This is a genomic window from Variovorax sp. H27-G14 (genome assembly GCF_046156345.1).
Lineage (GTDB): Bacteria > Pseudomonadota > Gammaproteobacteria > Burkholderiales > Burkholderiaceae_C > Variovorax.
In genome coordinates this window covers 111488-168965 of the sequence record NZ_JAYLVN010000009.1, presented here as the reverse complement: position 1 = coordinate 168965, position 57478 = coordinate 111488, and the positions used below count along the sequence as shown (strand labels likewise).

51 protein-coding genes (2 of these 51 cut by a window edge) are annotated in these 57478 nt (G+C 63.9%); 30 read left to right on the top strand and 21 right to left on the bottom strand.

The genetic code is table 11. From position 1 onward, the window contains the following. The 13 genes from VLK31_RS21350 to VLK31_RS21290 all read left to right on the top strand — a co-directional run. Positions 1-28 carry the final stretch of an HNH/endonuclease VII fold putative polymorphic toxin gene (locus tag VLK31_RS21350; protein WP_409170438.1) on the top strand. The gene continues 212 nt to the left of window position 1, outside the view, so the window shows 28 of its 240 coding nt (coding positions 213-240); its start codon lies beyond the left edge, outside the window; its stop codon occupies positions 26-28. Beyond that, the gene (locus tag VLK31_RS21345) at positions 9-455 is read left to right on the top strand and encodes a hypothetical protein (RefSeq protein WP_409170437.1); all 447 of its coding nucleotides are present in this window, start codon (positions 9-11) and stop codon (positions 453-455) included. The genes VLK31_RS21350 and VLK31_RS21345 overlap by 20 nt, the downstream gene beginning before the upstream one ends. Positions 456-1014: 559 nt before the next feature. Further along, complete coding sequence (locus tag VLK31_RS21340) at positions 1015-1494, top strand: hypothetical protein (protein WP_409170436.1); 480 nt, start codon at positions 1015-1017, stop codon at positions 1492-1494. 71 nt (positions 1495-1565) lie between these two features. Further along, positions 1566-1898 (top strand): hypothetical protein, encoded by a 333-nt coding sequence (locus VLK31_RS21335; protein WP_409170435.1) that lies wholly within the window; start codon positions 1566-1568, stop codon positions 1896-1898. Positions 1899-2117: 219 nt separating this feature from the next. Further along, positions 2118-2294, top strand: coding sequence for a hypothetical protein (locus VLK31_RS21330; RefSeq protein WP_409170434.1), 177 nt, complete (start codon positions 2118-2120; stop codon positions 2292-2294). A 48-nt stretch (positions 2295-2342) separates the two neighbouring features. Beyond that, entirely contained in the window at positions 2343-2831 is a 489-nt protein-coding gene (locus tag VLK31_RS21325; RefSeq protein WP_409170433.1) for a hypothetical protein, read from the top strand. A gap of 29 nt (positions 2832-2860) precedes the next feature. Then, positions 2861-3151: a hypothetical protein gene (locus VLK31_RS21320; RefSeq protein WP_409170432.1), complete on the top strand. Its 291-nt coding sequence runs from the start codon at positions 2861-2863 to the stop codon at positions 3149-3151. 190 nt (positions 3152-3341) lie between these two features. Continuing rightward, positions 3342-3791: a hypothetical protein gene (locus tag VLK31_RS21315; RefSeq protein ID WP_409170431.1), complete on the top strand. Its 450-nt coding sequence runs from the start codon at positions 3342-3344 to the stop codon at positions 3789-3791. Between the two features lie 345 nt (positions 3792-4136). Further along, positions 4137-5123: a sugar ABC transporter substrate-binding protein gene (locus tag VLK31_RS21310; protein ID WP_409170533.1), complete on the top strand. Its 987-nt coding sequence runs from the start codon at positions 4137-4139 to the stop codon at positions 5121-5123. 60 nt (positions 5124-5183) lie between these two features. Next, positions 5184-6146, top strand: a complete 963-nt coding sequence (locus VLK31_RS21305) for an ABC transporter permease (RefSeq protein ID WP_409170430.1) — start codon at positions 5184-5186, stop codon at positions 6144-6146. Next, entirely contained in the window at positions 6146-6943 is a 798-nt protein-coding gene (locus tag VLK31_RS21300; protein ID WP_409170429.1) for an ATP-binding cassette domain-containing protein, read from the top strand. Before VLK31_RS21305 ends, VLK31_RS21300 begins: the two co-directional genes overlap by 1 nt. Continuing rightward, positions 6936-8186: an ROK family protein gene (locus VLK31_RS21295; protein WP_409170428.1), complete on the top strand. Its 1251-nt coding sequence runs from the start codon at positions 6936-6938 to the stop codon at positions 8184-8186. Before VLK31_RS21300 ends, VLK31_RS21295 begins: the two co-directional genes overlap by 8 nt. Positions 8187-8282: 96 nt before the next feature. After that, the gene (locus tag VLK31_RS21290) at positions 8283-8933 is read left to right on the top strand and encodes a hypothetical protein (protein WP_409170427.1); all 651 of its coding nucleotides are present in this window, start codon (positions 8283-8285) and stop codon (positions 8931-8933) included. A gap of 172 nt (positions 8934-9105) precedes the next feature. Here the strand turns inward: VLK31_RS21290 and VLK31_RS21285 are convergent, their stop codons facing one another. Then, the gene (locus VLK31_RS21285) at positions 9106-9468 is read right to left on the bottom strand and encodes a hypothetical protein (protein WP_409170426.1); all 363 of its coding nucleotides are present in this window, start codon (positions 9466-9468) and stop codon (positions 9106-9108) included. A 502-nt stretch (positions 9469-9970) separates the two neighbouring features. Between VLK31_RS21285 and VLK31_RS21280 the strand changes: the two genes are divergently transcribed. Continuing rightward, positions 9971-10480, top strand: coding sequence for a DUF1993 family protein (locus VLK31_RS21280; RefSeq protein ID WP_409170425.1), 510 nt, complete (start codon positions 9971-9973; stop codon positions 10478-10480). 72 nt (positions 10481-10552) lie between these two features. Here the strand turns inward: VLK31_RS21280 and VLK31_RS21275 are convergent, their stop codons facing one another. Further along, entirely contained in the window at positions 10553-11035 is a 483-nt protein-coding gene (locus VLK31_RS21275) for a GreA/GreB family elongation factor (protein WP_409170424.1), read from the bottom strand. Between the two features lie 218 nt (positions 11036-11253). Next, the gene (locus VLK31_RS21270; protein WP_409170423.1) at positions 11254-11565 is read right to left on the bottom strand and encodes a hypothetical protein; all 312 of its coding nucleotides are present in this window, start codon (positions 11563-11565) and stop codon (positions 11254-11256) included. Between the two features lie 98 nt (positions 11566-11663). On the opposite strand from VLK31_RS21270, the gene VLK31_RS21265 reads away from it, so the two are divergent. The 3 genes from VLK31_RS21265 (at position 11664) to VLK31_RS21255 (ending at position 13868) form a co-directional block, all read left to right on the top strand. After that, positions 11664-12377, top strand: a complete 714-nt coding sequence (locus VLK31_RS21265; protein ID WP_409170422.1) for a UPF0149 family protein — start codon at positions 11664-11666, stop codon at positions 12375-12377. Positions 12378-12508: 131 nt separating this feature from the next. Beyond that, positions 12509-13147, top strand: a complete 639-nt coding sequence (locus VLK31_RS21260; RefSeq protein WP_409170421.1) for a tRNA-uridine aminocarboxypropyltransferase — start codon at positions 12509-12511, stop codon at positions 13145-13147. Between the two features lie 361 nt (positions 13148-13508). Continuing rightward, positions 13509-13868 carry a hypothetical protein gene (locus VLK31_RS21255; RefSeq protein WP_409170420.1) on the top strand — a complete coding sequence of 120 codons (360 nt, stop codon included), beginning with the start codon at positions 13509-13511 and terminating at the stop codon, positions 13866-13868. A 371-nt stretch (positions 13869-14239) separates the two neighbouring features. Here VLK31_RS21255 and VLK31_RS21250 read toward each other — a convergent pair whose 3' ends face one another. The 6 genes from VLK31_RS21250 to VLK31_RS21225 all read right to left on the bottom strand — a co-directional run bounded on the left by VLK31_RS21250 (position 14240) and on the right by VLK31_RS21225 (position 18148). Next, a complete protein-coding gene (locus VLK31_RS21250; RefSeq protein ID WP_409170419.1) occupies positions 14240-14617 on the bottom strand; it encodes a hypothetical protein in 378 nt (125 codons plus the stop codon). A gap of 541 nt (positions 14618-15158) precedes the next feature. Continuing rightward, positions 15159-15566, bottom strand: coding sequence for a hypothetical protein (locus tag VLK31_RS21245; protein ID WP_409170418.1), 408 nt, complete (start codon positions 15564-15566; stop codon positions 15159-15161). Positions 15567-15697: 131 nt separating this feature from the next. After that, on the bottom strand, positions 15698-16009 hold the full coding sequence (locus VLK31_RS21240; RefSeq protein WP_409170417.1) for a hypothetical protein: 312 nt from the start codon (positions 16007-16009) through the stop codon (positions 15698-15700). Then, positions 16006-16191: a hypothetical protein gene (locus tag VLK31_RS21235; RefSeq protein ID WP_409170416.1), complete on the bottom strand. Its 186-nt coding sequence runs from the start codon at positions 16189-16191 to the stop codon at positions 16006-16008. The genes VLK31_RS21240 and VLK31_RS21235 overlap by 4 nt, the downstream gene beginning before the upstream one ends. Further along, positions 16188-17306: a S41 family peptidase gene (locus tag VLK31_RS21230; protein ID WP_409170415.1), complete on the bottom strand. Its 1119-nt coding sequence runs from the start codon at positions 17304-17306 to the stop codon at positions 16188-16190. Before VLK31_RS21230 ends, VLK31_RS21235 begins: the two co-directional genes overlap by 4 nt. 413 nt (positions 17307-17719) lie before the next feature. After that, positions 17720-18148, bottom strand: a complete 429-nt coding sequence (locus VLK31_RS21225) for a hypothetical protein (RefSeq protein ID WP_409170414.1) — start codon at positions 18146-18148, stop codon at positions 17720-17722. A 208-nt stretch (positions 18149-18356) separates the two neighbouring features. On the opposite strand from VLK31_RS21225, the gene VLK31_RS21220 reads away from it, so the two are divergent. Then, positions 18357-18998 (top strand): dihydrofolate reductase family protein, encoded by a 642-nt coding sequence (locus tag VLK31_RS21220; RefSeq protein ID WP_409170413.1) that lies wholly within the window; start codon positions 18357-18359, stop codon positions 18996-18998. A 50-nt stretch (positions 18999-19048) separates the two neighbouring features. Here VLK31_RS21220 and VLK31_RS21215 read toward each other — a convergent pair whose 3' ends face one another. The 5 genes from VLK31_RS21215 to VLK31_RS21195 all read right to left on the bottom strand — a co-directional run bounded on the left by VLK31_RS21215 (position 19049) and on the right by VLK31_RS21195 (position 23590). Further along, positions 19049-19513, bottom strand: coding sequence for a hypothetical protein (locus tag VLK31_RS21215; RefSeq protein WP_409170412.1), 465 nt, complete (start codon positions 19511-19513; stop codon positions 19049-19051). Between the two features lie 45 nt (positions 19514-19558). Continuing rightward, entirely contained in the window at positions 19559-19828 is a 270-nt protein-coding gene (locus VLK31_RS21210; protein WP_409170411.1) for a hypothetical protein, read from the bottom strand. Between the two features lie 119 nt (positions 19829-19947). Then, on the bottom strand, positions 19948-21192 hold the full coding sequence (locus VLK31_RS21205; RefSeq protein ID WP_409170410.1) for a PQQ-dependent sugar dehydrogenase: 1245 nt from the start codon (positions 21190-21192) through the stop codon (positions 19948-19950). Between the two features lie 27 nt (positions 21193-21219). Next, positions 21220-22062, bottom strand: a complete 843-nt coding sequence (locus VLK31_RS21200; protein WP_409170409.1) for a dienelactone hydrolase family protein — start codon at positions 22060-22062, stop codon at positions 21220-21222. 151 nt (positions 22063-22213) lie between these two features. Continuing rightward, positions 22214-23590, bottom strand: coding sequence for an MFS transporter (locus VLK31_RS21195; RefSeq protein ID WP_409170408.1), 1377 nt, complete (start codon positions 23588-23590; stop codon positions 22214-22216). Positions 23591-23689: 99 nt separating this feature from the next. Here VLK31_RS21195 and VLK31_RS21190 point away from each other — a divergent pair, with 99 nt between their 5' ends. Beyond that, complete coding sequence (locus VLK31_RS21190) at positions 23690-24568, top strand: LysR family transcriptional regulator (protein WP_409170407.1); 879 nt, start codon at positions 23690-23692, stop codon at positions 24566-24568. Positions 24569-24634: 66 nt separating this feature from the next. Here VLK31_RS21190 and VLK31_RS21185 read toward each other — a convergent pair whose 3' ends face one another. The 6 genes from VLK31_RS21185 to VLK31_RS21160 all read right to left on the bottom strand — a co-directional run bounded on the left by VLK31_RS21185 (position 24635) and on the right by VLK31_RS21160 (position 30156). Then, entirely contained in the window at positions 24635-25039 is a 405-nt protein-coding gene (locus tag VLK31_RS21185; protein WP_409170406.1) for a DUF6194 family protein, read from the bottom strand. A 20-nt stretch (positions 25040-25059) separates the two neighbouring features. Continuing rightward, positions 25060-26085, bottom strand: a complete 1026-nt coding sequence (locus VLK31_RS21180; RefSeq protein WP_409170405.1) for a Bug family tripartite tricarboxylate transporter substrate binding protein — start codon at positions 26083-26085, stop codon at positions 25060-25062. A 36-nt stretch (positions 26086-26121) separates the two neighbouring features. Further along, positions 26122-27555, bottom strand: coding sequence for a sensor histidine kinase (locus tag VLK31_RS21175; protein WP_409170404.1), 1434 nt, complete (start codon positions 27553-27555; stop codon positions 26122-26124). Then, entirely contained in the window at positions 27556-28221 is a 666-nt protein-coding gene (locus VLK31_RS21170; protein WP_409170403.1) for a response regulator, read from the bottom strand. Positions 28222-28246: 25 nt separating this feature from the next. Beyond that, positions 28247-29254 (bottom strand): Bug family tripartite tricarboxylate transporter substrate binding protein, encoded by a 1008-nt coding sequence (locus VLK31_RS21165; RefSeq protein ID WP_409170402.1) that lies wholly within the window; start codon positions 29252-29254, stop codon positions 28247-28249. A 71-nt stretch (positions 29255-29325) separates the two neighbouring features. Beyond that, complete coding sequence (locus VLK31_RS21160) at positions 29326-30156, bottom strand: IclR family transcriptional regulator C-terminal domain-containing protein (RefSeq protein ID WP_409170401.1); 831 nt, start codon at positions 30154-30156, stop codon at positions 29326-29328. 199 nt (positions 30157-30355) lie between these two features. Between VLK31_RS21160 and VLK31_RS21155 the strand changes: the two genes are divergently transcribed. The 6 genes from VLK31_RS21155 (at position 30356) to VLK31_RS21130 (ending at position 35880) form a co-directional block, all read left to right on the top strand. Continuing rightward, the gene (locus tag VLK31_RS21155; protein ID WP_409170400.1) at positions 30356-31279 is read left to right on the top strand and encodes a shikimate dehydrogenase family protein; all 924 of its coding nucleotides are present in this window, start codon (positions 30356-30358) and stop codon (positions 31277-31279) included. Positions 31280-31307: 28 nt separating this feature from the next. After that, a complete protein-coding gene (locus tag VLK31_RS21150) occupies positions 31308-32141 on the top strand; it encodes a shikimate dehydrogenase family protein (RefSeq protein WP_409170399.1) in 834 nt (277 codons plus the stop codon). A gap of 16 nt (positions 32142-32157) precedes the next feature. Continuing rightward, complete coding sequence (pcaB, locus tag VLK31_RS21145; RefSeq protein ID WP_409170398.1) at positions 32158-33381, top strand: 3-carboxy-cis,cis-muconate cycloisomerase; 1224 nt, start codon at positions 32158-32160, stop codon at positions 33379-33381. Positions 33382-33446: 65 nt separating this feature from the next. After that, the gene (locus VLK31_RS21140; RefSeq protein ID WP_409170532.1) at positions 33447-33869 is read left to right on the top strand and encodes a carboxymuconolactone decarboxylase family protein; all 423 of its coding nucleotides are present in this window, start codon (positions 33447-33449) and stop codon (positions 33867-33869) included. Positions 33870-33898: 29 nt separating this feature from the next. Then, positions 33899-35119 carry a multidrug effflux MFS transporter gene (locus tag VLK31_RS21135; protein ID WP_409170397.1) on the top strand — a complete coding sequence of 407 codons (1221 nt, stop codon included), beginning with the start codon at positions 33899-33901 and terminating at the stop codon, positions 35117-35119. Further along, positions 35116-35880: an alpha/beta fold hydrolase gene (locus VLK31_RS21130; protein ID WP_409170396.1), complete on the top strand. Its 765-nt coding sequence runs from the start codon at positions 35116-35118 to the stop codon at positions 35878-35880. The genes VLK31_RS21135 and VLK31_RS21130 overlap by 4 nt, the downstream gene beginning before the upstream one ends. Before the next feature lie 55 nt (positions 35881-35935). Here VLK31_RS21130 and VLK31_RS21125 read toward each other — a convergent pair whose 3' ends face one another. Further along, complete coding sequence (locus tag VLK31_RS21125; RefSeq protein WP_409170395.1) at positions 35936-49249, bottom strand: retention module-containing protein; 13314 nt, start codon at positions 49247-49249, stop codon at positions 35936-35938. 453 nt (positions 49250-49702) lie between these two features. Here VLK31_RS21125 and VLK31_RS21120 point away from each other — a divergent pair, with 453 nt between their 5' ends. The 5 genes from VLK31_RS21120 to VLK31_RS21100 form a co-directional block, all read left to right on the top strand. Continuing rightward, positions 49703-51010 carry a TolC family outer membrane protein gene (locus VLK31_RS21120; RefSeq protein ID WP_409170394.1) on the top strand — a complete coding sequence of 436 codons (1308 nt, stop codon included), beginning with the start codon at positions 49703-49705 and terminating at the stop codon, positions 51008-51010. 12 nt (positions 51011-51022) lie between these two features. After that, positions 51023-53266 carry a type I secretion system permease/ATPase gene (locus tag VLK31_RS21115; RefSeq protein ID WP_409170393.1) on the top strand — a complete coding sequence of 748 codons (2244 nt, stop codon included), beginning with the start codon at positions 51023-51025 and terminating at the stop codon, positions 53264-53266. After that, positions 53256-54629: an HlyD family type I secretion periplasmic adaptor subunit gene (locus tag VLK31_RS21110; RefSeq protein ID WP_409170392.1), complete on the top strand. Its 1374-nt coding sequence runs from the start codon at positions 53256-53258 to the stop codon at positions 54627-54629. The genes VLK31_RS21115 and VLK31_RS21110 overlap by 11 nt, the downstream gene beginning before the upstream one ends. 214 nt (positions 54630-54843) lie before the next feature. Beyond that, on the top strand, positions 54844-56736 hold the full coding sequence (locus tag VLK31_RS21105) for a bifunctional sugar phosphate isomerase/epimerase/4-hydroxyphenylpyruvate dioxygenase family protein (protein WP_409170391.1): 1893 nt from the start codon (positions 54844-54846) through the stop codon (positions 56734-56736). A 48-nt stretch (positions 56737-56784) separates the two neighbouring features. Beyond that, positions 56785-57478: the 5' end (the start) of an MFS transporter gene (locus VLK31_RS21100; protein ID WP_409170390.1), read on the top strand. 716 nt of this gene lie beyond the right edge of the window; 694 of the gene's 1410 nt are visible here — the first part of the coding sequence; the start codon lies at positions 56785-56787; the stop codon falls past the right edge of the window.

Here is a 57478-nt window from a genome sequence, read left to right as displayed (position 1 = left end):
AGACCACCATGTCGATTATCCGTGCTAATAAAATAAGAGAAAAAATAACTCAGCGACGAGGCGTCGAACTTCTGGCGAAATTGGATGGCTTGGATAGTTGTCGCTTGGGAATGGCTGACGCACATGATATTTCTTGGCAAGAAAATATTATGAAGAAAAACTTGGCGTTTGACTCGAAGCCTAATTTTTTATTGCCAATTGAAGATGCCGTCCAAAAAATTATTGAAGAATTTGAGAATTTTATTGATAAATTCGGAAATGAGTTACTCGTTTTATTCGAGATCCCTTTTATTTTGGAGCTATCGGTGCGAAATCCAGAAGCACTAATTCAAAGCTTTTATCGGGTCAAGGGAACCAGAGATATTACGGTGTTTAGTAAGTGCAAGAAAGCAATTTTCGAAGTGCAGGAACTCGAGTACGAAGTCAAGATATTTTCAGCGGTATATGAAAACTGAGGCATTCATCGAGATTTATTTGAAGAAAGTCACATGATCTGAATCGGTGCTGGCACGCCGTCTTTCTGCAGGATTGGGAGCTATGCAGAATTGGGGTCAGAACCTAATTACTCGTGAGTTCTTTAAAAATTGAATGAAGCTGTTCGCGTTCGAAAGCACGCAGAGCCGGTCAGCGCTGAAGGAGGGAGCGAGCACGGCTGGAGCGTGCACTACATCCACGAGGCCGGCTCTTTCGTGCCTTGGTGCAGGTGCGTCAGGCGCGAGATGGCGCAAAGCGAGACGACGGAGCGGGTGGAAAGGGCGCTTCCAACGCGGTGAATAAGGAAATCTACGACTCCGTACCTGTAGAGCAGCAATCTGACCCGCATTCGTGGTGCGGCGAACCTGACGTATTGAGCGGGATTGCCAATCAACACCAAGTTTCAAACACGGAGGAGCTTCGAAAGATCGTTAACGGTGGGAAATCGGCTACCGTTAGAAATGATGGAAAGGAACTGCCGTTCTGCAGTTCTTGTGGCCATGTGATGGCTAGGCTCGGCGTTTGTGATGGAGCAAAAAAATGATTGGACCGTTCAGTGAGGTCGAGGAAAAAACTCTCGAAACCCTCGAACAAGCGTTGATCGACAACAAAATTCTTCATGTACAAATGATGAAGATGTACGCGGAATTCCTGTTTTCCCTGATCTCAAGTGAAAAGATTGAACGGGACTTTGGGTTTTCTTCCGAATTGACCGTTGTGGCTCAATGCGTTCAGTCCGCAATTCACAGCTTTGGTACCGATGCCAGTGACGAATTGCGGCGACAGCGCAGAGTCGAACTTATAAAACTTTGTAGCCGGGTCGAAAAAGAACAACCTGCTCTGGCCGCACTGGCTCGATGTGCTGTATGTTGTGTTTCTGATGAAGAGGGGTGGGAGCCCGATCTAGAGGAAGATTCGACGCCAATTCCGCGATATCTTTTTCTGCTGAAGAAATTTGATCCGAATATGGGCGTGATTTTTTTGAGTTATGCACGCACTGCTCTGCTTGAATTTCGATAGCCGACAATGCCTTGCTCGCAATGAAAATCTTCCTTGGGTACATCTCCAAGATGTACTACTACCTGTTTTCCATGAGTGACGATGAACTCGATGATTTTAATATCAACGACGAGAGTTGCCGTGCCAAGCTATTTGACGCGATGAAGGCTAAATTCAACAGTTGCGGGCCTTTAAGCAAGCAAAGGGTGTTGGAATCCATTGAGTTTATTCTTTTGTCAGGTGAGCCTGATCGTTACTGGCGCGCCGTGGTGCCACATGAAGTGTTGCTGGATGAAGTCGAAGACAAGGTTGGTTACTTGCGCGCTCTATATCTAAAACTGGCTGGACATGCGCCATCGGAAAAATATTTCGACACCAATGTGGAATTGGTGACTGATCTACATGGCATTGATTTGCGACTGTAGGCGGGTGGTCGCAAATATCGAGTGGAAATTTAGATCAATTACTCAATAGTTTTGATCGTGGAATAAATTGGGGTCCGAGTCTTATTAACTCCATGACTTGTTGGTTGCTATGTGAGAAAAATGCAAGTGTACTAATCAAACCAATGATGATGCCGTGAAATGAAAAGTGAAGAAAATCGGGGTCAGAACCTAGTTGCTCGTGAGTTCTTTAAAAATTGAATGAAGCTGCTCGCGTTCGAAAGCACGGAGAGCCGGTCAGCGCTGGAGGAGGGGAGCGAGTACGGCTGGAGCGTGCACTACATCCACGAAGCCGGCTCGTTCGTGCCCTTGGTGCAGGTGCGCCAAGCGCGCGCGATAGCGCTGAACGAGGCGACGGATGCGAAGGCGCTGATGTAGGTGAACGCCGGGGTGTATGACATCAAGCAGGAATGAAAGGGTGTTCAATTGGAAAATAAAAAGCAAACATTGCAAGTATTGGCGAAAATGCCTTTGTGGAATGAGCGGAAATTTGCCCAATGTTGCTTTTTCATTGGCGACGCAGTGATCGGAGATTTCGAGCAGCACATGCTGCTTGGCAGCTTTGATCTAGCAATCAGGGATTTGATTGATCGGCTAAAAAATGTGCCGGATTATGATTTTCAATTTTCCAAAAAAACAGAAAAAGTTTTCAATGGGATGAGTGAAGCATTTTTGCATGGTAATTTTGATTTCTTCCAAAAAATCCCTGGTTATACTGAGACTCATGAGCTGGCTCCTAATGAATTTTCGGCAATACCCTTGGCGGTCGAGGCTTTTGATGGCGAAGAGGCCTATTTGTTTAAATTCGGAACACAATGGCGATTCGCTTGGCGCCAATGGGAAACCAAAAAGGTAAATTGCATCTCCCTGGATAGGGATGAATTTATTGAATCGCTCAAGTCAGTCTTGATCTAGTAGATAAAGAGAGATGCATATCGTAAAAAATGAATGACGCGAAAATAATATCTGATATCTCAGCGATCGTGCGGTCCAGAAGAGTTTTTTGGGTCGATGGCGATTATTTGCGAGATGGCGAATTGGTGCATTGGGAGTGTTTTATCCGGCTTGTCGAGAATGCCGTGGCTGTCGGTTTCGACGAGTATTTGGAAAAGTACGAAGACGCCGTCGATCTCTATGATATTTATGCGCGTAATAGTTTTGATAGTTTGCATTTGGCGGTCAACTTCGTATTGAATTCGTACCCGCTCGCGGCTGAAAATATCCGCGGGCGTTGACTGCCGTATTTGGAAGAATTTTCCATTTCTTTTGGCAGTATATCCGCAGAATTTCATCTTTTTGATTGGCGACCAAGGGGGCCTGTAGGGCGGCTATGACAACTACTTTTGCAGGATAGAGACGACTGTAGAGGGGGCATTCGCCAAGATCGTATTCATCCCGAAATTAAAAAATTCGCGGGTTGATTCGATGGGCGCAATTACCCGGATATTTCTCTTAGGGATGTTCATGATTGTTTTTAACTTCGGCCCATTCAGCAAGGATGAATTGACGGTCACGCTCGACCCCGCCGGCGCCGAGTTGCTGCGTTCCAAAATCTTCGAGCTGCTGGCTGATCCATCGCATGACCAATTTGCAGATTGTCTTCATTGCACCGAACGTGTATTTCATGATGCGCGGATCAGGTTCCAAATGGAAGAGATCGATAGCGTGAATTTAGCCAGTAATAAGCTGCTGCTGTGCTTGAGTCGAGATGCATTGACCTATGCGCAGGACCAGCTGACAGAGTTTTTGGGAAAAGGCTATTTCTACCCCGCCGAATTTTGGTCCTGCCAGCGCTCAGGCCGCAAATATGCCACTCAGATTCTTTTCGCCAAATTCAATTCATTGAACGACATGATTTTTTCAGCTCGAGATTGAAGAGCAGCAGAAGGCGCTGTCAAAAAAATGCTCGCCGCCAGGATCTGGCAACTCGTCCAGGCCAAGTCCGAAGCGCTCGACTTTCCGCCCTTCTTCGCCGCAGATTCCGACCCGAACCGCGCGGCCACCCCCTCCCATCCCTCACCGCAACCCCGGGTTTCCGATAACTAAATCATCTTGATTTAGTCCTGCGCCTAACGGATAGTCCCCCTGCGCCCGGACGCCGAGCCTTTCACTTTCGAGAAAAGCCGAGCGATCCGGTTCCGAAAAGACCGCAGGCGCCTTGCCGCCTGCCCAAGGAGACACACCATGTTCAGCACCCGCTCCATCCTGGCCAAGTCGGCAATGTCCGCCGTTTCCGCCATTTCCCTCATTGCTTCCAGCGCGGCCTTCGCCGCCGACCAGCCCATCATCGGCCTGGTCACCAAGACCGAAACCAACCCCTTCTTCGTCAAGATGAAAGAGGGCGCGCAGGAAGAGGCCAAGAAGCTCGGCGCCAAGCTGCTCTCTGGCGCGGGCAAGGCCGACGGCGACAACGCGGGCCAGATCACCGCCATGGAAAACATGATTGCGGCCGGCGCCAAGACCATCCTCATCACGCCCAGCGACGCCAAGGCGATCGTGCCGGCCATCAAGAAGGCGCGCGACAAGGGCGTGATGGTGATCGCGCTGGACAGCCCGGCCGATCCGCCGGACGCGACCGACGCGCTTTTTGCCACCAACAACTACACGGCCGGCGTGCTGATCGGCGAATACGCCAAGGCCGCAATGGCGGGCAAGACGCCCAAGATCGTCGCGCTCGACCTGCTGCCGGGCCACCCGGTGGGCGCGCAGCGGCACAACGGTTTCATGAAGGGCTTTGGCCTGCCGGCGAACGAGGCCAAGTCGAACGAGCTGTCCAAGTCGCCTGAAATCGTGTGCATGGCCGACAGCTACGGCGACCAGGCCAAGGCGCAGACGGCAATGGAAAACTGCCTGCAGAAGGCACCCGAAGTGAACCTGGTCTACACCATCAACGAGCCCGCCGCGGCCGGTGCGTACAACGCGCTCAAGCGCGCAGGCAAGGAGAAGGGCGTGCTGATCGTCTCGGTGGACGGCGGCTGCCAGGGCATCAAGGACACCAACGCCGGCATCATTGCCGCCACCTCGCAGCAGTACCCGCTGAAGATGGCCGCCATGGGTGTGGCCGCGGGCGTGGAGTTTGCCAAGACGGGCAAGAAGGCATCGGGCTATGTCGACACCGGCGTGACGCTCATCGCCGGCAAGAGCGTGGCCGGCGTGGACAGCAAGGACACCAAGACCGGCGCCGATCTGTGCTGGGGCAAGAAGTAAACCGCCGGCGCTGATCCACACAAAGCACCGACACAAGACACCGATCAAGGGAGCACCTCGATGGCGAAAACCGCATCCAAGCACCACATCCCCTGGGGCGCCCTGGGCCCCTGGCTGGCCCTGCTGGGCGCATGCATTTTCTTTGCGACCCAGTCCGACCGGTTCTTGACCGGCGGCAACCTCTCGCTGATTCTTCAGCAGGTGATGGTGGTCGGCGTGATTGCCATCGGCCAGACGCTGATCATTCTCACGGCGGGCATCGACCTGTCGTGCGGCATGGTGATGGCGCTGGGCAGCATCATCATGACCAAGTTTGCGACCGAGCTGGGCATGCCGGTGCCGCTGGCCATCTTGTGCGGCATTGGCGTGACCACGCTGTTCGGGCTGCTGAACGGCCTGCTGGTGACGCGCATCAAGCTGCCGCCTTTCATCGTGACGCTGGGCACGCTGAACATCGCGTTCGCCATCACGCAGCTGTATTCGTCGTCGCAGACCATCACCGATCTGCCCGCGGGCCTTACCGGCCTGGGCACCACCTTCACCATCGGCAGTGCCGAGGTGGCGTGGGGTTCGGTGCTGATGGTGGCGCTGTACGGGCTGGTGTGGTTCGTGTTGCGCGAGACGGGCGCGGGCCGCCACATCTATGCGGTGGGCAACAACGCGGAGGCCACGCGGCTGGTGGGCATCCCGACGCAGCGCGTGCTGCTGGGCGTGTATGTGGCGGCGGGCGTGCTGTATGGCATTGCCTCTTTGCTGTCGGTGGCGCGCACCGGCGTGGGCGACCCCAACGCGGGGCAGACGGAGAACCTCGACGCCATCACCGCGGTGGTGCTGGGCGGCACCAGCCTCTTCGGCGGGCGCGGCATTGTGCTGGGCTCGCTGATTGGCGTGCTCATCGTGGGCGTGTTTCGCAACGGGCTCACGCTGATGGGCGTGTCGTCGATCTACCAGGTGCTGGTGACGGGCGTGCTGGTGATTCTTGCGGTGGCCGCGGACCAGTTGTCGCGCAAGGGAGCACGCTGATGAACGCCGTAGCCAACCCCAAGATCGTGATGCAGGCCAAGGGCCTGGTGAAGCGCTATGGCCAGGTCACGGCGCTGGACGGTGTCGACTTCGAGCTGCGCGAGGGCGAAATTCTGGCGGTGATCGGCGACAACGGCGCGGGCAAGTCGTCGCTCATCAAGGCGCTGTCGGGCGCGACCATTCCGGACGAAGGCGAGATCTTGCTCGACGGCAAGCCAGTGCACTTTCGCAACCCGCTGGACGCACGGCGCGCGGGCATTGAAACGGTCTACCAAGACCTGGCCGTGGCACCCGCCATGACCATTTACGAAAACCTGTTTCTGGGCCGGGAGCTGCGCCGCCCCGGCTTTCTGGGCAACGTGCTGCGCATGCTCGACAAGAAACGCATGCTGAGCGAAAGCGCCGCGCGCATGGCGGACCTGAAGGTGGGCATTCAGTCGATGACGCAGGCGGTCGAAACGCTCTCCGGCGGACAGCGCCAGTGCGTGGCCGTGGCACGCAGCGCGGCCTTTGCGCGGCACGTGGTCATCATGGACGAGCCCACCGCCGCGCTGGGCGTGAAGGAGGGCAACATGGTGCTGGAGCTGATTCGCCGTGTGCGCGATCGCGGGCTGCCGGTGGTGCTCATCAGCCACAACATGCCGCATGTGTTCGAGGTGGCCGATCGCATTCATGTGGCGCGCCTGGGCAAGCGCGCGGCGGTGCTCAACCCGAAGAAGATCAGCATGAGCGACACGGTGGCCGTGATGACCGGCGCCATGACGCCCGAGCAGTTGCCCGCGGAGGCGCATGCCTGATGCCATCGGTGCCCTCGATGCGCTGCATGTGGAGGCCCCCGCGCGCATGCCCGACCTGTTGCGCCCGCGCGGCTCCAACCAGCTTGGCATGCGCCAGTTCAACGAGCGCACGGTGCTGCAGGCGCTGCGCGTTCACACCAGCCTGCCCAAGGCCGACCTCGCGCGCCTCACCGGGCTGAGCGCGCAGACCATCGGGCTCATCACCGCGCGGCTGGAAGAAGACGGCCTCATCGTCAAACAGAACCGCGTGCGCGGGCGCATCGGCCAGCCGTCGGTGCCGCTGGCGCTGAACCCGGACGGTGCGTTTTCCATCGGCATCAAGGTGGGCCGGCGCGGCGCCGAATGGCTGCTGATCGACTTCACCGCGCAGGTGCGCGAGCGCCACGCCATCAGCTACGACTTTCCGGATGCAGAAGAGCTGCTGCCGGCCATTGCGCAGCACATTCACCGGCTGCGCGACGGCCTGGGGCCGCTGGCCGTGCGCAACGTGGGCGCGGGGCTGGCCGCGCCGTTTCAGCTGGGCGGCTGGCACCGCACGCTGGGGCTCTCCAAGGCGCAGGCCGACCTGTGGAACCAGATGGACCTGGCGGCCGAGGTGCGCGCGCGCACCGACGTTCCGGTGAGCTTTGCGCGCGACACGGTGGCGGCCTGCGTGGCCGAGCTGGTGAGCGGGCGCGGGCACGACCTGAAGAGTTTTCTGTACATCTTTGTCGACACCTTCGTGGGCGGCGGGCTGGTCATCAATTCGCACCTGCACACGGGCGCGAATGGCAATGCGGGTGCGCTGGCTTCGTTGCCGATGCAGCCGCCGGCAGCCGGCGGTGCGCTGCCCACGCAGCTGATCGCGCATGCGTCGCTGTGGGAGCTGGAGCAGCGGCTGGCCAGTGAAGGGCTCGACGCGATGGCCGCGTATGACGAGCGTGCATTGCAGCCGCCGTTTGCCGCGACCACGCAGGCGTGGCTGGAGAGCGCGGCGCAGGCGCTGGCGCATGCCATCGTGAGCGGTGCGGCGATGCTCGACCTGGCCGATGTGGTGGTCGATGGATCGATGTCGCGGCTGCTGCTGCAGGCGCTGCTGGAGCGCACGCGCGCGGCATTGGCGCGTTGCAACTGGGAAGGGCTGTGGCAGCCGCAGTTGCATGGCGGCAGGGCGGGTGCGTTGGCCTGCGCGCTGGGCGGTGCGATGCTGCCGCTGCATGCCAACTTTGCGCCGGACCATGATGTGTTCTTGAAGGCGGCCTGAACGCGGCTTGATGACTTGTCTGGGCGCGTCGTGTGTTCAGGGCTTGGGCCGGAGTGGTCCCGATAATGCAGCCCTGTCATTCGGAACCAAGAACACATGAGCGCCGCAGATTTCCTTCTTGCCCCCGAGGTGCAAAAGATATTGACGGTCGTCTACGCGGCGCCCGATCAACAGTTTTCTTTCAGCGAACTGGCGCAGCGTTGCAAGCTGCCCGCCGAGGATGTGGCGCGCACTGTCGCGCATCTTGTGGGCAGCGGCATCTTGAAGCTGCACAAGCCGAAGGGCGATGAAGCCGAGGCCGTTGCTATCGACCGCACGTTCGTCTTTTATGGCGAGCTGCGCAGCATCGCGTTCAAGTCTTTTGCCGCGGTGGAGCCGGTGCGCGCGATGCTGCGCGGCAAGTTCAAGGACTCTGTGGTGCGCGCCTTCATTCTGGGAGAGGACGCGGACGGCACGCTGGAGCTGCTGGTCGTGCACGGCCAGCTGATGCCAGACGAAGTTGCGATGACGCTGGCGTGCCAGAAGCTGTCGAAGAACATTCATCGGCATTTGAAGATGCAGGTAATTTCTAACATCAGCTTCAATGGATTGACGCCGCGGGATGCGGTGACTGCGAAGCTCGCGTCTGGCGCCGCCATCGAGATCATTGCGCCGGGGGATACGAAGGCGCAGCTGGCTGTCGAGAAGGTCGGGTTGCTGCAGAGTGCGAAGAAGAAGCTGGCTACTTTGGGGCGCTCTGCGGGGTGAGTTTTTTGGTGCTGTCTTTGGTGCTGTCGTTCAGGGCGCGTGCGCAGGCCACCGGGTGCTCCCCTCCGCGAATGTCCCCCGCTTCGCTCCTCCTTTATTTCGCTGCGGGGAGCACCCGGTGCCCTGCGCACTTTTTGGGCGCTGCTGTTTCTCGCAGCGCCTTGGGGGCCCTCTATGGCGTCAATGCCTCGCACTGGTCTTCGATTCGGGCATGAAGAAGGCCCAGGGACGCGCAGAGCAGCCGGTGCAACGCGCTGCGCTGGGCTGCGTCGAAGAGCGGGGCAGGGGCAGCCTCTGCTTCTGATTGCGACGCGGCATCGCGGAGGTCTTCGTCCCAGTCGAGCAACTGGACCAACGTTTGCGTGCCCTGCACCACGTCGCGTGCGTGGTTGAGGAAGAAGCCGAGGCTTTGTTGGGCAGGGGCTAGCTTTTCTGCTTGAACCCAGTCGAAGGGTTGGAATTGGTGGGGGGTGGTGGGACTGGTCGGCGTGCGAGAGCTGCCGGCGTTGGTGCGTGCGTTTGAAGCGTTGGCCATAGGGCCTCCAGGAATGTGGATTTGCAACAACCGCCGCACTCGCTGCTAAACGAAGGCGGCGGCTCGAACGGGTTAGCAGACCGGTACATCCTGCGAAAACCGGCAGGGCGTAAGCCCTCCCATTCGAGCCGCCTAAAAAAGGAAGCGCGAACGAAAAAGCCGCAGACCATGTGCGGTGACTGCGGCTTGCGCCGCGGGATGTTATTGGGGCTGCTAAACCCTGCCTCGCTCATCACGAGGCGATGGCAATGTACGCGTTCTTGATGGCGAGCGTCAAGTGCTGGAACGCAAGTGTGTTGCGTTGGTATCGCCGGGTGGGTTGATGGTCTGTGCGTCGATGATGGACGGGCGCTGATGGCGGGGAGTTGTGACGGACACTGAAAAGCTGCTCATAAAGGCAGGGGCGATTCAGTTCACTCTGTGCTGTTAGCCTTGCATGGTCGGCAGCGTTTCTGCCACGCCAACCCCGGCCATCGCGCCCAATTTTTAAAGTCGACTCACTATGACCAGCCCGCTGTACAACGCCTCCGTTCCCGTCTTGCAGCAGATGCTGCGCGCCCTGTCCGACGTCCTCAAGAAGGCCGAAGACCACGCGACCCAAAAAAATATCGAACCAAATGCGCTGCTGCAGGCGCGGCTGTTCCCCGACATGTTTCCGCTGGTGCGTCAGGTACAGATTGCCGCAGATTTTTCCAAGGGCATTGCCTCCCGCCTGGCTGGTGCCGAGGTGCCGTCGTGGCCCGACACCGAGGTCAGCTTCGCCGACCTGCAAGCGTTGATCGCCAAAGCTCTGGACCATATCGGCTCCTTCAAGCCCGAGCAATTCGATGCAAGCGAGAGCCGCGAGATCGTGTTGCGCCCCGGCACCCCAAAGGAAAAGAAGCTGACCGCAAGCGCCTATCTTCTGCACTACGGACTGCCACAGTTTTTCTTCCACGTGACCACCACGTACGCCATCCTGCGCCACAACGGCGTTGAGGTCGGCAAGCGCGACTACATGGGCGCCTACTGACCCAAGACGGGCATGCTGAGCTCGGCCAATTCAGCGTGAATCGGCGTGAATCGACGTGAACTTGCTTTCGACTTAAAGAACCCGCAGCACTTCGAACTGCTGTCGGTTTGGGGCGACCTGTATCGACACCTCGTCACCCTCGCATTTGCCCAGCATGGCCCTGGCCAAAGGTGCTTCGCTGCTGATGACCTGAACAAGCTCAGCCCCGCTGACCAGCTTCATGCTGCCCCCATCCGGGCCGAGAAAGAGCTGTTGCTGCTTGTCGTCGGAATCGACCAGGCAGACCAGCGCGCCGACCTCTATGCCTTTGTTGGCGTCGTAGGGACGCGGGCGGAACCGGCGCCAATGGGTCATCGCCTGGCGTATGGCTTCGGCGCGCCTTGCTTGGCCGGTGGCCAGGTAGGCGGCTTCGAGTCCCAATGTGTCGTATTTGTTTTCGGCAACGTTTTCTTCGTGGGTCGCCGTTTCATGCGCTGACCGCACTGCGTGCTCGGCTTGCAGCAGGTCTTCGGCGAGACGTGCCAGCACCTGCTGTTGGAGCAAGAATTTATCCATGGCGAAAGGTATGCATCTCGAACAAGCAGGGGAGCGGGTTTTGATTATGAAGGGCTCCAGAAGCCTTCGATGCTTGTGTTGGCTGCGGGTTAACTTCGGCGATGGGCCCTGAGTTGCACCGTTGGTCGAAACTCAGAGCGCCGCGAGAAAACATGTCCGCTCTTGTAGGGATTTTCCTCCCAAGAATATGCCTGTCGCCAACAACCGCTCTTGGCCGACTACGACCTGTCGGCCTCTGTTGCTTCGACTAAGCCAAGACTAGCAAGCGCCAGCAAAAAGTTTTCATATTCTTGATCTTGCATGCCTTCGACCGATACGGCCACTGCGTGATACCACGGGTTTGAGTGTCCGCACTCGATAGAGAAGCTGCAAATCAACTGCGGAGCAGTGCAAGCGGTGCGTGCAGCAGCCCGAATCTCGTCGCAGGCCGAATCAAACTCATCGCGGCCGAATGCTTGCTCGATCAAACGGAAGGGGACACTTTGCGTTCGAAGCGGGGCTCTCGAGCTGTAGAGGCGAATATTTTTCATAGGTACAGGTTTGAGCCTTTAGCCTGCGATTACAAATTTATATCCTTGTTGGGCGGTGCGCGAGAATCGCTGTCGTTCCGGCCTCTCAGATTCAATCGATGACAGATCCATTTTCCTCGTTGAGCGAGGACGAGTTCGAAGAACTCGACCTCTTTCTTCTCCACGATGTCGACACGGACGACGCCATGACGCTGGAGATGGCGGACGGCTTCCTGCACGCCATTGCGATCGGCCCAACCACTGTGCCGCCGAAGCGATGGCTTGCCAAGATCTGGGGATCCAAGGAGATGATGCCGCCGATGGAATCCATCGAGCAGTTGAACCATGTTTTGGGGTTGGTCATGCGCCACTTCAACAGCATCATTGCCGGGCTGGAGGATGACCCACGAGAGATCACTCCCACCTGGGCAACGTCGACTTACGAAGGTGACGAACATGAATACGACGACGCCGAATCTTGGGCCTACGGCTTCATCCAGGGGATGAAGCTTTGTTGGGATGACTGGCAGCCCTTGCTTTCCACACCCCAAGGGCAAGCGTTGTTCAGGCCAATCGGCTTGCTCGGCGAGGGCGACTTCTCGAAGGACCAGGACGAGCTCACCAGGACACCGGCCATGAGGGCGGAACTGGCGCTTCAGATCCCCCAGGCAGTTCTGGAGATGCATGCGCACTGGTTACCAATCAGACTCGCTGTCCATCAGCGCGAGGTGGCCAAGTCGATGCAGCCCAAGGTGGGACGCAATGAGGCGTGCCCCTGCGGCAGCGGCAAGAAGTTCAAGAAGTGCTGCGGAGCGGCGGGTGACCTGCATTGAAGAGGCGGGCGGAACCCTTGGGCCGCTTCACGCATTCGCGCCGCCGACAGTGTCAGCGAACAACCATGCGCACGACGCCAGAGGCCAGCGTGTTGCTCACGATAACCAGGCACGCTGAATAAAATCCAGCCATGTCCGCCGCTCTAGCCCCACGCCCCCAGTGCACCGCTTGCCTGCGCCCGCTCAGCGCCTGCATTTGCCGCTGGGTCGCGCCCACCGCCCACGCGGTGGAGGTGCTGGTGCTGCAGCACCCGCTGGAGGTACACGAGGCCAAAGGCAGTGCCCGCCTGCTGCACCTGAGCTTGGCGCATTGCCGCCTGGTGGTGGGTGAGGCATTTGCCGCGCCGGTCTGGCCGATGGACGACAAGCACACGCTGCTGCTGTACCCGGACAGTCTGCAAGATACCGCCCCGGACCTGCACGCCCCACCCCCGCTACCGCCCGAGTGGCTGCAAGCCCCGTCGCGCCTGCGCCTGGTCGTGCTGGACGGCACCTGGCGCAAAAGCCGAAAGATGCTCTACCAAAGCCCGCCACTGCAACAGTTGCCCCGCTTGGCCCTGCGCAACCTGCCGCCGTCGCACTACCGCATCCGCAAAGCCCATGGGCCCGACCAACTGTCCACGCTGGAGGCGACCTGCTACGCGTTGTGCCAACTGGAAGGCGATGCGGCGCGGTTCCAGCCCCTGTTGGATGCCTTCGACGGGTTTGTGGAGCACATGGAGAAGGCTGGCGGGCATCGAACCGCGCAAGCTGACAAGTCCTGCGCTTGACCACGGGTTACGGGGTTCATTCAGGTGAGCAGCTGAATGGCTGGTTTTTGGCCGAACCTAGCCGCTGCCTGGTTGGCAGAACAGGGCCTGTTGCAGCCGCTGGTCACAGTCAGAGCTGGTGCTCGAAGCTTGCGTTTAATTCGGTAGGATGAAATCGATTACTTCATCGTGGAGAGTAAATGACGCCGAAAGTTGGTATCGGGATTACAACGTACGAAGACATCTCGTCGCCTGGCTTCGCAGCTATCGTCTACGACGCCTATCTAGCGACATCTCCAAAAATTGTTCCGACACGCATTGACGTGTGGTCCAAGAAGCACGAGATGCGAAGCTAGAGGAGCTTCATAACTTTGAGAGAGCAATGGTCAAAAAGACAACTGAGCAAAAAGATGCGGAGGAGCGTCGCTACATTGCTGCCAGCGCAGCGGCCAGTGCGGTTGAGCTTGAGCCGTTTTTGGCTGACCCCAACCAATCCATACGCGCCGTGGCAGCAATGAACCCGAATGCAGATGCAACGATCCTGGATCGTTTTGCGGATGACAAATTCTGGGGTGTGCGTGTTCAAGTGGTGAGCAATGCCAATGTCAGCCACGCCACCCTGCGCAGGCTGTTGGAGCCTGTTACGCGCAAACGCGGCGTAGTGCATCACGCAGCGCGCGCGAAGCTGGAAGAGCGCGGGGCGGAATTTGGTATTGATGGCATGCCGGAAGATGCGGTGTAGAAAACAACGCCCCGGTCCCCGAGCGCCTCTTGTTGTAGATGCGCCGCGAACGTCGGCTGACACGAGCGGTCGAACGCGTCTGGGTCGATGACTCCACCCGCGCTCCACCACTGACTGAGTACCTTCTGAAGTGCCGATGGCGATGCGACCCATCCCATCATCCGGGCCCGGCAGTTTTTTTACCTGGCCCGTGAATTGGCTTACAAGCCGCCCGCCGCACCGTTGCGCATCAACTGTCGGCCATGAGGTGGGACTGGGCAGTGCATCTTGTCGCTGACGCGATTTGCCACACATGGCCAACTTCTGCGAACGGAAAGGCGCAGGCCACAGACGGGCCCGCGCCTTTGGATTCAATTAGCTATTTCTTCAGATCAGCACTTCATGGCCGACGCTTGTGCAGCGAAAGCGTCCGAAGCAGCTTTGCAGGCCTGACCCAGAGCCGCCTTGTCGGTACCCATCGAAGCCCATGCGGCCTTGGTCTGGTCCAGGCTCGACTTCATCGCATCGGCGCCGGCACCGCTCTGCGAGCTTACGCAGGTCTGAACCTTCGCCAGGTAGTCGTTGCACTCTTGCGGCAGGTCGGCGGCCGATGCCGTGGGGGCTGCAGCAGGTGCTGCTGCGGGAGCCGGTGCGGCTGGCGCGGCGGCTGGAGCGGCGACAGGTGCCGGCGCAGCAACAGGCGCTTCTTCCTTCTTGGAGCAAGCAGTCAGAGCGGCAGCAACAGCCACCAGAACGAGAAGTTTTTTCATGTACGTAAAGTCCCCTAATAAAAGGCCTTGGTTACCGGCCACGCATGGAGCGCGGCCGGTCGGCAATGTGGCCCGGTGCATTGCCTTGATCAGACGCTGGCAGTATCTGGCGCTCACCGATCAGGTGGCTCGTGTGTGGGTGGCGGCCTTAATGGCCACCATCCGCGCCAAATGCTCGGACCCCATGCTTTACGCCACGGTCTGGTAGACCGCCGACTCCACATAGCGCACAAGCAACTGGCCAAGAACGCTGGCGATCCTACACCCCTGAAGAGTCGGTTAAATGCCGATTGCGGCGAGGCTTTGCGCAGGCATAAAGCTTTAGCCTTAAGCAACGGAAAAAAATGTGAATCTTCCGGGCAACCACCGGCATGCGGAGATTAAAAGTGCGTCGCTTACTCAGGCTCCAGCGCTGCGCCATTGCCTGGCTGGTTGACTACCTTCGTCGCAAGCTAAAAAGGAGCAGCGCTCGAGTTAGGCTCCAAGAGCTGCGCCATTGGGCAGCCCCGACACCAAACCTGAATTGCGGAGCGCGTGCTGTTCAAAACTTGGCGCCCGGCATTCCGCTGAACAGGTCGCGCGTGCACTTGCCCTTCGCGATATCGAACGACCCGGCGTAGCCCGAGTCCATGTATTCGCGCACCTCACCCGTCGTTCTGGAAAACGACAGCGCGGTGCCGTTGGGGCCGCCCGAGGTGGCGCGGCTGTTCGAGATCATGATGTCGTCTGCGGTGATGGAGTCGATGCCAGCCGCTGTGCGGCAGTCGCCACGGCACCAGCGTTTTGCATCGAGGTCCACGCGAAATGTCTCGGCCCAGGGCTTTGCAGGCTTTCCGGTTTCCTTTTGCTCCGTGCCTTTGCAGTTGAGGTCGTATTGGTTTGCCGCGTACGCGGGGCCGACTGCACAGAGAACCATGGCCGCGGCCATGCAGGTCAACACATTCTTCATATCGCTCCCAGAGGTTTTATTTTCGGAAAAGCTGGCATTGCAGCTCGCCGCGAGTTTAGGGAGGGCGCAACCGACGGTCTGTCAGACATTTGCTCGCCGCGAAGCAGGTTTGCGGTTGCGCCAAAGCCAGGCTAGTCGAAGACAAAGCTGAAGCGCAGCTCTCCGTCTCCTGCGATCTCGCTGGCTTTGGCGTCTGGCGACTTGTTGTACTTGGGTGCGCGGCGGCGCAGCAATGAAGGAGCGAACACCCGCAGGATCTCCACGTTGCCCACCTCTGCTGCCAGGACCTGATGGGTCGAGCTGAACTGGAGAAACCTCGACGTCTCGATGGCGTCCACAAGTTGACGAAGTGTTGCGTCGTCGGCCAGGTCATACACCATCTCCAGAGGGCCGATCTGGTCGTCCTGGAAGCAGCAGGCTTCGCGGGTGATTTGAAACTTCAAAGGAGCCTCCATGCAATGCGGTGATGTGGCCAGTCTTTCAATCCAGCAGTGATTCGGCGTCCATGATGATTGGGGACAGTCTGTGCGTCGAGCGGCAAGTGATGGGTGATGCCAAGGTGCACAACACCGGTTGTGCTGTCAGTGCCGACTGAGTCGACGATCGAGGCGTTGTCGATGGTCATCGGGCGCTGCGCTGAATGTCGGCTGCTGTCCGCTGCGACTGTCTGTCGAGCGCAGCTTCCGAACTCAACACTGTGGCGATGGCTCGGTCTTGGTCCGCGGCAATCAACGCATTCTTTTCTTTCGCTCGAGCCGCTTTCAGTGCAGCGAGGTATGCGGTGTCGAGCGCTTTTTCAGCGGCCACGTTGACATCGGGCGCAACACCGCGCCCCTCCCAGTTCTGCTTCGTGACTGGATTGACGGACCGAGCAAAGGGGATCCATACCTGGAAGTGATCGTTCAGCTGGAACGGTTTGACGGGATGCGCACCGCCCCCAGTTGCCTCGCCAACGACGACAGCTCGTTTCAGGGCCTGAAGGTTGTACGTGAACTCCTCGCCAGCCGAGAACGTGTTCTTGCTCGTCAGTACATACACAGGCCGGTCCGCGTACTTTCTGCCGGGCGCGTCAGCAGTCGTCCAGAACTCTTCGATGCGGTTGCCCTCTCGATGCTGCAAGTCGTTCAAGTGGACTCGGTCGGTGAACAGGTAGCTAGTGATCCAGGCAACACCCGCCGGCCATCCGCCTCCGTTCTGCCGCATGTCGATGATGAGCGCAGCCGTATCCCCAACAAAGCCAAAAGCGGCGGCGGTTGCGTCCTTGAGAAACTCAGGCTTGGAAAAGCCTCTGATGTCGATGTAGCCGACGTTGCCCTCGAGCCGCTCGGCCTTGACGAAGCCGTTGTTCGCATACGAGTTGAATCGCCGCTCTTGTTCGGTGGTTTCTTCGGTGGAAGAAGGAATGGGGTTTGGCACTGCATTGAAAAAGACCGCCAGATGCTTGTCGCCGTTGACGGAACGCAGGTCGGCTTCGAGCTGCTGTCTCAGGTCTTGAGACGTGCCGATGGCCGCATAGCTGCCGGCCTCCAATTTGCCCCGGATCAGTTTTGCCATTTCGAAGGCGCGGTCCGGGAAGACGTAGTTCTGTTCGACTGCAGCAGCGACATCACTCGCAATCTTGCGAACCGCACTGGCATCGATCGGCACTGGGGGGTCTGCAATCTGCGCGTGGGCGATCCCGCCAACTGCCAATGCGGCCATCAACAATAAAGCTGGGAATGAATTTTTCTTGACGATCATGTATGACTCAATCCGGCGGTGAAAAAGGGCGCCTCGCTGCGTCGACAGGCGAGTGTTTGAAGGACTGTTGGACGTTGCTTGTCAATTGCAGTCGGTGATTTCTGATTTTTCGCCGACTCTTCGCTTGTGGCTGTTTGTGGCCACCTGTAGCCGAAAGGTAGTCGGCTGCGTAAGTACTTAAGCAGTCTGCGATATGTAGCGCCAACGAACGCTTTTCGGATCGTGGGCTCATTCGCCAACAGCTTCGTATTCGCGTCCAGAGAAATTTTGCATTGCAGATTGAATAAGTCTGATGCCCTTCGAAGATGGGGGTCGAAGTCGGCCACCCACAAATCTTCAACAAAGGGAGCAACGCTCTCGATCAACCGATGTGGGCCGAGCGCCGCATAAGCGAAGGTCCAATGCTGACCGCCTCAAGGCATTCCCTTGGTTGTCGCCCCGTTTGGAAGATACGGCTTTCCGGTAACTTCCTCGATCTTCTTCTTTGTCTGTTGGGCCAACTCTTCATCCGCTTCGGGTGAAAGTTGCACTGAGATTGCTGGTGGCTGCTTGCGCGCTGCTTCGGCAGGGAGAAGGACATAGACGGCGCAGAACGCAGCCAGCAAGGCAATCATCGCCGCCGTCCAGGATGGAAGACGATGAATCCCGCGCCAAGCTTGGTGGTCGGTTCGACTCAGCCTTCGCGCCACGGCGACAGCGCTACCGCTACCGGAGATGAGCAAGCTCAAGCTGCACAGTGGTATCCAAAGTACTACGGCAAAGGCAGCGCTCCAAGGCATCAAACCATCAGCGACAGACAGCAGCAAAAGCCACAGCGCCACTGGTGCCAGCCCGACGAGCATGACGATGTTGGTGATGCTCCGGCTAGCGCGAGGTGACATGGCAATTTGAATACGGGAAAAGAGTGCGGTGACTGTATCGAGGCGTGCACCTGACTAAAGGCGACCAAGCGGGAGCGTGCCAGATTCACGAAAACCCGCTGTACACACTGTCCGTCGCTTGCATATAGTTGTGTACGGCGTTCACATGCGATACGAAAGGTCCTTCCCCATGAGCAATGCAAGCAAGGTATTCGTCAACATCGGACTCAGCCTCGACGGCTACATGGCCCCCGAAGGCATGACCATGAGCGACCCCGGGTACAAGAACTGGGGCGCCAAGTGGGGCGCGATGATGGGCTGGCTGGTAAGGCTGCAGCACTTTCGCGAGAACGTCCTCAAGGCCGGACCCGGCGGCGAGACGGGCCCTGTGAATGACCTGGTTCGCGGCACCTTCGAGCGCATCGGCGCCAACATCATGGGCAAGCGGATGTTCGATCAGGGCGAGGTTGCGTGGCCCGAAGACGCACCGTTTCACACACCGGTCTACGTGCTGACCCATGAAAAGCGCGAACCCTGGGTGCGCCCGGGCGGCACGACCTTCCACTTCATCAACGACGGGCCAGAGCATGCACTGGCGCTCGCGCGGGAAGCCGCGGGCGCGCGTGACATTCGCATCGCGGGCGGCGCGGACGTTGTTCAGCAATACCTGAAGCTGGGCGCGGTCGACGAACTTGAGATTGCCCTGGCGCCGGTGCTGTTCGGCAGCGGGCGGCGTCTGTTCGAGAACATGGGCGACATCGGAACGACGTTTCGGATCGACAGGGTGCTTGATGGCCCGGCCGCCACGCACCTGCGCTACGTGCGGCAATGAAGGCATGCGAAGGTCGGGTTTGCTGCTGACAAGCTCTGTGGCGTCAGGCCCTAACCCGCATGCTGTTTCAAAACTTTCGGCTCAACGAACGAGTCCGACCACAGTTGCACGAGGTAGTGATCTCGACCCTCTAGCCCGTCCTCCGACAGCGTGTCGAACCCCGAGCCTGACAACCTCACCTTGTATGTGCCGGGCGGCAGATCGAAGCGCGGTGCGTCCGCAAAAAAGTCGGTGCAACCAGCCACCACCAGACGGCCGCTCGGCACGTCGATGGCGCCTTCGACGACATGGTCGAACTCGGCAAGATCGACACGCGGCTCGGCATCGAGGAATTCAAGCGTCACCGGCACGGTCATGTTGCGCACGGTGCCGATACCGACCGTGCCCGCAGTCACCGCCATCATTCGAATCACTGCGTCCTCGCTCCAGGCATTCGACAGGTTGCCCTCACTCTCTTCGTCCTGCAGGTAGAACTGAAAGTAGTCGGCGAAGAGTTCAAGTCGATGGGTTTTCATGGCCCAAGGCGCTCAGGTTCAGCGCTCTGTCCGCCCGCCATCGCCTCAATGCTTGACGTGCGTATCGCCAGACGGGTCTGCTGGGGTCCGTTGCGCGGCTGCAGCCGCTTCGGCTTCCTTGTCCTTCTTGTTGGCCATGTGCCGCCCGACCATGCAACCGCCCGCAGCGCCGATCAGCCCATGGTGCCCTGCGACATGCCCGCCCACACCGCCCACGACGGCACCCTTGATGCAGCCCTTTGCGTTTGCAGCAACAGGCATGGCGAGGAACGCGGCAGCAGTGACGGCCGCGAGCAAAGCGTGTGAAGTCTTCATTGGAGGTCCTTGTGTTTGAAGATTGTGAACACCCAGGCTAGCGGTTCGCGCGCCGGCGAACGTACGCGGCGGGTGACTCCATCTGTAGGCGCGTTTCTGTTTTGTACGCGCAGCAGTGTTCACTTCGGCGTGAGCCGATACAAGCCGCCTTCGTGCTCGTCCTCGATCAACCACAGCGCACCGTCCGGCGCCTGCTCGACGGCGCGCACGCGAAAGCCGACGGTCCAGTGCTCGGCCGGTGTCGCCATGGCGCCTTGCACATCGATCCGGTGCAGGGCACGGCTGACGAGGCCGGGCGCGAACGCCGAGCCCTTCCATTGCGGAAACATCGCGCCGCTGTAGAACATCAGGTTGCCGGGCGCGAGCACCGGGGTCCAGTAGATGGCGGGCTTGGCAAGGTCGGGGCGGGTGTCGGGGCTGGCGATGGGCACGCCGTTGTAGTTCATCGCATAGGAGACGAGCGGCCAGCCGTAGTTTTTGCCCGGTTCGATCAGGTTCAACTCGTCGCCGCCGCGCGGCCCGTGCTCCAGCTCCCACAGGCGGCCGTCCGGCGCGAAGGCAAGGCCGTAGGGCGTGCGATGCCCTGAGCTCCAGGTCTCCGAGGGCGTGAGGTTGGGGCCTTCGAAAACATAGGTGCGCACGACGGGCGCGGTCTTGGCGGCCTCGGTGTCTCTGGGCGGATCGATCACCGGAACGGACCGTGCACCGGTCTTGCCCTCCATGGGGTTGCCGGGCGCGGGCTTGCCGTCCAGCGTGAGTCGCAGGATCTTGCCTGCGGGTTGGTTCGGGTCCTGCGCAGGCGTGAAGCGCTGCCTGTCGCCGACGGTGAGGAACAGAAATTTCTGGTCCGGCGAGAAGGCAACGGCAGCGCCGACCTGGCCGCCCTTGCCCTTGATCGGGTCGCGCCAGATGACCTTCAGGTTCTCCAGCGATGCAGTCCCAGTACTGGTGCTGGTGCCGGTGCCGAGCTTCAGCGTCGCACGGGCCAGCGCCAGGCTCGATGTGTTCGACTGTTGTCCGGGCTCCGAATACGTGAGATAGATCGCCCCGTCGCTCGAATACGAAGGAGCGATGTACACGCCGAGCAGGCCGTTCTGGCTTTGGTAGAGCACCGGCGGCACACCGGTGACCTCGAGCTTCTGCCCGGCTTGCGTCGCCAGAAAGAGCTTGCCGCTCTTCTCGGTGATCAGCATGCGTCCGTCGGGCAGGAAGGCGATGCGCCATGGCAAGTCGAACTGCGCAACCTTCGTGAGCTTGAAGGGAGGCGACGCGCTGGCGGGCAGCGCGCCGGCGTTGATCTGCGCCAGCACGGGCGTTGCCGCAAGAAGCACGCAAGGGATGAGACTGAATTTCGAAAATTGCATGCTTCGCTCGTCAGCCCGTTGCCGCAATCAGGCCAGTGCCTGGTTGAAAGTGGCCAGCAGGCGCGTCCAGGCGCGCTCGGCCTGGGCGGCGTCGTACACCCGCGTGTCGGGCGGGCACCAGCCGTGGGCCGCGGGGTACACCTCCACCTCGGCCGGGAGCTTGGCGCTTTCGAATGCGGTGCGCAGCGTGGTCTTGGCTTCGGGATCTTTGGCGTCGTCGTTCTCGGCCACTGCAACCAGGTAGCGCGCCTTCGTCTGGGCCAGCAGGCGATGAGGGCTGTCGGGCGACGCGGTCACCATGGCGGCGCCATGGAAGGTGCCAACGGCGCCCACGCGGTCGGGCGCCACCGTGGCGGTGCGCACTGCAATCGGCCCGCCCATGCAGTAGCCGGTGGTGCCGAGCTTGCGTGCCTTGTCCACTTCCTTTTGCGCATCGAGCCATGTCACGAAGGCTTTGGCGTCGGCCAGGTGCATGGCTGGCGTCAGGGCTTGCATCAGCGGCATGACTTCTGCGATGGCCGTCTGTCCGCCCTGCGCCGCAGTGGGTGCTTTCTTCTGGCGGTAGAAGGGGTTGACCACCAGCACGCTGTAGCCCGATTCGGCCAGGCGCCGACCCATTTGCCTGAAGGCCGGGCGCAGGCCGAACACGTCGGGCCAAATCAGCACGCCGGGTGCCGCGCCCGCGGTGGGTGCGACGAAGTAGGCGTCGCAAGTGCCGTCCGCCGTGGTGATGCTCACCTCGCGTTCGGCCACCCCGACGGCGTTGGCCACGCCGGGCAACGCGGTCAGCAGGCCGGCGGAAGCGGCGAATGTGCCGAAGTCGCGGCGGGTGTACTTCTTGAGCTCGTCCTGGTCGTTCAGATCACACATGTCGGGTCTACCTTGTTGGGGTTGGGTCAGGGGTCCGCTTTTGCCACGAATCGAGAGGGGGGGCAAGCTGGGGGTCTTTCGTTGGCACCGAGCGTGGCTGCACCGGCTGCGGAGCGGCAGTGCCTGCGCACGCTCGTCGCCAACGACGCGCTCATGCCGCCTCCTTTCGATCCTTCGGAATCCCGAACAGGCACATCAGGCTTCCCGCCAGCAGCAACGCAACGGACACACCAAGCGACGCGTGCATGCCGCGCATGAACGGCCCTGGCGCCGTGTCGCGCACCAGGTAGCCGAACACGGCCACGCCCAGCATGCCGCCGGTCTGGCGTGCCGAGTTGAGAACACCCGACGCGATGCCGGCACGCGAGGCGTCCACCGACGACAGCGTGGCGTTGGTCATGGTCGGCACGGTCAGTGCGATGCCGCTGGCCGCCAGCAGCATGGGCGCGACCAGCATCCAGTAGGCGCCGTCGATGCGGATCGGCAGCAGTACCAAGTAGCCGCAAGCAGCAAGCGCCAGGCCCAGAACCATCAAGCGCCTGGCGCCCATGCGGGTGATCAGTCGACCGGCGATGACGTTCACCGCCATCAGCACGATCGTCATGGGCAGAAACGCGAGCCCGGTCTGCTGCGGCGACAACTGCTGCTCCACTTGAAAGAACAGGCTGAAGACGAAGATGAGCCCGTAGTAGGCAAAGTTGACGATCACGCCGACCAATGACGCCACCGCGAAAGCAGGGATGCGAAAGAGCGCGAGTGGCAGCATCGGCGACGGGCTGCGCCACTCGATGACGACGAAGCACAAGGCTGCCACCAGTGCCAGCAACAGGCCACCCTGCACCCACGGATGCTGCCAGCCCACACGGCCAGCTTCTGTCAGCGCCACCGTGAGCGCCGCCAGCGTGCAGACGATGGCGGCCTGGCCCGGAAGATCGAAGCTGCGGCGATGGCCGGTGTTGCCCGGCGCGGCATGGCGCCACGCAAGCAACAGCCCTATCAAACCCACGGGCAGGTTGATCAAGAAAATGCTGCGCCAGCCGCTGTGCGTGATCAGCACGCCGCCCAGCACCGGCCCCGCAGCCAACGATATGCCGCCGATGGCACCCCACCAACCGACCGCGCGGCTGCGCTGTTCCCGATCAGGAAAAGCCTGCTGCAGCATGGAAAGCGAATTGGGCACCAGCAGCGCCGCACCCAGACCCTGCACCGCGCGTGCCGCCACCAGCGCCCACAGGCTGGGTGCCAGACCGCAGGCGCCCGATGCCAGCGTGAACAAGACAAAGCCGAGCATGAAAAGCCGCCTCGCGCCAAATCGGTCGCCCAGCGCACCGCTGGTCAGCAGCAATGCCGCGAAGACCAGCGTGTAGGCGTTGAGCACCCACTGCAGCCCCGACACGTCGGCACCGAACTCCCGGCGCAGAGCCTCCAGGGCCACGTTGACGACGCTGACATCGAGCAGAACGACGACAAGCCCGAGCGCGGCGGCGACCAGCGTGACACGGGCACGAGCAGAAGAAACGGAAGGCATCGAGAAGGTCCACAAGAGCTGATTCGTGCCGATGCTAGGTCGCCGACTTCTGCGCGTAAATTCTGTATAAACGCCAGTCAAAGTGGAGAAAACGCACAGATGTTCGATTGGGAAAATCTTCGCCATTTCCTGGCTGTGGCCCGCGCCGGCACGTTGTCGGGTGCCGCCCGTGCATTGCAGGTCGACCATGCGACGGTGAGCCGGCGGCTCAGTGCGTTCGAAGGCGAGTTGCAGGTCTCATTGGTCGAGCGCATGCCGCGCGCCTGCCAACTGACGCCGATGGGCCAGCAGGTCTTCGAACAAGCGCAGGCCATGGAGGAGGGCGCGTACGCCATCGAGCGACGAACCCAGGCGAGCCGCAATCCCCTGAATGGCAAGGTGACGCTCAGCGCCCCGCCGATCCTGGCGACGCATTTGCTGGCCGGCAAGCTGGCCGACTTCAGGGCGGCCTATCCCGGCATTCAGCTGTCCATATCCGCGCAGGCCAACCAGGTGTCGCTGAGCCACAGGGAGGCCGATGTTGCATTGAGGCTGGTGCGCCCCAAGGAGGCGAGCAGCGTGGTGCGCAAGGTGGGGCACATGCCCTTCGCGCTGTATGCGAGCCGCCACTACGCGCCGCTGCGCCGCCCACAGGACTGGACCTTCATTGCCTATGACGCCCAGTTCGCCGACATGCCGCAGCAACACTGGCTGCTGGACATTGCCGGGCACCGGCCGGTGGGTTGCGAGCTCAGCGACATCAGCGGTCATCTGGCCGCGGCGCGGGCGGGCGCCGGCGTGGCGGGGCTGCCGTGCTTTCTGGCCGATGCCGATCCGGCCCTGGTGCGCCTGAAGCACGAAGGCGAAAGCTTTTCGCGCGACATCTGGTTGGTGGTGCATCGCGACCTGCGGCGTGCAGCGCCCATGCGCGCGGTGATGGACTTTTTGATCGAGGTTGTGGCCTCGCAGAAGGCGCTGGCCCTGGACAAGAAAACCTAGACCGTCTCAACAACAGCAAGTCCGCGCGGGCTCGGGCTCTGTGCCGAACCGGGCGAACCCGATCCGCTATGCGCCCTTGCCCTGCAAGCCCAGCAGCTTGTGTGCTTCCACGAGCAGCGGCTTCACCGCCTCGAAGGTTTTTGCGCTCGGGTTGATCACGCTCACCCAGTGCGTCTTGGCGTCCGTCGGATGCGGCATGAGCCGGTCGAGCGCGGTGAAGTCAGTTCCCGCCTGCTCCTGCTCGCCGAACAGCGCATGAAAGCGTTCCTCGCCCGTGCGGATGTTCAGCCGGAACACGCCGGGCCGGTTCAGGTTGGAGGCGCTGTCGGCGTCGCTGTCCTTCGTGACGATGGTCGCGAACGGCCACTTGTTGTCCGCGCCGTGAAAGAAAAAGCTGTTGTCGTCGGCGACCACGAAATGGCCACCGCCAAGCATGTCGATGATGTGTTGGGTGATGTCGTCTTCGGTCATTGAAAGATGAAGCTTGGGGGTCAGGGCTTCCAGCGGCGAAGTCCGAGTTCTTCCGCAAGCGCCCGGTAGGTGGTGATGCGCGCCTGCACGTAGTCGTCGAGCGCGGTGCCGGTGAGCGCGAAAGGATAAAGGCTGTGCCGCGCGCGCAGCGCTGCATAGCCCGGCGCTGCGGTGGCTTGGGCAAAGGCGGCGGTCCACGCGCGCACGGCGGGCTCGGGCACGTCGGCGCTCAGGTACAGGCCGCGCACGGTCGGCCACACCAGGTCCACGCCTTGTTCGCGCGCGGTCGGCACGCCGGTGAGCGCGCCGCCCAGCCGCGTGTCGGACAGCACGGCCAGCAGCCGCACCGCCGCGCCGCCCTCCATGGCCTGCAGCGCCTCGGCGGCATCGCCGGGGAAGGCGTCTACATGCTTGCCCTGCAACGCGCTCAGTGCGTCGCCGCCGCCTTCGAACGACACGAAGCGCATGGCCTTGTGGTCGCGCCCCGCGGCGCGCACCAGCAGCGCGGCCTTCACCCAGTCCTGGCTGCCCACGGTGCCGCCCGCGCCGAAGGCGATGCGCGACGGGTCTTGCCGCAGCGCGTCGACCAGGTCTTGCAGGCGTTTGTAGGGGGAGTCGCGGTGCACGGCGATCACGCCGTAGTCGGTGCCCAGCGTGGCAATCCATCGCACGGCGGATGGCGGGTGCGGCCCGAAGCGGCCCTGCGCCAGGTTGAGCAGCGAGCCGCTCGAAAAAGCCACCAGCGTGCCTGGCCCGCCGAGCTTGCCGGTGGCGATGCGGTCGAACGCCACCGCGCCGATGCCGCCCGGCAGGTAGCGCTGGGCCAGCGGCGGGCGCGCGGGCCGCACGGCCTGCAGCGCGTCGCGTGCAAGCGCGCAGGTCAGCGCAAAGCCGCCGCCGGCCTTGGCGGGAATCACGCAGTCGGCGGCGTCTTCGGAAGGGTCGCCCGCGGCCAGGGCACGCGCGCCGGGCAAGGGCATCAGCAGCGCGCAGAGGGTGCGAAGTGCGTGGCGGCGGGTGGGGCCAATCGGCATGGGTGTCGGCATGGGCATCTGCGTGGCATCTGCTTGGGTATGGGCCTGTCAGGCGACAGCCGGGCGGGGCCACCAGATGATCGCATGCAGCCCCCGGCCGGCCTCGCGCGCCTCCAGCCGCAGCTCGCCCTGGTGGCGCTGCGCAATGGAGCGCGCAATGGCCAGCCCCAGGCCGAAGCCGCCCTTGCCCGCGCGAGCGCCACGGCGAAAGCGCTGGCCCAGCGCGGCGCGTTCTTCGTCGCTCAGGCCCGGCCCGTCGTCTTCCACGTTGAGGCTCCAGCCCGCGGCGTCGGCGGCGGTGAAGAGCGTGATGGTGCCTTCGGCCGGCGTGTAGGTGATGGCGTTGGCCACCAGGTTGCTCAGCGCTTCGCGCATCAGCCCGCGGTCGGCCACGGCCACGAATTCAGGTGTTGGCGAGCGGGTGCCCAGGTCGATGCCCAGGTCGATGCGCTTCGCGCGCGCCAGCGGCAGCAGGTCGACCGCCACTTCGCGCAGCAGCGCGGCCACGTCGAACTCGGCCGGCTCCACCAGCACGGTGTCGCTGCGGCCCAGCGCCAGCAGTTGCTGCGCGCTGCGCGTGGCGCGGCCGATTTCTGTGCCCAGCGCATCGAGCGCCATCTGCACCTGCGCCGGGTCTTGCTGGCGCCGCGCGTAGTCGGCCTGCATCTGCAGCGTGGTGAGGTGGGTGCGCAGCTGGTGCGAGGCATCGTCCAGAAACTGCCGCTGCTGCGCCACCAGCTCTTGCGTGCGCGACATCTGCTGGTTGACCGCGGCCACCAGCGGGCGCACCTCGGCGGGCAGGTCGGCATCTGCGATGCGGGTGAGGTCGTCGCTGCTGCGCGCCTGCACCTCGCGCGCCAGCCGCGACAGGGGCCGCAGCGCCGCGGCCAGCGCCAGGGCGGTGCCGCACAGCAGCATTGCCAGCACCAGGGCGTCGCGCAATGCCGCGCTGCGCACGAAGCGCGCGCTGAACTCCTGGCGCGAGCGAGTGCTTTCGCCGACCTGAATGAGCACGCTGCGCCCGGTGCTGCCGGCCGGTGCGCGCTCCAGGTCGCGCCGGTAGGCTGCCAGCCGCACGGCCTCGCCGAAGTAGGTGGCGTCGTAGAAGGCCGGCACGCCCATCGCCAGCGCGGCGGGCGGCGCGGGCAGGTCGGCGCTGCCCAGCTCCACCAGCCCGTCGGAGGTCGACACCCTGAAGAACACCTGCCCGCTGGCCGTGAGCTCGAAGAACTCGAACATGGTGTACGGCAGCTCGACCGACAGGCCACCCGAGGCGGTCGAGATGTTGGCGTCTATGGACTTCAGCGCACCCAGCAGCGAGCGGTCGTAGGCCGCGTTGGCGGCGGCCAGCGCGTCGTGCCGCGTCATCCACAGCTCGATGCCCGTGACCACAAGCAGCGCGGGGAACAGCAGCAACGCAAGGCGTTGCCACAGGCTGGCGCGCCGCAGCCTTTCACGCAGTCGAAAGGGCGACGGGCTCACTCAGTCTGATTCCAATACATAGCCGAGTCCCCGCAGCGTGACGATGCGCACGCCGCTGCCGTCCAGCCGCTTGCGCAGGCGGTAGACAAAAACCTCGACCGCCTCGGGGTGCACCTCTTCGTCGTCGGAGAACACGCGCTCCAGTATTTGCTGCTTCGACAGCGGCTCCCCGCTGCGCTGCACCAGCACGCGCAGCACGGCCAGCTCGCGCGGCGAGAGCGCCAGCGTTTCGCCGTTCAGCGTGAAGTGCCGGCGCGCGCCGTCGTACACCAGCGCGCCGCAGGCCAGGCGCGGATGCTCAACGCCGCGCGCGCGGCGCACCAGCGCGTGAAGCCGCGCTTCGAGCTCCGCCAATGCGAAGGGCTTGGCAAGAAAGTCGTCGGCGCCCGCATTGAGCGAGGCCACGCGCTCGTTCAGCGAATCGCGCGCGGTGAGGATGAGCGCGGGCAGCCGCTGGTCGCGCTCGCGCAGCCGCTGCAGCACCGTGTGGCCGTCCATGCCCGGCAGGCCCAGGTCGAGCACCAGCGCGTCGTGCTCGCGCTGCTGCAGCGCCCTATCGGCCAGGCGCCCGTCGTCCACCCATTCGACCTGGATGCCCGCATGCTCGAGGGCCTTGCAGAGCCAGGTGCCCAGGGTGTGTTCGTCTTCGGCCAGCAGGATGCGCATGGCGCGATGCTAGGGCCTGGGCCAATCAATCAGGCTTGATGTTTGCCCTTGCGATCACCTTCTGCCAGCGCGTTTGCTCGGCCGCGATGAACTGCGCGAACTGCTCCGGCGTGCCACCGACGGCCTCGGCCGCGTCGGCGGTCAGGCGCTGCATGGAGTCGGGCGACTTCACGGCCTTCATGGTTTCGGCGGAGAGCTTGGCCAGGTTGGCGGGCGTGAAGTTGGCCGGCGCGAGCATGCCGTACCACTGCGTCATTTCGAAGCCGGGGAAGCCCTGCTCGGCCACGGTCGGCACGTCGGGCAGCTGCGCCAGGCGCTTGGTGGAGCCGGTCGCAATGCAGCGCACCTTGCCCGCCTTGATGAACGGAATGATCGCGGCCGCGCCGATGGCCGATGCGTCGAGCCGGCCCGAGAGCAGGTCGGTCACCATCGGGCCGGTGCCGCGGTAGGGCACGTGCAGCATGAACACGTCGGCCGTCATCTTCAGGTACTCGAAGGCCAGGTGGCCTGCGCTGCCGTTGCCCGCGGAGCCGTAGCTCAGCTTGCCGGGCTTGGACTTGGCGTAGGCGATGAACTCCTTCAGGTTCCTGGCCGGCACGTCGGGGTGCACCACGTACAGGCTGGGCACCTTGGCCAGCAGGCTCACGGGCTTGAAGTCCTTGTTGGCGTCGTAGGGCAGCTTGGCAAAGATGTACGGGTTGACCGCCAGCGTGCCGATGTGGCCCAGGATGATGGTGTGCTGGTCGGTGCTGCGCGCCACTTCGCTCATGGCAATGTTGCCGGCCGCGCCGGGCTTGTTGTCGACGAACACGCTCTGGCCCAGCGTGCGCGAGAGCTCGGCCGCGGTGGAGCGCGCCACGATTTCAGAGCTGCCGCCGGGCGCGAACGGCACCACGAAGCGAACCGACTTGCTGGGCCAGGTGTCTTGCGCCGAGGCCATGGAAGGCAGCAGGCCGCCAAGGGCGAGGGCGCCGCCGGCCTGCAGCCAGTGGCGGCGGTTGTGGGCGAGGTCGTTCGAAAACAGATCGGACATGGTTTTGTCTCCAGCGCTTATTGATTGAAAAGGCGCATCGTGCCTGCGCGATGCTGTCGGAATGCTGTCAGTCAGATCAGGTTGCGCATCGCCTGCGCTGTTTCGCGCAGCACGGGCAGCACCCGCGCCACCGCGTCTTCCGAGCTCTCGTGCCCCATCGGCATGGTGATGTTCAGCGCCCCCACCAGCGTGCCGTGCCGGTCGCGCAGCGGCGCCGCGATGCCGCGCGAGTTCAGGTCGAGCTGCTGCTCCGACAGTGCCCAGCCCTGCGCCCGGATGCGCGCCAGCTCCAGCCGCATGCGCTCCATGCTGGCGATGGTGTGCGACGTGAACACGGTGAGCTGTCTGGTGGCCAGCCACTGGTTCAGCTCGGCGTCGGTGCGCAGCGCCAGCATCAGCATGCCCGAGGCCGTCACCTGCGCCGGCACGCGCGCGCCCAGCACGTAGCCGGTGCTCATGCTGCGGTTGGGGCCGTTGCGCGCGATGTAGACCACCTCGTCGCCGTCCATCACGCTGAGGTACGCAAACTCGTTGGTGCCGGCCGCCACGCGCTGCAGAAAGGGCTGCACCACGCGCGGCAGGCGGGCCGACTCCAGGTACGACTGGCCCAGGCGCAGCACCCGCGGCGTGAGCCAGAAAAGCTTGCCGTCGCTTGCCACGTAGCCCATGTGCTGCAGGGTGAGCAGGTAGCGCCGCGCGGCGGTGCGGGTCATGTTCGTGCGCTGGCCGGCCTGGCTGGCGGTGAGGCGCGGATTGGCGTCGTCGAAGGCTTCGATGATGCTCACGCCGCGCTCCAGCCCGGCGATCCAGTCGCGCTTGTCGAGGCCCGCGGGCGGTGCGGCGTCGTCCACGGTGTCTTTGATTTCCTTGGTGTCCTTGCGGGCCTTGACGGTGGTGCTCATGGGCGGAAGTGTGCCTTTGCAAAGGGCTTGCATGGGCGCCCGCGGCACCCCTGAAAACCCTTGAATTGAACGATCATCGATTTTTGTAGTTCGATAATCGCACGCCGGAGCGGCCGCAAGGCTGCAAGGGCGAAGCGAAGCGACTATAAAGCGGGGCATCCGGCCTCGAAACGAGCGATTGACGAACGGAAGCAAGCACATGAGCCACTCCATCCGCGGCAGCACCCAGGCCTACCTGATTCCGGGCGACCCGGTTCGCAATGTGCGGCTGCCCCGCATGTTCAACGCCGCCTTCGAGCGCTACCAGATCGACGCCGTGCTGCTGCCCATGCAGGTGCCGGTGCGCGACTTTGCGGTGTTCTTCAAGTCGGCCTTTCTGGCGCGCAATGTGCGCGGCATGGTGATTGCGCCGCCGCACAAGCCGCTGGTGGTCGACCTGCTCGACGGCTGCGGCCTGTTCGGGCGCGTGGCCGGCTCGGTGAACGTGGTGCGCCGCACCGAGGGCGACCAGCTGGAGGGCGACCTGTTCGACGGCGAAGGCCTCATCGGCGCGCTCGACCACTGCAACATTCCGTTCCGCGGCAAGCGCGTGCTGATTCTGGGCGCGGGCGTGAGCGCCGCGGCCATTGGCGTGGCGCTGGCCGAAGGCGGCACGGTGAACGGCGCGGAGCACATCGCCTTTTTCGACAGCGCCGCCGGCAAGGCGGCGGGCGTGGCCGCCAAGCTGAATGCGTTTTTCGACGCGACCGTGGAGGCCGTCGAAAGCAACGCGCCAGAGGGCTTCGACCTGGTCATCAATGCCACGCCGCTCGGGCTGGTGGAAGGCGACGCGCTGCCGGTCGACGTGACGCGCATGGACCGCCATGCGGCGCTGTTCGACATTCTTCTGCGCAACCAGCCCACGCCGCTGGTGCGTGCGGCGCGTGCGCGCGGGCTCAACGCGCAGGCGGGCTTCGAGATGCTCATTCAGCAGATGCCGCACTACCTGCGCTACTTCGGCCACCTGGACGCGGCCGAGGCGCTGCAGGCCGACGCCAACTTTCTTCGAGAGATCGTCTATCCGCCGGCCATGCAGGCCGAAATTGCGCAGCCCCTGCGCTACCACTCGCCCAGCGTGGCCTGAGCCGCGCATCACACACGAAACAACCGACATGATTTCCGGCAAGACCACGCTCATCGCCCACCTGGGCTTTCCCACCGAGGCCTTCAAGGCCCCGATGATCTACAACCCCTGGTTCGACAAGCAGGGCATCGACGCGGTGGTGGTGCCCATGGGCGTGAAGCCCGAGGACTACGCGGCCTCGCTGCCGCAGATCTTCAAGTTCAGCAACCTGCGCGGCGCGCTCGTGACCATGCCGCACAAGGTGACGACCATGTCGCTGGTGGACGAGGTAACGCCCACCGCGCGCGTGGCCGGCGCGTGCAACGCCATCCTGAAGCGGCCCGACGGCACGCTGCTGGGCGACCAGTTCGACGGCGCGGGCTTCGTGCGCGGGGTTGAACGCAAGGGGCGCCTGTTCAAGGGCACGCGCGTGCTGGTGTCGGGCACGGGCGGCGTGGGCTCGGCCATTGCGGCGTCGATTGCCGCCGCCGGCGCGGCCGAGCTGATGCTGTTCGACATGAGCGACGCATCGGCCCAGGCACTGGCCACGCGGCTGCGCGAGCACTATCCGCAGCTGAAGGTGAGCACCGGCTCGAAAGACCCGGCCGGCTGCGACGTGGTGGTCAACGCCACGCCGCTGGGCATGAAGGAGGGCGACCCGCTGCCATTCGACGTGGACCGCATCGACCCCGGCACCTTCGTGGGCGAGGTGGTGATGAAGACCGAGTTCACGCCGCTGCTGCTGGCCGCCAAGGCCAAGGGCTGCGCGGTGCAGGTGGGCACTGACATGCTGTTCGAAATGATTCCGGCGTACCTCGAATTTTTCGGCTTCGGCACGGCGTCGCCGGACGAGCTGCGCGCCGTGGCGCAGCTGAAGTACTGAAAGGGCAAGGCACCGCATGAGCATTTTTGAAGGCTTTCTCTCCACATCCGAAACGCTGGGCGCGTTCAGCGACCGCGCGTTCGTCGACGCCATGCTGCGCTTCGAGGCCGCGCTGGCACGCGCGCAGGCCGCCGAAGGGCTCATTCCTGAAAGCGCCGCCAACTCCATCGTCAGCAGCTGCAAGGTCGAGCTGTTCGACGTGGCCAAGATCGTGCGCGAAAGCGGCCGGGCCGGCAGCGTGGCCATTCCGCTGGTGAAGGCGCTGCGCGAGGCCGTGGGCCTGTTCAATGCCGACGCCGCACCCTTCGTGCACTTCGGCAGCACCAGCCAGGACGTGATCGACAGCGCCATGGCGCTGGTGACGCGCGAGGCCGTGGCACTGATAGAGACCGACCTGGCCAAGGCCGCCGACGCGCTGCTGCGCCTGGCCGTGACGCATGGCGACACACCGATGCTCGCGCGCACGCTCATGCAGCCGGCGTCGGTTACCAGCTTCGGCTTCAAGTGCGCCGGCTGGGCCGCGCCGCTGGTGCGCAGCCGCATCCGCCTGCGCGCGGCGGCAAGGCATGCGCTGCAGTTGCAGCTGGGCGGCGCCGTCGGCACGCTGGCGCAAATGAAAGGACACGGCCCCGCGGTGCGCAAGCGCATGGCCGCGGAACTGGGCCTGGGCGACCCCGGCGCCACCTGGCACACGCAGCGCGACGAATGGGTGGCGCTGGGCTGCGAGCTGGGCCTGATGACGGGCAGCCTGGGCAAGATTGCGGTCGACATCGCGCTGCTCGGCCAGTACGAAGTGGCCGAGGTGGCCGAGCCCAGCGAGCCGGGGCGCGGTGGCTCGTCGGCCATGCCGCACAAGCGCAACCCGGTGGCCTCGATGGTGGCCATTGCCGCCGCGCACCGCGCGCCGCAGCGCGTGGCCGCCTTGCTGGGCGCCATGCCGCAACAGCACGAACGCGCGCTGGGCGCCTGGCAAGCCGAGCTGGGCGAATGGCCCCAGTTGCTGATGTCCGCGCACGGCAGCGTGCGCGCCATGGCGGGCGCGCTGCCCGGCCTGCAGGTGGACGCCGCGCGCATGCGCGCCAACATCGACCGGCTGCGCGCCGAACTGCCGCGCGATGCGGCCGACGAATGGTTCGACCCCGCGCTCGCCCACAACGCAGGCCAGACCGCGCTGGCCGAAGTGAAGGCGCTGCAGGCACGGCTCACAGAACACAAAGAACGCAAGGAACTCCCGCAATGACCGCCCCTGAATTTCCCTCCGAGCCAGAGATGCCAGAAATGCCCGCGACGCCTGCAACGTCGGCGATGCCCGCCGACGGCTACGAGTCCGGCCTGCTCAACCGCCGCCGCGTGCTCGGCGACGCCTGGGTCGACAAGTCGCTCGCCAACCGCAACGACTTCAACGCCGAGTTTCAGGAACTCATCACGCGCCACGCGTGGAACGACATCTGGGGCCGCCCCGCGCTGGGCGACAAGACGCGCCGCTACATGGTGCTGTCGATGATGCTGGGCATTCACGCCTACGAAGAATTTGCGATGCACGTGCGCGCCGCGCTCGACGGCCCGCCGGAGTCGCGCCTGACGCCCGAGGACATCAAGGAAGTGATCATGATGGCCGCCATCTACTGCGGCGTGCCGGTGGCCAACCATGCCTTCGGCATTGCCACGACCATCCTGCGCGAGAAGGGCCTGCTGGCTGCGGCCACGGCGCAAGCTTCTTCCAGGTGAGCGCGCCGCACGCCGGTGCAAAAGACGGCTTGAAGAACGCGTCGAAGCGCCGCTTCGACGTCAGCTTCACCTTGCTGTTGCCGCTGCTGCTGGCCGCGCAGCCGGTGGCCACCGACAGCTACCTGCCCGCGCTCCCGGCCATTGCCAACGAGCTGGGCTCGGCCAGCACCAGCCTCACGCTCTTCGTGCTGGCCTTCGGCTTTGCGCAGCTGCTGTGCGGCCCGCTGGCCGACCGCTTCGGGCGCCGGCCGGTGCTGCTCGCGGGGCTGGGCTGCTATGCCATTGCGGCGCTGGGCGGCACCTTTGCGGGCAGCGTGGCGGTGCTGGCGGGCTGGCGCACGCTGCAGGGCTTTTCGATGGCGGCCATTCTGGTGTGCTCGCGCGCGGCGGTGCGCGACCTGTACCCCGCGCACGAAGGCCCGCATGTGATGGCGCGCGGCCTCACCGGGCTGGGCGTGGTCGGCCTGGTGGCGCCGCTGCTGGGCGCATGGCTGGTGCAGGGCGCGGGCTGGCGCTGGGTGATGGTGGCGATGGCAGCGTATGCGCTGGTGCTGTTCGTGCTGTGCTGGCGCTCGTTCGGCGAAACGCGCCGGCCGCTGTCGGGTGAATCGTCCGCGCCGCGTGGCAGCACGCGTGCCGTGTTCGCGAGCCGCTCGTTCCGGGCCTGGGCCTCGCTGGCGGCCACCACCTACGGCGGGCTGTTCTGCTTCTTGCTGCTGTCGCCGATGGTCTACATCGGCTACCTGGGCTGGTCGCCCGCGTGGTACGGGTGGATTCCGGCCGGGGGCTCGCTGGTCTACATCTTCAGCACCACGATGTGCCGCACGCTGCTGCGGCGCTACGGGCCGGTGCGCACGGTGCGCCTGGGCGCGTCGTTGAGCCTGGCGGGGCCGGTCATTCAGGCACTGGGCTGCCTGCTGCTGCCGCTGAGCGCGGTGCCGCTGCTGGTGGGCCACGCGGTGTACTGCCTGGGCCACGGCATCCATCAGCCGTGCGGGCAGGCCGGCGCGGTGGGCGACCTGCCGCACTTGGCGGGGCGGGCCGTGTCGTGGTCGGGCTTCGGCATGATGATGGTCGCGTTCTGCGTGGGGCAAATTGCCGCGCTGTTCGTCGACACCACGTATTCGCACGGCGCCTGGCCGATGGTTGCGCCCATGCTGCTGGCCGGCTGCGTGCTGATGGCCATTGCGTTCTTCTGGCTGCCGCGCCTGCAGCACCACCAACCTCCAACAAAGGACTCCACACCATGACCCGTTTGAACGTTGTTCGCGAGGGCCAAGGCCCCTTCGTCGTGCTCAGCCATGCGCTGGGCTGCGACCTGCACATGTGGGACGCCGTGGCCGCGCAACTGGCGCGCGCCCACACCGTGCTGCGCTACGACCACCGCAACCATGGCGCCTCCGACGTGGTGCCGGGCGCGCTGCGCATCGAGACGCTGGCGCAGGACGCGGCCGAGCTCATTCAGCGCGAGGCGGGCGGCGAGCCGGTGCACTTCGTGGGCCTGTCGATGGGCGGCATGACCGCGCAGGCGCTGGCCGTGCGGCACCCCGAGCTGCTGAAGACCGTGGTCATCGCCAATTCGGCCGCTCACTATCCCGACCAGGCGCCGTGGCGCGCGCGCGCGGAAACGGTCAACGCCAAGGGCGTGGCCGCCGTCGCCCCCGGCGCGGTCGCGCGCTGGCTCACGCCGGCCTTCGCGGCCACGCCCGAAGGCGCGGTGGCCGCCATGGCGCTGCACGACACGCTGGTGCGCACCAATGCGCAGGGCTACATCGAAAGCTGCAACGCGGTCGCCGCCATCGACTTTCGCGAGAGCAACCACCGCGTGGCGGTGCCCACGCTGGTCATCGGCGGGCTGCAGGACGAGGCCACGCCCATGGCCATGTCAGAGGCCATGGTGTCGGCCATTCCGGGCGCGCGGCTGGCCACCATCGACGCCGCGCACATCAGCGCGGTCGAGCGGCCGGTGGAGTTCACGCAGCTGCTCATCGACTTCTGGCGCAGTCTTTGAGGGGGCGGGCCGGTCCTTGCGGCCGGCCTCCCCAACTCACCCAGGTCAAGGTGCGTCAAGGGGCGTGGGCGTGATCGATCCGCAGCATCGGGTCCGCACCCATGATCAACGAGTTGATGCTGCTGCCTGACAGGTTGTTGCCCGCCAGCTGAATGGTCACGTCGGCGTTGGCCACGCTGCCCGCGTCGGTGAACTTGCCGGTGGTGCTGATCTGCAGCGTCGACACACCGTCGGTCGTGCTCATGCGCAGAAAGTTGCCGATGGTGTCGTCGGTCTCGCCCTTCAGAAGGTCGCGCAGGTCGATGCGGTCGCCCTGGGCGGCGTTGAAGTCCTTGATCACGTCGTAGCCGGTGTCGCCGGATTTCCAGACAAAGGTGTCGGCCCCGCTGCCGCCTATCAAGATGTCGTCGCCCGGGCCACCGATCAAGGTGTCGTTGCCCGCACCGCCCAGCAAGGTGTCGCTGCCGGTGCCGCCGTCCAGCATGTCGTTGCCGCCCTGACCAAAAAGAATGTCGTCGCCGGCGTTGCCCAGCAGGGTGTCGTTGCCACCCTTGTCCGACTTGAAGTCGAAGTCGGCGTAGTGGTCGGAGATGTACTTCTGCATGTCGCGCTCGGTCAAGGTGGCTTCGGGGATGCCGGTATCTTTCGAGACCATATCCTTGTAAGCCGAATAGCCCTTGTCACCGCGCGGGGTGTACCCGTCGCCCAGCAGAATGTTCTCGCCGTTCATGGGGGCATTGAACTTGTTGTCCGTGCCGGTGACCGGCTCCACACTGGCGTCTATCTTGATGGTTGGCTTGCTGCCGCTGATCAGGGCGTCGACCGTGGTGCCGGACAAATCGTTGCCTTCGAGCATGATTCGAACATCGGCGTTGGCCAGCCCGCCTGCCTGGTTGAGTTTGCCTGCGGAACTGACTTGCAGCGTGGAGGCACCCTCCACCGTGGTGATCTGCAGGAAGTTGCCGATGCTCGCCCGCGTCGCCCCTTGCAGCAGGCCTTGCAGGTCGATACGGTCGCCCTCCTTGCTGTTGAAATCCTTGATCACGTCGTTGCCGACATCGCCCGTTTTCCAGATGAACCGATCGGCGCCTGCGCCGCCGGTCATGGTGTCGTTGCCCGACCCGCCGTAGATGACGTCGTCGCCGGCCTTGCCATCCAGGGTGTCGTTGCCGGCCAGGCCCAGGATGATGTCGTTGCCGGCGTTGCCCGTCAGGGTGTCGTCGCGGCTGTTGTGCAACTTGCCGTCGAACGATCCCAGGTTGCCACCGTTCTCGAATTCACCAGCGTGTTCAGTGATGTACTTGTCGACGGTGCGCTCGGTGAGGTTGGCTGCCGGTGTCGCCATCTTCCCGGCAACGTAGGCACGAATTGCGCCGTAACCGTCCTCGCCAATACCGACGAACTGCTCCAGGTCACCCAGCAGAATATCGTTGCCTGCATTCCCGTTGATGACGTCATCGGCTGGCGGCGCCGGTACAAACTTGCCCAGAATGGCGTCGTCGAGCCTGTTGGCAAGGATCTGGGCTTGTGGGGCATGGTCGCTGTCGTAAGGCGTGAGGTCACTCAGGCTGACGGCATTGTTTACGCCAATGGCCTTAACGGTTGAGACGGCATTGAGCAGCTGAAAGGTCTCGAGAGATTTTTTGGTTACGTCGGGGGTCGTATTGTCTTTGTCGCCCCCCAGATTAACGAGTCGATAGGTACCGTCATTTTCGGTCGTCAGGTCCCCTAGAGATCTAGACACCCACTGGCTACCTTGCTGTGTGTAAAGCTCAGTCCCATTTCCCTGCCACTGCCGGATAAAAGCAGTATTGTTGTCATTCAGGAATAGATCCTGCGCCTCTGTAGGGTTCAGTGCGAAATTGGCTGGCTTGACTGCGTCATCAAGGAAGATTCCCGTAACAAGTTCCGGGTTGTTTTCAACAGTCTTGTTGTACGTGGTCGGCTTGCCGTCGGTAATAAAAAAGGTCAGGTTGGTTGCATTGGAGTTGTCGACCGCCATGGGGCTCTTGAACCAGTTCAGCGTCTCATTGAAGGCATCGTCATAGTTGGTAGCCCAGTTGGAGACGATGGTGTCCAGCACTGCCTTGAACTTGGCGGGTGCGTCAGCGTCTTTCAGGTTGACGCTGACTGACCTGTTGGCGAACCTATCGAAGTCCTGCAAAAACAGGTTCACCTTTCCTGAGCTGTCGATGTCCTGGGTGGCCTTCAGCCTGTTGAAGACATTGGTCAAGGATTTCTTGGCCCCAGCAATGCTTTCGGCCGACATGCTGCCGGAGCTGTCGACAATAAAAGCGAGGTTGTAGTTCTTGCCCGGAACAAGCGAATAGCCTTTGATGTCGCCAACAATAATGTCGTTCTTGCCGGTGCCCACCAGGTTGTCCGGGCCGGCGGTGCCGGTCATGGCCTGGTATTGCCCTTGAACTACGGTGACCGGAAGCTGCACGGTGCTGCTGGCCGAACCACCACCGGCGGCCTCGGTGGCGGTGGAAGTCACTGTCAGGTTGATCTGGCCGGTGAAAAAGGCCGGTGGCTTGATGGCCAGGCTGCCCATGTCCCAACCGGTGATGCTGGTTTCACCGTTGCTGCCGGCGGTAGAAGAGTGGCCCGCATTGTCGGTCAGCACCGAGCCGGCCGGGATGCCGCCGATCTTCACCGCCAGGGTTTCCGAACCGTCGGTATCGGTCAGTGCCGCGCTGATTTTTGACAACGCGATGGGGGTGTTTTCAGCGCCGCTGTTGGCTCCGGTGGACGCTGTCAGGCTCAGGCTCAGGCTCAGGGTCGGTTTGTCGGCAACCGGCACCACATCTACCTTCAGGGTTGCGACATTGCCCAACGTCTGGCCGTCGGTGGGCTGAAACTTGATCTGGGCATAGTCGGCCTGCTTGTTGCCAACGCCGCTACCGCCGTAAGCCGGGGCCCCGGACTCGTTGGCCGCGGGCATGAAGCGCAGCGCGCCGCTGTCGATCTGGCCTTTGCTGAAAGTCTGGTCGACACCGGCGTTTTTCCAGGCCGTGCCGTCCAGGTACTGCAGGGTGCCGTTGACGGGCAACTGGGCGATCTTCACGCCCAGACTGGCGGCCGGGCTGTCCGGGTCGGTGATGCCGAAAGGAGCCCACGCCAGGGTTTGCGCAGTGTCTTCGTTGCCACTGATCACGCCGCCGGCGGCAACGGGCGGTGCGTCGTTGTCGATGATCTGGGTAGTGACGGTGTTGTTGACACCGCTGACCTGCAGGTTCTCGAAGTTGCCGCCGGTGGCCGAGTCGATCTTCACCGTGAACTGCTCGGTGGGCTCGGCAATCTTGTCGTCGATGGTCGGCACGCTGAAGCTGGTACTGGTGGCGCCTGCCGGCACAGTGACCGTGGCAACGCCCGTGAAATCCTCGCCGTTGGTGGCGGTGCCGCTGTAGCTCAGGTTCAAGGTCACCGGCGTCTGGGCCGGATGGGTCAGGGTGACGGTGTAGCTGGCCGGTTGGGCTTCGGTCACCGAGGCGCTGCCGCTGATGCTGGCCTGGGTGAGGTCCGGTGTGTCGTTGATCTGGGTGTCGGCCGTCTTGGCATCGGGTGCCAGTTGCTCGAAACCGCCACCTGTCGCTTGCGCGATGCCCACGCTGACCTTGCTTGCGTTGGCGTAGACATCCGCCTTGGGCGTTTGGACCACGACCGTGCCTGCGGTTTGCCCGGCGTCGATGGTGATGGTCTTGCCGTTGCTCAAGGTCACGGTCACCGGCGTGCGCCCTGGCTGGGCCAGCGTGGCGGTGTAGGTGATGGGCTCGCCTTCGTTCACGTCAGCGGGGGCGCTGAGAACAAGCGCCGTGGGTTCGTCGAAGTCGGTGATGCCGGTGGAGACCTGCGTGGTGTCGGGCACCAGCTTCTCGTAGTTGCCACCGTTCACGCTCGTGATTGCGTTGACGACCGGGTCGTGGCCCTTGTAGATGTCGTTGGGCGCGATGGTGGTGACCGAGCCCGTGGTCTGGCCCGGATTGATGGTGATCGTTTCACCATTGGTCAGCTTGACAACAAGTTGGCTGCCCGTCACCGGGTTGGTCACGGTGGCGGTGTAGGTGATGGGCTGGCCCTCGGCCACGGACGAGGTCGCGGTGAGGGTCACGGCCGTGGTCTCGTTCACATCGGTGACCGTCGTGGACACCGGCGTGGTGTTGGGCACCAGGTTCTCGAAATTGCCGCCGTCCACATTGGTGATGGCCGCGGTGACGGGCACGTTGCCTTTGTAGGGATCGTTGGGCGCAATGACGGTGACCGTACCGGTGGTCTGGCCCGGGTCGATGGTGATGGTCTTGCCGTTGTCGAGCGTCACGAGCACCGGGCTGCCCGTCACCGGGTTGGCCACGGTGGCGGTGTAGGTGATGGGCTGGCCCTCGGCCACGGACGAGGTCGCGGTGAGAGTCACACCCGTCGTGTCGTTCACATCGGTGATGGTGGTGGACACCTGCGTGGTGTCCGGCACCAGCTTGTCGAAGTTGCCGCCCTGCACGCCGGTGATGGCGTTGGTGACTGGCGCATTGCCTTTGAAAATATCGTTGGGCGCAAGGGCCGTGACAGTGCCCGCAGTCTGGCCGACCGGGATGGTGATGGTCTGGCCATTGAGGAGGTTGACGACAACGGGCGTGCCGGTCACGGGCGTCGGCACGGACGCGGTGTAGATGATGGAGCCGCCTTCGGCCACCGACGGCGTGGCCTCGAGCTTCACCAGCGTGGGGTCTGAGATGGAAGTGGCCACTGGCGTCTTGTTGGGCACCAGGCTCTCGAAGGTGCCGCCGCCGACGCTGGCGATGCTGTTCGTCAGCGGCGCGTTGTCCTTGGGCGCATGGTCGGGAGCCTTGGTCTTCACGCTGCCTTGCGTATCGCCTGGCTGGATGGTGATGGTTTCACCGTTGGCCAGCTTCACGGTGACCGCATCGCCCTTGACCGGCTGAGGCACGGTGGCGGTGTAGGTGATGAGCGCGCCTTCGGGCACCGCGGGGCTTGCGGTGAGCCTCACCGCAGTCGGGTCGTCGAAGTCGGTGATGGCGGTGGAGACCTGCGTGGTGTTGGGCACCAGCTTCTCGTAGTTGCCACCGTTCACGCTCGTGATCGCGTTGACGACCGGGTCGTGGCCTTTGTAGATGTCGTTGGGCGCGATGGTGGTGACCGAGCCCGAAGTCTTGCCCGGATTGATGGTGATCGTCTCGCCATTGGTCAGCTTGACGACAAGTTGGCTGCCCGTCACCGGGTTGGTCACGGTGGCGGTGTAGGTGATGGGCTGGCCCTCGGCCACGGACGAGGTCGCGGTGAGGGTCACGGCCGTGGTCTCGTTCACATCGGTGACCGTCGTGGACACCGGCGTGGTGTTGGGCACCAGGTTCTCGAAATTGCCGCCGTCCACATTGGCGATGGCCGCGGTGACGGGCACGTTGCCCTTGTAGGGATCGTTGGGCGCAATGACGGTGACCGTGCCGGTGGTCTGGCCCGGGTCGATGGTGATGGTCTTGCCGTTGTCCAGCGTCACGAGCACCGGGCTGCCGGTCACCGGGTTGGCCACGGTGGCGGTGTAGGTGATGGGCTGGCCTTCTGCGACGGAAGTCGTCGCGGCAAGGGTCACACCCGTCGTGTCGTTCACATCGGTGATGGTGGTGGACACCTGCGTGGTGTCCGGCACCAGCTTGTCGAAGTTGCCGCCCTGCACGCTGGTGATGGCATTGGTGACTGGCGCATTGCCTTTGAAAATATCGTTGGGCGCAAGGGCCGTGGCAGTGCCCGTGGTCTGGCCGACCGGGATGGTGATGGTCTGGCCATTGACGAGGTTGACGACAACAGGCGTGCCGGTCACGGGCGTCGGCACCGACGCGGTGTAGGTGATGGTGTTGCCTTCGGCCACTGAAGGCGTGGCCTCGAGCTTCACCAGCGTGGGGTCGGAGATGAGCGTTGCCACTGGCGTCTTGTCGGGCACCAGGCTCTCGAAGGTGCCGCCGCCGACGCTGGCGATGCTGTTCGTCAGCGGCGCGTTGTCCTTGGGCGCATGGTCGGGAGCCTTGGTCTTCACGCTGCCTTGCGTATCGCCTGGCTGGATGGTGATGGTTTCGCCATTGGCAAGCTTCACTGTGACCGCATCGCCCTTGACCGGTTGGGCCACGGTGGCGGTGTAGGTGATGAGCGCGCCTTCGGGCACTGCGGGGCTTGCGGTGAGCCTCACCGCAGTCGGGTCGTCGAAGTCGGTGATGGCGGTGGAGACCTGCGTGGTGTTGGGCACCAGCTTCTCGAAGTTGCCACCGTTCACGCTTGTGATCGCGTTGACGACCGGATCGTGGCCCTTGTAGATGTCGTTGGGCGCGATGGTGGTGACGAAGCCCGAAGTCTTGCCCGGGTCGATGTTGATGGTCTCGCCGTTGGCCAGCTTGACGACAAGCGCCGTGTCGGTCACCGGCGTGGGCACGCTGGCCGTGTAGGTGATGGGCTGGCCTTCGGCCACGGACGGTGTCGCGGTGAGGGTCACTGCGGTTGGCGTCTCCACATCGTTGACCGCCGTAGTCACCTGCTTGGTGTCGGGCACCAACTCTTCCAGGTTGCTGCCACTGACGGAGGCGATGCTGTTGGTGATGGGCGGGTTGCCCTGGATGGCATCGTTGGGCGCAGGCGTGGTGACAGAGCCCGACGTCTGGCCGGGCTGGATGGTGATGGTCTCGCCATTGGCCAGCTTGACGACAACCGCGCTGCCCGTGACCGGCTTGTCCACGGTGGCGGTGTAGGTGATGGGCTGGCCTTCATTCACGGAGGGTGTCGCGGTGAGCCTGACCGTGGTGGGGTCGTTCACATCGTTGACCACCGTGGTCACCGGCCTGGTGTCGGGCGCCAGTTGCTCGAAGTTGCTGCCGGTGACGGCCTTGATGCCGTTGGTGATGGGCGCATTGCCCTGCACGGCATCGTTGGGCGCGATCGTTTTGACGGAGCCCGAAGTCTGCCCCGGGTCGATGGTGATGGTCTCGCCGTTGTTCAGCGTCACGACAACCGGGCTGCCCGTCACAGGCCTTTCCACCGTGGCGGTGTAGATGATGGGCTGGCCCTCATTCACCGACGGTGTCGCGGTGAGCGTGACCGCGGTGGGGTCGTTCACATCGGTGATGGCGGTGGTCACCGGCCTGGTGTCGGGCACCAGTTGCTCGAAGTTGCTGCCGCTGACCGTGGCGATGCTGTTGATGACAGGCGCATTGCCCTTGATGGCATCGTTGGGCGCACGCGTGGTGACCGAACCCTCGCTCTGGCCGGGCTGGATGGTGATGGTCTCGCCGTTGGTCAGCTTGACGACCACCGGGCTGCCGATCACAGGCTGTGCCACGGTGGCGGTGTAGGTGATGAGCTCGCCTTCGGGCACCGCAGTGCTCGCGGTGAGCGTCACCGCAGTCGGGTCGTCGGAGTCGGTGATGGTGGTGGACACCTGCGTGGTGTCCGGCACCAGCTTGTCGAAGTTGCCGCCCTGCACGCTGGTGATGGCATTGGTGACTGGCGCATTGCCTTTGAAAATATCGTTGGGCGCAAGGGCCGTGACAGTGCCCGTGGTCTGGCCGACCGGGATGGTGATGGTCTGGCCGTTGACGAGGTTGACGACAACGGGCGTGCCGGTCACGGGCGTCGGCACCGACGCGGTGTAGGTGATGAGGCTGCCTTCGGCCACCGATGGTGTGGCCTCTAGTTTCACGAGCGTGGGGTCGGAGATGAACGTTGCCACTGGCGTCTTGTTGGGCACCAGGTTCTCGAAGGTGCCGCCGCCGACGCTGGCGATGCTGTTCGTGAGCGGCGCGTTGTCCTTGGGCGCATGGTCGGGAGCCTTGGTCTTCACGCTGCCTTGCGTATCGCCTGGCTGGATGGTGATGGTTTCGCCATTGGCAAGCTTCACGGTGACCGCATCGCCCTTCACCGGCTGAGGCACGGTGGCGGTGTAGGTGATGAGCTCGCCTTCGGGCACCGCAGGGCTTGCGGTGAGCGTCACCGCCGTCGGACCGTTGTCGTCGGTGATGGCGGTGGACACCGGCTTGGTGTCGGGCACCAGCTTCTCGAAGTTGCCGCCGCTCACGCCCGTGATCGCGTTGACGACCGGGTCGTGCCCCTCGTAGACATCGTTGGGTGCAAGGGTGGTGACGAAGCCCGAAGTCTTGCCCGGGTCGATGGTGATGGTCTCGCCGTTGGCCAGCTTGACGACCACCGCGCTGCCCGTGACCGGCCTGGCCACGGTGGCGGTGTAGGTGATGGGCTGTCCCTCCGTCACGGAAGGTGTCGCGACAAGGGTGACTGCCGTTGGCGTCTCCACATCGTTCACGGCGGTCAACACCCGCGTGGTGTCGGGCGCCAACTGCTCGAAGTTGCTGCCGCTGACGCTGGCGATGCTGTTGGTGACGGGCGCATTGCCCTGGATGGCATCGTCGGGCGCCAGCGTGGTGACAGTGCCCGACGTCTTGCCCGGTTCGATGGTGATGGTTTCGCCGTTGGTCAGCTTGACGACCACCGCACTGCCCGTGACCGGCTTGTCCACGGTCGCGGTGTAGGTGATGGGCTGACCTTCGTTCACGGACGGTGTCGCGGTCAGCGTGACCGCCGTGGGGTCGTTCACATCGTCGACCGCCGTGGTCGCCGGCGTGGTGTTGGGCACCAGCCGTTCGAAGTTGCCGCCCTCCACGCCGGCGATGGCGGCAGTGACGGGTGCATTGCCCAGGATGTAGTCGTTGGGTGCGGTGGTCATGACCGTGCCTTCCTTCGCGCCGACCGGAATGGTGATGGTGGTGCCGTTGTCCAGCCTTACCGTCAGGTCGGAGCCGGTGACGGCGTTCGGCACGGAGGCGGTGTAGGTGATCGGGCCGCCTTCGGCGACCGAAGGCGTGGCTGTGAGGTCGACCGGGGTGTTGTCCACCACATCGGTCACTTCGGTGGACACCGGCGTCCTGTCGGGCACCAGGCGCTCGAAGTTGCCGCCGTCCACGCTGGTGATGGCGGCGGTGACAGGCGCGTTGCCCTTGATGTAGTCGTTGGGCGCAATGACGGTGACCGTGCCCGTGGTCTTGCCCGGGTCGATGGTGATGGTCTTGCCGTTGTCCAGCGTCACCACCACCGGTGCGGTGCCGGTGACGGCGGTGGGCACCGTGGCGGTGTAGGTGATGAGTCCGCTTTCGGCCACGGACGGCGTGGCCGTGAGCGTGACCGACGTGTTGTCCACCACATCGGTGACTGTGGTGGACACCGGTGCCTTGTTGGGCACCAGCTGCTCGAAGTTGCTGCCCTCGACGCTCACGATGCTGTTGGTGACGGGCGCGTTGCCCTTCAGGGTGTCGTTGGGCGCCAGCGTGGTGACAGAGCCCGAGGTCTTGCCCGGCTGGATGTAGATGGTCTCGCCGTTGGTCAGCGTGACGACTACCGGGCTGCCGATCACCGGCCACGCCACGCTGGCGGTGTAGGTGATGGGCAGGCCTTCGGCCACCGACGGTGTCGCGCTCAGGTTGACCGTGGTGGGGTCGTTCACATCGGTAACGGTGGTGGAGACCGGCGTGGTGCTTGGAACCACCTTCTCGAAGTTGCCGCCGCTCACGGTGTCGATGCCGTTGACGACCACCGTGGTGCCCTTGTAAGGGTCGTTCGGCGCGTTGACCTGCACCGTGCCTTGCGTCTCGCCCACCGGGATGGAGATGGTTTCGCCGTTCTTCAGCTTGACGAGCAGCGGGCTGCCGGTCACCGGCGTGGGCACGCTGGCGGTGTAGGTGATCGGGCCGCCTTCCACCACGGCAGGCGTGGCGCTCAGGGTCAGCGGCGTCTCGTCGATCACGCTGGTAACGGCGGTCGACACCGGCGTGGTGTTGGGCGTGAGCTTCTCGAAATTGCCGCCGTTCACCGCGGTGATGGCTGCCGTGACGGGCGGGAGCACGCCCTGCGTCGGGCTGTGGGGCGCCGTGGCCGTGACGCTGCCTTCGGTCTTGCCGATGGGAATAAGGATGGTCTGGCCGTTGTCCAGCGTCACGGTGACGGGGCTGCCGGTGACCGCGTTCGGCATGGACGCGGTGTACGTGATGGTGCCGCCTTCGGCCACGGAGGGCGTGGCGCGCAGCGTGACCAGGGTGTCGTCCACCACGTCGGTGATGTCGGTGCTCACCCGTGTGGTGTCGGCCACCACGCGCTCGTAGTTGCCGCCGTCCACGCCGGTGATGGCCGCGGTGACGGGCGCGTTGCCCTTGTAAGGATCGTTGGGCGCGGCAATGGTGATCGAGCCCTGCGTCTGGCCGACCGGAATGGTGATGGTGCTGCCGTTGTCCAGCGTCACCTTCAGGTCGGTGCCGGTCACCGCGTCGGGCACGCTGGCGGTGTAGGTGATCGGGTCGCCTTCCTTCACGGACTTGTCGGCCTGCAGGGTCACCGTGGTCGGCGAGTGGGTGTGGCCATTGCTGTCTTCTAGCGCTCTGCCGGTCGACGAAACCAGCTTGGGGTCGTAGTCGTCCGTGATGGCGGTGGAGACCTGCGTGGTGTCGGGCGCCAGCTCTTCGAAGTTGCCACCGCTGACTTTGGCAATGCTGTTGACCACCGGTGCGTGGCCCTTGTAGACGTCGTTGGGCGCAACACGGGTCGTGATACCCCGCGTCTGGTCGACCGGGATGATGATGGTTTCGCCGTTGGTCAGAGTGACCACCACCGGCGCAACGGTGACCGCGGACGGCACGCTGGCCACGTAGATGATGTTGCCGCCTTCCATGACCGAAGGAATGGCCTGCAGCGTCACGACCGTCCGGTCATTCACATCGGTGACCTGGGTGGACACCGGCGTCTTGTCGGGCACCAGGTTCTCGTAGTTGCCGCCCCTGGCGGTGACGATGGCGCTGACCACCGGCGCGTTGCCCAGGTAGACATCGTTGGGTGCGGTGGTGCTGACGGAGCCTTCGGTCTGACCCGGCTCGATGGTGATGCTCTTGCCGTTTCTCAGCCTCACGACGACAGGGCTGCCGGTGACCGGTGTGGGCACGCTGGCGGTGTAGGTGATGGTTGCGCTTTCGGCCACGGAAGGCGATGCCGCCCTCAAGGTGACCGGGGTGTCGTTCACGACATCGGTGACCTCGGTGGACACGCGTGTGGTGTCGGGCACCAGCTTTTCGTAGTTGCCGCCGTTGACGGTCGTGATGGCGTTCTCTACGGGCACGTTGCCCTTGTAGGTGTCGTTCGGCGCGTTGGTCTTGACGGAGCCTTCTGTTTTGCCCACCGGAATGGTGATGGTCTCGCCGTTCTTCAGCGTGATGACGAGCGGGCTGCCGGTGACCGGCGTGGGAACGGACGCGGTGTAGGTGATCGGCTGGCCTTCATCGACCTTCGGCGTCGCCTTCAGCGTCACGGTCGTGGGGGTTTCGACATCGCTGACCTTGGTGAACACCGGCGTGGTGTCGGGCACCAGCTTTTCGTAGTTGCCGCCATCGACTGTGGTGATGGCGTTGTCTACGGGCACGTTGCCCTGGTAGGTGTCGTTCGGCGCATTGGTCGTGACCGAGCCTTCTGTCTTGCCCACCGGAATGGTGATGGTCTCGCCGTTCTTCAGCGTGACGACGAGCGGGCTGCCGGTGACCGGCGTGGGAACGGACGCGGTGTAGGTGATCGCCTGGCCTTCATCGACCACCGGCGTCGCCTTCAGCGTCACGGCCGTGGGGGTTTCGACATCGCTGACCTTGGTGAACACCGGCGTGGTGTCGGGCACCAGCTTTTCGTAGTTGCCACCATCGACTGTGGTGATGGCGTTTTCTACGGGCACGTTGCCCTGGTAGGTGTCGTTCGGCGCGTTGGTGGTGACCGAGCCTTCTGTCGTGCCCACCGGAATGGTGATGGTCTCGCCGTTCTTCAGCGTGATGACCAGGGGTTTGTCGGTGACCGGCGTCGGCACCGACGCCGTGTAGGTGATCGCCTGGCCTTCATCGACCACCGGCGTCGCCTTCAGCGTCACGGTCGTGGGGCTTTCGACATCGGTGACCGCGGTGGACACGGGTGTGGTGTCGGGCACCAGCTTTTCGTAGTTGCCGCCGTTGACGTTCGCGATGGCGTTTTCTACGGGCGCGTTGCCCTTGTAGGTGTCGTTCGGCGCGGTGATCGTGACCGAGCCTTCTGTCTTGCCCACGGGAATGGTGATGGTCTCGCCGTTCTTCAGCGTGATGACGAGAGGCTTGTCGGTGACGGGCGTCGGCACGCGCGCCGTGTAGGTGATCGACCCGCCTTCCTGCACCTGCGGCGTGGCCGTCAGCGTGACCGTTGTCGGCTCGTCGACGTCGGTGACCAGGGTGGACACCGGCGTGGTGTTCGGTGCCGCATTTTCGAAGTTGCCGCCGCTCACGCCGGCAATGGCGTTGGTGACGAGCTGGTTGCCCTTGATGGTGTCGTTGGGCGCGGCGGTTTGCACCGACCCCGACGTCATGCCGACCGGAATGGTGATGAGCTCGCCGCCCGTGAGCCGCACCACCAGCGGGCTGCCCGTAACCGCCACCGGCACGCTGGCGGTGTAGGTGATGGGCTCGCCTTCCTTCACCTGCGCCGTGGCCGTCAGCGTGACGGGCGTGCGGTCGTTCACATCGGTGACCTCGGTGGACTTTGTGGTGGTGTCGGGCGACAGCTTGATGAAGTGCCCGCCCTTCACGTCGGCGATGCCGTTGGTGACCGGGCCGTGACCGCTGAACACGTCGTTCGGCGCCGTGGTCTGCACAGACCCCGAGGTTGCGCCCACGGGAATGGTGATGACCTCGCCGTTCCTGAGCGTGACTGTGAGCGGGCTGCCGGTGACCGGCGTGGGCACCGTGGCGGTGTAGGTGATGGTGCCGCCCTCGGTCACCGAAGGCGTGGCGGTCAGGGTGACCGGGGTGTCCTCGACCGGCGCTTTGCCGGCGCCCGGCTGCTCGCGCTTTTCTTGCCCGGCGGCACCGCGGCCCTGGGTGGGGAAGCCGATGACCGCGTTCACCTGCGCTGCGGTCTCCTGGAGCATGACGAAGCTGTGACCATGGCCGATGAGGTCGTTGGTTTTTTCGGAATCCGCCAGACTTTTTGCTGCGTCGTCGAACGCCAGTGCAGCGCTGAGGGCCGACGCGTTGGCGGGCTTCGGTTCGCCGACCGTGGAGCCGCTTTGCGCATTGCCGTCGAGCGACTGAACCATGTTCGGCCTGGCCGCGTTCCAGCGGCTGTCAGAGCCCACCGCCAGCGTGCGGCCGTTGTCGAGCAGCGCCAGCGTGGCGGTGCCGCCCGCGCCGGTCTGCAGCTCGTCGCCGGCATTCAGTCGGTCGCCCTCGAAGACCACGCGTGCAGGCTCCCCCGCTGACGCCACGACCACAGGACCGACAACACTTTTGACAATGGCAATGACTGTGAGACCGAGCATGAACGATGACTCCGAAGGCGATGGTTGGGGGAGAGCTCCTGCACCCGTTCCTGCATGCCGGACGCACGGCGTTTCACCCGCCAGAAGCGCTGGCGAGGGTGTTGCCGTTGGTGCCTGAAAGCTCAGGGCACAACGCGGGATGCAGGTGGTTGTTGCAGAAGAAGCGGCGGCGCGAGTCTCTCTGCCGACGTGCTGCACCGTATATAGGCCCACTCTTAAACGCCCTTGTCCCGACGGACCGTCTCTTTCACTCGCAGGGGGTGAGTTTTTAGGAGTGCGCCTAGCTTTTTTTTGGACTTCGATCCATAGAATTTTTACTGTTGGACTCAATCCTCAACTCGCTATTCACCGTTGTGAAAATCTAAGAGAGATCTGCTGTTTATGCGTTTGCTTGCCGCCTTTCCCATGGCTCGTCACAAGGCTCTGCCTGTGGCACTTTCGCTGGCCTTTGCCATGTCGATTTCTCACGCACAAACGCTCGCCGCCGCAATGCAGCAGGCGCTGGACACGCACCCTGAAATTCAGTCCGGCATCCACGCCCGCCTGTCGGTCGACGCGCAGTTGCAGGCCGCGCAAGGCGGCTATCTGCCCCAGGTCGATCTGCTGGCCGGCCAGGGCCACCAAGGCACCGAAAACGCCTCTTCACGCGGGTCGCCCGGCAATGGTTTTCTGGTGATGTCGCGCACTGAATCGAGCCTGCAGGCCAGGCAGATGCTGTTCGACGGGTTCGCCACCCGCAGCGAGGTCGATCGGCAGCGCGCCACCGTCAACGCGCGTGCCTACGCACTGCTGGGCAATTCGGAACGCATCGGGCTGAACGTGGTGCAGGTCTATCTCGATGTGCTCAAGCGCCAGGCCTTCCTGCGCCTGGCGGAAGAAAACCTCGGCAACCATCAGCGCATCTTCGACCAGATCTCGCGGCGCAGCGAGCAAGGCGTGGGGCGCCTGGTCGACCTGAACCAGGCGCAGGCCCGCCTGGCGCTGGCACGCAACAACCTGACGACCGAGCAGACCAACCTGGCCGATGCGCGCGTCAGCTACCTCAGCGCCGTGGGCCAGGAGCCCGGCGAACTCACCCCGCCGCCCAGCATTGCCGGCCAGTTGCCGCCAAGCCTGGCCGCCGCGCGAGACGCCTTGCTGGCGAACAGCCCGCACCTGAACTCCGCCGAAGCGGACGTGATGGCCGCGCAGGCCCAGTACCGGGCCGCCAACGCGTCGTTCTATCCGCGCGTGGACGCCGAGATGTCGCTGGGCTCGAACAACAACGTCGACGGTGTGCAGGGCCGGCGCAGCGACTGGCAGCTGATGCTGCGCATGCGCTACAACCTGTTCGCGGGCGGCAAGAACTCCGCCGAGCTGCGCTCCAAGTCGCAGCAGGTCAACCAGGCCAAGGACGTGCGCGACAACGCCCTGCGCGCGCTCAACGAAGACCTGGGCCTGTCGTGGAACGCCCTGAAGAATGCGCGCGAGCAGTTGCCCGTGGCGCTGCAGTACACCGAGCAGAGCCTGAGCGTGCGCAACGCCTACCGCAAGCAGTTCACGCTGGGCGACCGCACCTTGCTCGACCTGCTGGACAGCGAGAACGAGCTGTTCACCGCCTCCCGCCGGCTGGAGGAAATGCGCTTTGTGGAGCTGTTCACGCAGTACCGCATTCAGTCGACCGTGGGGTCGCTGCTCAAGAGCCAGGGCGTGGTGCCGCCACCGGCCGCTGTGGCGCTGGACATCGTCAAGACCGACGTGCGTCTGCCGCCGATCCGCTGAGGCGCCAGTCCCATGCAAGAACTGACTCGCGCCGGCGCGCAGCCGTCGGGCCACCGGCGGCCCGGCGCGCGCAGTGCCTCTCGCAACGACGCTCCCACCGACCCGCGCACCGACCCCCGCACGGACCCCCGCACCGACCCCCGGGACCGCCACGACGACCCCCTGCTCGACAGCCTGCTGTCGCTGTGCGCCCTGCACCAGAAGTCGGCCAGCCGCGCCATGTTGACGGCCGGCTTGCCGCTGCCCATGCAGCGGCTCAGCACCGAATTGCTTCCACGGGCTGCCGCGCGTGCAGGGCTGAAGGGGCGCTGGTTGCGCCGCGGCCTGCGCGATATTCCCGACCTGGCCATGCCGGCCCTGCTGCTGTTGAAGGGCGGGCGCAGCGCCTTGCTGCTCGGCTGGAGAGGCGACGGCCAGGCGCGCATCATGCCCAGCGAGAGCGAAGGCGGCGAGGTGAGCGTCAAAGCCGAAGTGCTGGCCGCCGATTTCAGCGGCCAGGTGTTCTTTGCGCAACCTCAGCATCGGTTCGACTTCAACCGGGGCGAGCTGATGCCCCGGGCCGGTTCCTGGTTTCGCGACACATTGAAACGCTCGCGCTGGCTGTATGTCGATGCCGTGGCGGCGAGCCTGCTCATCAACCTCATCGGTCTGACCACGCCGCTGTTCGTGATGAACGTCTATGACCGCGTGGTGCCCAACCAGGCGGAGTCGACGTTGTGGGTGCTGGCCATCGGCATCTGCGGCGTGTTCATCTTCGACCTGCTGTTGAAGACCTTGCGCGGCCTGTGCCTGGACCTTGCCGGCAAGAAGACCGACATGATCATCTCGGCCACGCTGTTCGAGCGCATCGTCGGCATGGCGATGAAGTTTCGCCCGGCGCGCGTGGGCAGCTTCGCCCAGAACATTCACGAGTTCCAGGGGCTGCGCGACTTTCTCGCTTCGCTCACGCTGGCCAGCGTGATCGACCTGCCTTTCACGCTGCTGATTCTGGCCGTCATTGCCCTCATCGGCGGGCACCTGGTCTGGATTCCGATCGTCGCGTTTCCGGTGGTGGTGCTGATCAGCTGGGCATTGCAGCGGCCCCTGGCGCAAACCATGGAGCGCACCATGGCACTGGCGGCCGAGCGGCAGTCCAACCTCATCGAAAGCCTGTCGGGCCTGGACGCGTTGAAGGTCAACAACGCCCAGAGCGAGCGCCAGTACCAGTGGGAGCAAACCATTGGCACCCTCGGCCGGCTGGAGCTGCGTGCGCGCATGCTGTCGAGCCTGGCGATGAACACCACCGTGCTGCTGCAGCAACTGGCCGGCGTGGTGGTGATCGTGCTCGGGGTCTATCAGATCATGGCCGGCCACTTGAGCATGGGCGGGCTCATCGCGTGCTACATGCTCAGCTCGCGGGCACTGGCACCGCTCGCGCAAATCTCCGGGCTGCTGGTTCGCTACCAGCAGGCGCGCGTCACGCTCGTGTCGGTCAACCAGATGATGGCCCTGCCGCAGGAGCGGCAGGAACACGAGCGGCCCCTCAAGCGGCCGCTCCTGCTGGGCGGCCTCGAGTTTCGGCAGCTCGACTTTCACTACCCCGGCCAGCAGCAGCCGGCCCTGAAGGGCATCAACCTGACGGTGAGCCCTGGCGAGAAGATCGGCATCATCGGGCGCAGCGGCTCGGGCAAGAGCTCACTGGCCAAGCTGGTCGTCGGCCTGCACCAACCGGACGCCGGCAGCCTGCTGGTGGACGGCATCGATGCGCGCCAGCTGGACATCAGCGACGTTCGCTACAACATCGGCTACGTGCCGCAGGACATTCATCTGTTTGCCGGCAGCTTGCGTGACAACCTGACGTCCGGTGCCCGCTACGTGGAGGACGAACTGGTGCTGCAGGCGGCCGAGCTGGCCGGTGTGCACGACTTCGCTCGCCTGCACCCCAGCGGGTACGACTTGCAGGTGGGGGAGCGCGGGCAGAACCTGTCGGGTGGTCAACGCCAGAGCATCGCGCTGGCCCGTGCCTTGTTGCTCGATCCATCGATTCTTCTGCTCGACGAGCCGACCAGCGCCATGGACAACACCAGCGAGGAGCGCATCAAGCAGCGCCTGGCCGCCATCATCAAGAACAAGACCCTGCTGCTCATGACACACCGCCCATCGATGCTGACGCTGGTCGACCGGCTGGTGGTGATCGACCGAGGCTGCGTCGTGGCCGACGGACCCAAAGACAGCGTGATGAACGCGTTGAAGCTGGGGCGGCTCAATGTCAGCTAAGCAGCTTTTCAAGCGCTCCGGCCGCGGCGTGGCGGCCTACTTTTCGAGCCGTGGCGGCATGGGCAGCGAGCCGCTGCCCGAAGTCCGCAAGGCGCTGGTCGAAGACGCGCCACGGGTCATTCGTCTGACGCTGTGGGGCGTGTTCGGCTTTGTGATGTTCTGCCTGCTGTGGGCCAACTTTGCGGTGGTCGACGAAGTGACCCGCGGCGACGGCAAGGCAATTCCGTCTTCGCGTGTGCAAAAGATCCAGAACCTCGAAGGCGGCATCGTTTCGGAATTGTTCGTGCACGAAGGGCAGGTGGTCGAGGCCGGCGCGTCTTTGCTGCGCCTGGACGACACCCGCTTTGCCTCTAATGCAGGCGAAACCGAGGCAGACCGGCTGGCGCTGCTGATGCGGGTGGAGCGCCTGACGGCCGAAGTCGAAGGCCGCGCGCTGGCCATTCCTGGCGACGTGGCAAGCAAGGCGCCGGGGCGCGCGCAGAGCGAAACGCAGTTGTTCAGCAGCCGCCAGCAGCAGCAGCAAGACGAGCTTGCCGGCCTGCAGGAGCAGCTCGCCCAACGCCGCCAGGAAGTGCGGGAGCTGAGCTCCAAGCAGAGCAAGGCGCACAGCAATCTGGAACTGCTGCGCCAGGAAATCCGCTTGTCCGAACCCTTGGTGGCGGAGGGCGCAATTTCCCCGGTCGAGGTGTTGCGCCTGCGGCGCACTGAAGTGGACGGCCGCGGCGTGCTGGACTCCACCTCGCTGGCCATTCCCCGTGCAGCCGCAGCCATCAAGGAAGTCGAGCGCAAGATCGACGAAACCCGTGGCCGCTCTCGCAGCGAGGCGCTGACCCAACTGAACGAGGCGCGCACCGACCTGAGCAAGATCCAGTCGACGGGCAAGGCGCTCGAAGACCGGGTCAACCGCACGCTGGTCACCTCGCCCGTGCGCGGCATCGTCAAGCAGTTGCTGGTGAACACCATTGGCGGCGTGATCCAGCCGGGCAGCGACCTGGTCGAGATCGTGCCGCTGGACGACACCCTGTTGATCGAAGCACGCATCCGCCCGCAGGACATCGCTTTTTTGCACCCGGGCCAGACCGCGATGGTCAAGTTCAGCGCCTACGACTACACCATCTACGGCGGCCTGAAGGCCCAGCTGGAGCAGATCGGTGCCGACACCGTGGTCGACAAGGACGGCAACAGCTTCTATCTGATCAAGCTGCGCACCCAGCGAAGCCAACTGGGCAGCGATGCGCATCCGTTGCAGATCATTCCGGGCATGGTCGCTTCCGTGGACATCATGACCGGCAAGAAGAGCGTGCTGAGCTACCTGCTCAAGCCCGTGCTGCGTGCGCGGGCAGAGGCCCTGCGGGAGCGCTGACGCACCGGGGGCGGCCCGGTAGGGCTGCGTGCGCTCAGCGATCAGCGTGTTGCGCGAGCCACGCAACGGGAGGGTGGCGGGCCCGGCACCGTGCTGCGGCAGCCTAGATGTAACCCCTATTCCGTGCGATTAACGGACGTATTTGATCGATGATCGATCACATGGGGTGCGATGGGCGTTGTGAACAGGCGCAGGCCTTTTTACAGTCACCCCCATGCACCGTTCCATCGCCACCGTCTCGCTCAGCGGCACCCTGCGCCAGAAGCTCGAAGCCGTTGCTGCCGCCGGTTTCGACGGCATCGAGCTGTTCGAGGCCGACTTCATCAACTTCAAGGGCACGGCCGCCGAGCTGCGCCGCATCACGGGCGACCTGGGCCTGTCGATCGACCTGTACCAGCCGTTCCGCGACTTCGAAGGCATGCCCGAGCCGCAGTTCCGCCGCAGCCTGGAACGCGCCGAGCGCAAGTTCGACCTGATGGAGGCGATGGGCGCGCCGCTGGTGCTGTGCTGCTCCAACACGTCGGCGCTGGCGGTGAACGACCCCGCATTGGCCGCGGCGCAGCTGCATGAACTGGCCGAGCGCGCCGCGCGCCGCAACCTGCGCGTGGGCTTCGAGGCGTTGGCCTGGGGCCGCCACACCTCGCTGTACGGCCAGGCCTGGCACATCGTGAAGCAGGCGAACCATGCGCACCTGGGCCTGATTCTGGACAGCTTTCACACGCTGTCTCTGAAGGACGACCCGGCCGGCATTGCCGACATTCCGGGCGACAAGATCTTCTTTCTGCAGATGGCCGACGCGCCGCTGCTGGCCATGGACGTGCTGCAGTGGGCGCGCCACCACCGTTCGTTTCCGGGGCAGGGCGACTTCGACGTGGTCGGCTTCTTCGAGCAGGTGCTGCGCGCCGGCTACACCGGGCCGCTGTCGCTGGAAATCTTCAACGACATCTTTCGCGAAACGCCCAACCGCCGCACCGCGGTGGACGCGATGCGCTCGCTGCTGTACCTGGAGAGCGAAGCGCGCAAGCGCATGGCCACGGCAACGCCTGCGCAAGCGGTGCAGCCGCAGCGCGTGGAGCTGTTCAACCCGCCAGCGGCACCGGCGCTGTCGGGCCTGTCGTTCATCGAGTTCGCGGCCGACGAGGCCTCTGCGGTGTCGCTGGCCACGCTGGTGAAGCAGTTGGGTTTTCGCCGCATCGGCCAGCACCGCTCCAAGGCCGTGACGCTGTACCGCCAGGGCGACATCAACCTGATCGTGAACGCGCAGCCCGACTCTTTTGCGCGCCAGCGCTTCGATGCGCACGGCACCTCGGTGTGCGCGCTGGGCGTGCGCTGCGACGACCCGCTTGCCGCCGTGGGCCGCGCCACCGCCATGCGCTCGCAGCGGCACGACAGCCCGGTCGGCCCCAACGAGCTGCGCGTGCCGGCCATCGTGGCGCCGGGCGGCAACCTGCTGCATTTTGTGCCCGAGGCGCTGGGCGCCAACGGCCTGTACGAGGCGGACTTTGTGCTCGACGACCGGGGCGCGGATGCGAGTGACGCCGGCCTGCAACGCATCGACCATGTGGCGCTGGGCCTGGCGCTCGACCAGCTCGACACCTGGGTGCTGTTCACGCGCGCCGTGCTCGGCCTGGAGCCCGGCGAGAGCCTGGAGCTGGCCGACCCCTTCGGCCTCATTCGCAGCCGCGGCGTGGCCAATGCAACGCGCAGCCTGCGCCTGGTGCTGAACGTGTCGCTGAGCCAGCGCACCCGCACCGCGCGCACGCTGAGCGTGACGGGCGGCGGCGCGGTGCACCACATTGCGCTGAGCTGCACGGACATCTTCGACACGGCCGCCAGGCTGCGCGCCAACGGCACGCGCTTTGTGCCCATCTCCGACAACTACTACGACGACCTGGCCACGCGCATCGACCTCGCACCCGAACTGCTGTCGCGCATGCGCGAAGCGGGCGTGCTGTTCGACCGCTCGGCGGCCGGCGACTACCTGCATATCTACACCGAGAGTTTCGAGGGTGGACTGTTCTTCGAGGTTGCACAACGCGTAGGCAACTACGACGCGTACGGTGCCCTCAATGCACCGGCGCGCATGGCTTCTCAGGCGCAGGCTTGATTCGTTGGGTTTTTCAAATTACTTACCCGTCAACACTGGAGACAACACATGGCCAACAACATCGCCCATGAGCCGCAAGGCAGGCACCAGTCGAAGAAGGCCGCGGCAAGCGGCTGGATCGGCTCGGCGCTGGAGTACTACGACTTTTTCATCTACGCCACCGCGGCGGCGCTGATTTTTCCGCAGATCTTCTTTCCCAAGGGCGACCCCAAGACCGCCATCATCGCGTCGCTCGCCACCTACGGCGTGGGCTACGTTGCGCGGCCCATCGGCGCCTTTGTGCTCGGCCACTGGGGGGACACCCATGGCCGCAAGCAGGTGCTGGTGCTGTGCATGTTTCTGATGGGTTTCTCCACCGTGGCCGTGGGCCTGCTGCCCACGTACGACCAGGTCGGCCTGCTGGCCCCCGCGCTGCTGGTGCTGCTGCGCCTGATTCAGGGCTTTGCGGTGGCCGGAGAAATTTCGGGCGCGAGCTCGATGATTCTTGAGCACGCACCCTTCGGGCGCCGCGGCTTCTTCGCGAGCTTCACGCTGCAGGGCGTGCAGGCCGGCCAGATCCTGGCGGCCGCAGTGTTCTTGCCGCTGGCGCATTACATGCCCGAGGAAGCATTCAACTCGTGGGGCTGGCGCATTCCGTTCCTGCTGAGCTTTCTGGTGATCGTGGCCGGCTACATCATTCGCCGCGAAGTCGACGAAACCCCGGCCTTTGCCGAAGTGGGCCAGAAGGGCGAAGTGGCCAAGG

Bases quoted from the DNA above. Each gene is read 5' to 3' on its own strand.
- VLK31_RS21345 (WP_409170437.1), top strand. From the start codon at position 9: ATGTCGATTATCCGTGCTAATAAAATAAGAGAAAAAATAACTCAGCGA.
- VLK31_RS21340 (WP_409170436.1), top strand. From the start codon at position 1,015: ATGATTGGACCGTTCAGTGAGGTCGAGGAAAAAACTCTCGAAACCCTC.
- VLK31_RS21335 (WP_409170435.1), top strand. From the start codon at position 1,566: ATGAGTGACGATGAACTCGATGATTTTAATATCAACGACGAGAGTTGC.
- VLK31_RS21330 (WP_409170434.1), top strand. From the start codon at position 2,118: ATGAAGCTGCTCGCGTTCGAAAGCACGGAGAGCCGGTCAGCGCTGGAG.
- VLK31_RS21320 (WP_409170432.1), top strand. From the start codon at position 2,861: ATGAATGACGCGAAAATAATATCTGATATCTCAGCGATCGTGCGGTCC.
- VLK31_RS21315 (WP_409170431.1), top strand. From the start codon at position 3,342: ATGGGCGCAATTACCCGGATATTTCTCTTAGGGATGTTCATGATTGTT.
- VLK31_RS21310 (WP_409170533.1), top strand. From the start codon at position 4,137: ATGTCCGCCGTTTCCGCCATTTCCCTCATTGCTTCCAGCGCGGCCTTC.
- VLK31_RS21305 (WP_409170430.1), top strand. From the start codon at position 5,184: ATGGCGAAAACCGCATCCAAGCACCACATCCCCTGGGGCGCCCTGGGC.
- VLK31_RS21300 (WP_409170429.1), top strand. From the start codon at position 6,146: ATGAACGCCGTAGCCAACCCCAAGATCGTGATGCAGGCCAAGGGCCTG.
- VLK31_RS21295 (WP_409170428.1), top strand. From the start codon at position 6,936: ATGCCTGATGCCATCGGTGCCCTCGATGCGCTGCATGTGGAGGCCCCC.
- VLK31_RS21290 (WP_409170427.1), top strand. From the start codon at position 8,283: ATGAGCGCCGCAGATTTCCTTCTTGCCCCCGAGGTGCAAAAGATATTG.
- VLK31_RS21285 (WP_409170426.1), bottom strand. From the start codon at position 9,468: ATGGCCAACGCTTCAAACGCACGCACCAACGCCGGCAGCTCTCGCACG.
- VLK31_RS21280 (WP_409170425.1), top strand. From the start codon at position 9,971: ATGACCAGCCCGCTGTACAACGCCTCCGTTCCCGTCTTGCAGCAGATG.
- VLK31_RS21275 (WP_409170424.1), bottom strand. From the start codon at position 11,035: ATGGATAAATTCTTGCTCCAACAGCAGGTGCTGGCACGTCTCGCCGAA.
- VLK31_RS21270 (WP_409170423.1), bottom strand. From the start codon at position 11,565: ATGAAAAATATTCGCCTCTACAGCTCGAGAGCCCCGCTTCGAACGCAA.
- VLK31_RS21265 (WP_409170422.1), top strand. From the start codon at position 11,664: ATGACAGATCCATTTTCCTCGTTGAGCGAGGACGAGTTCGAAGAACTC.
- VLK31_RS21260 (WP_409170421.1), top strand. From the start codon at position 12,509: ATGTCCGCCGCTCTAGCCCCACGCCCCCAGTGCACCGCTTGCCTGCGC.
- VLK31_RS21255 (WP_409170420.1), top strand. From the start codon at position 13,509: ATGGTCAAAAAGACAACTGAGCAAAAAGATGCGGAGGAGCGTCGCTAC.
- VLK31_RS21250 (WP_409170419.1), bottom strand. From the start codon at position 14,617: ATGAAAAAACTTCTCGTTCTGGTGGCTGTTGCTGCCGCTCTGACTGCT.
- VLK31_RS21245 (WP_409170418.1), bottom strand. From the start codon at position 15,566: ATGAAGAATGTGTTGACCTGCATGGCCGCGGCCATGGTTCTCTGTGCA.
- VLK31_RS21235 (WP_409170416.1), bottom strand. From the start codon at position 16,191: ATGACCATCGACAACGCCTCGATCGTCGACTCAGTCGGCACTGACAGC.
- VLK31_RS21230 (WP_409170415.1), bottom strand. From the start codon at position 17,306: ATGATCGTCAAGAAAAATTCATTCCCAGCTTTATTGTTGATGGCCGCA.
- VLK31_RS21225 (WP_409170414.1), bottom strand. From the start codon at position 18,148: ATGCTCGTCGGGCTGGCACCAGTGGCGCTGTGGCTTTTGCTGCTGTCT.
- VLK31_RS21220 (WP_409170413.1), top strand. From the start codon at position 18,357: ATGAGCAATGCAAGCAAGGTATTCGTCAACATCGGACTCAGCCTCGAC.
- VLK31_RS21215 (WP_409170412.1), bottom strand. From the start codon at position 19,513: ATGAAAACCCATCGACTTGAACTCTTCGCCGACTACTTTCAGTTCTAC.
- VLK31_RS21210 (WP_409170411.1), bottom strand. From the start codon at position 19,828: ATGAAGACTTCACACGCTTTGCTCGCGGCCGTCACTGCTGCCGCGTTC.
- VLK31_RS21205 (WP_409170410.1), bottom strand. From the start codon at position 21,192: ATGCAATTTTCGAAATTCAGTCTCATCCCTTGCGTGCTTCTTGCGGCA.
- VLK31_RS21200 (WP_409170409.1), bottom strand. From the start codon at position 22,062: ATGTGTGATCTGAACGACCAGGACGAGCTCAAGAAGTACACCCGCCGC.
- VLK31_RS21195 (WP_409170408.1), bottom strand. From the start codon at position 23,590: ATGCCTTCCGTTTCTTCTGCTCGTGCCCGTGTCACGCTGGTCGCCGCC.
- VLK31_RS21190 (WP_409170407.1), top strand. From the start codon at position 23,690: ATGTTCGATTGGGAAAATCTTCGCCATTTCCTGGCTGTGGCCCGCGCC.
- VLK31_RS21185 (WP_409170406.1), bottom strand. From the start codon at position 25,039: ATGACCGAAGACGACATCACCCAACACATCATCGACATGCTTGGCGGT.
- VLK31_RS21180 (WP_409170405.1), bottom strand. From the start codon at position 26,085: ATGCCGACACCCATGCCGATTGGCCCCACCCGCCGCCACGCACTTCGC.
- VLK31_RS21170 (WP_409170403.1), bottom strand. From the start codon at position 28,221: ATGCGCATCCTGCTGGCCGAAGACGAACACACCCTGGGCACCTGGCTC.
- VLK31_RS21165 (WP_409170402.1), bottom strand. From the start codon at position 29,254: ATGTCCGATCTGTTTTCGAACGACCTCGCCCACAACCGCCGCCACTGG.
- VLK31_RS21160 (WP_409170401.1), bottom strand. From the start codon at position 30,156: ATGAGCACCACCGTCAAGGCCCGCAAGGACACCAAGGAAATCAAAGAC.
- VLK31_RS21155 (WP_409170400.1), top strand. From the start codon at position 30,356: ATGAGCCACTCCATCCGCGGCAGCACCCAGGCCTACCTGATTCCGGGC.
- VLK31_RS21150 (WP_409170399.1), top strand. From the start codon at position 31,308: ATGATTTCCGGCAAGACCACGCTCATCGCCCACCTGGGCTTTCCCACC.
- pcaB (WP_409170398.1), top strand. From the start codon at position 32,158: ATGAGCATTTTTGAAGGCTTTCTCTCCACATCCGAAACGCTGGGCGCG.
- VLK31_RS21140 (WP_409170532.1), top strand. From the start codon at position 33,447: ATGCCCGCCGACGGCTACGAGTCCGGCCTGCTCAACCGCCGCCGCGTG.
- VLK31_RS21130 (WP_409170396.1), top strand. From the start codon at position 35,116: ATGACCCGTTTGAACGTTGTTCGCGAGGGCCAAGGCCCCTTCGTCGTG.
- VLK31_RS21125 (WP_409170395.1), bottom strand. From the start codon at position 49,249: ATGCTCGGTCTCACAGTCATTGCCATTGTCAAAAGTGTTGTCGGTCCT.
- VLK31_RS21120 (WP_409170394.1), top strand. From the start codon at position 49,703: ATGTCGATTTCTCACGCACAAACGCTCGCCGCCGCAATGCAGCAGGCG.
- VLK31_RS21115 (WP_409170393.1), top strand. From the start codon at position 51,023: ATGCAAGAACTGACTCGCGCCGGCGCGCAGCCGTCGGGCCACCGGCGG.
- VLK31_RS21110 (WP_409170392.1), top strand. From the start codon at position 53,256: ATGTCAGCTAAGCAGCTTTTCAAGCGCTCCGGCCGCGGCGTGGCGGCC.
- VLK31_RS21105 (WP_409170391.1), top strand. From the start codon at position 54,844: ATGCACCGTTCCATCGCCACCGTCTCGCTCAGCGGCACCCTGCGCCAG.